At 50.4% G+C, this 57,671-nt stretch carries 37 protein-coding genes (1 of these 37 running past the window's edge); 15 read left to right on the forward strand and 22 right to left on the reverse strand.

All coding sequences use genetic code 11. The features are described from left to right. Positions 1-309: 309 nt before the first annotated feature. Together JHU38_RS06050 and JHU38_RS06055 are read left to right on the forward strand one after the other, a co-directional pair. Complete coding sequence (locus tag JHU38_RS06050; RefSeq protein WP_107582014.1) at positions 310-2,832, forward strand: ribonucleoside-diphosphate reductase subunit alpha; 2,523 nt, start codon at positions 310-312, stop codon at positions 2,830-2,832. 33 nt (positions 2,833-2,865) lie between these two features. Further along, the gene (locus tag JHU38_RS06055) at positions 2,866-3,912 is read left to right on the forward strand and encodes a ribonucleotide-diphosphate reductase subunit beta (protein ID WP_107582015.1); all 1,047 of its coding nucleotides are present in this window, start codon (positions 2,866-2,868) and stop codon (positions 3,910-3,912) included. Between the two features lie 10 nt (positions 3,913-3,922). Here JHU38_RS06055 and JHU38_RS06060 read toward each other — a convergent pair whose 3' ends face one another. After that, positions 3,923-4,630 carry an SIR2 family NAD-dependent protein deacylase gene (locus tag JHU38_RS06060; RefSeq protein WP_107582016.1) on the reverse strand — a complete coding sequence of 236 codons (708 nt, stop codon included), beginning with the start codon at positions 4,628-4,630 and terminating at the stop codon, positions 3,923-3,925. Positions 4,631-4,799: 169 nt separating this feature from the next. On the opposite strand from JHU38_RS06060, the gene JHU38_RS06065 reads away from it, so the two are divergent. The 9 genes from JHU38_RS06065 to JHU38_RS06105 all read left to right on the forward strand — a co-directional run bounded on the left by JHU38_RS06065 (position 4,800) and on the right by JHU38_RS06105 (position 15,435). Next, entirely contained in the window at positions 4,800-5,384 is a 585-nt protein-coding gene (locus JHU38_RS06065; RefSeq protein ID WP_107582017.1) for an FKBP-type peptidyl-prolyl cis-trans isomerase, read from the forward strand. 36 nt (positions 5,385-5,420) lie between these two features. Next, positions 5,421-6,293 carry an FKBP-type peptidyl-prolyl cis-trans isomerase gene (locus tag JHU38_RS06070; protein WP_107582018.1) on the forward strand — a complete coding sequence of 291 codons (873 nt, stop codon included), beginning with the start codon at positions 5,421-5,423 and terminating at the stop codon, positions 6,291-6,293. A 13-nt stretch (positions 6,294-6,306) separates the two neighbouring features. After that, positions 6,307-7,209, forward strand: a complete 903-nt coding sequence (locus tag JHU38_RS06075; protein WP_107582019.1) for an FKBP-type peptidyl-prolyl cis-trans isomerase — start codon at positions 6,307-6,309, stop codon at positions 7,207-7,209. A 138-nt stretch (positions 7,210-7,347) separates the two neighbouring features. Beyond that, the gene (locus JHU38_RS06080) at positions 7,348-7,815 is read left to right on the forward strand and encodes an Lrp/AsnC family transcriptional regulator (protein WP_107582020.1); all 468 of its coding nucleotides are present in this window, start codon (positions 7,348-7,350) and stop codon (positions 7,813-7,815) included. Positions 7,816-7,851: 36 nt separating this feature from the next. Beyond that, positions 7,852-9,690, forward strand: a complete 1,839-nt coding sequence (locus JHU38_RS06085) for a membrane dipeptidase (RefSeq protein WP_107582021.1) — start codon at positions 7,852-7,854, stop codon at positions 9,688-9,690. A 15-nt stretch (positions 9,691-9,705) separates the two neighbouring features. Next, entirely contained in the window at positions 9,706-10,737 is a 1,032-nt protein-coding gene (locus JHU38_RS06090) for a M28 family peptidase (RefSeq protein WP_107582022.1), read from the forward strand. Positions 10,738-10,813: 76 nt separating this feature from the next. After that, positions 10,814-12,631, forward strand: a complete 1,818-nt coding sequence (gene argS / locus JHU38_RS06095; RefSeq protein WP_107582023.1) for an arginine--tRNA ligase — start codon at positions 10,814-10,816, stop codon at positions 12,629-12,631. Positions 12,632-12,726: 95 nt separating this feature from the next. Then, on the forward strand, positions 12,727-13,209 hold the full coding sequence (locus JHU38_RS06100; protein ID WP_107582024.1) for an RNase H family protein: 483 nt from the start codon (positions 12,727-12,729) through the stop codon (positions 13,207-13,209). 1,092 nt (positions 13,210-14,301) lie between these two features. Then, a complete protein-coding gene (locus JHU38_RS06105; protein ID WP_146157011.1) occupies positions 14,302-15,435 on the forward strand; it encodes a hypothetical protein in 1,134 nt (377 codons plus the stop codon). Between the two features lie 69 nt (positions 15,436-15,504). On the opposite strand, the gene JHU38_RS06110 is transcribed toward JHU38_RS06105, so the two are convergent. The 15 genes from JHU38_RS06110 to JHU38_RS06180 form a co-directional block, all read right to left on the reverse strand. Further along, entirely contained in the window at positions 15,505-16,863 is a 1,359-nt protein-coding gene (locus JHU38_RS06110) for a TlpA family protein disulfide reductase (protein ID WP_107582027.1), read from the reverse strand. A gap of 12 nt (positions 16,864-16,875) precedes the next feature. Then, positions 16,876-18,375, reverse strand: coding sequence for a PKD-like family lipoprotein (locus tag JHU38_RS06115; protein ID WP_158267302.1), 1,500 nt, complete (start codon positions 18,373-18,375; stop codon positions 16,876-16,878). A 65-nt stretch (positions 18,376-18,440) separates the two neighbouring features. Continuing rightward, positions 18,441-19,277 (reverse strand): DUF4843 domain-containing protein, encoded by an 837-nt coding sequence (locus JHU38_RS06120; protein WP_107582029.1) that lies wholly within the window; start codon positions 19,275-19,277, stop codon positions 18,441-18,443. 12 nt (positions 19,278-19,289) lie between these two features. Further along, positions 19,290-20,705, reverse strand: a complete 1,416-nt coding sequence (locus JHU38_RS06125) for a RagB/SusD family nutrient uptake outer membrane protein (protein WP_107582030.1) — start codon at positions 20,703-20,705, stop codon at positions 19,290-19,292. An 18-nt stretch (positions 20,706-20,723) separates the two neighbouring features. After that, positions 20,724-23,861 carry a SusC/RagA family TonB-linked outer membrane protein gene (locus tag JHU38_RS06130; protein WP_232369856.1) on the reverse strand — a complete coding sequence of 1,046 codons (3,138 nt, stop codon included), beginning with the start codon at positions 23,859-23,861 and terminating at the stop codon, positions 20,724-20,726. Positions 23,862-24,626: 765 nt separating this feature from the next. Continuing rightward, positions 24,627-25,979, reverse strand: a complete 1,353-nt coding sequence (locus JHU38_RS06135) for a Fic family protein (RefSeq protein ID WP_317196012.1) — start codon at positions 25,977-25,979, stop codon at positions 24,627-24,629. Between the two features lie 185 nt (positions 25,980-26,164). Further along, positions 26,165-27,076 (reverse strand): hypothetical protein, encoded by a 912-nt coding sequence (locus JHU38_RS06140; protein ID WP_107582033.1) that lies wholly within the window; start codon positions 27,074-27,076, stop codon positions 26,165-26,167. A 2-nt stretch (positions 27,077-27,078) separates the two neighbouring features. Further along, on the reverse strand, positions 27,079-28,245 hold the full coding sequence (locus JHU38_RS06145) for a fibronectin type III domain-containing protein (protein WP_107582034.1): 1,167 nt from the start codon (positions 28,243-28,245) through the stop codon (positions 27,079-27,081). A 12-nt stretch (positions 28,246-28,257) separates the two neighbouring features. After that, positions 28,258-29,454, reverse strand: coding sequence for a DUF4856 domain-containing protein (locus JHU38_RS06150; RefSeq protein WP_107582035.1), 1,197 nt, complete (start codon positions 29,452-29,454; stop codon positions 28,258-28,260). Between the two features lie 10 nt (positions 29,455-29,464). After that, positions 29,465-30,091 (reverse strand): hypothetical protein, encoded by a 627-nt coding sequence (locus JHU38_RS06155; RefSeq protein ID WP_107582036.1) that lies wholly within the window; start codon positions 30,089-30,091, stop codon positions 29,465-29,467. Between the two features lie 48 nt (positions 30,092-30,139). Further along, positions 30,140-31,174, reverse strand: coding sequence for a DUF4302 domain-containing protein (locus JHU38_RS06160; RefSeq protein ID WP_107582037.1), 1,035 nt, complete (start codon positions 31,172-31,174; stop codon positions 30,140-30,142). Between the two features lie 2 nt (positions 31,175-31,176). Next, entirely contained in the window at positions 31,177-32,142 is a 966-nt protein-coding gene (locus JHU38_RS06165) for a putative zinc-binding metallopeptidase (protein ID WP_025881229.1), read from the reverse strand. A 40-nt stretch (positions 32,143-32,182) separates the two neighbouring features. Further along, a complete protein-coding gene (locus tag JHU38_RS06170; RefSeq protein WP_107582038.1) occupies positions 32,183-33,712 on the reverse strand; it encodes a RagB/SusD family nutrient uptake outer membrane protein in 1,530 nt (509 codons plus the stop codon). An 11-nt stretch (positions 33,713-33,723) separates the two neighbouring features. Beyond that, positions 33,724-37,098, reverse strand: coding sequence for a SusC/RagA family TonB-linked outer membrane protein (locus tag JHU38_RS06175; RefSeq protein WP_107582039.1), 3,375 nt, complete (start codon positions 37,096-37,098; stop codon positions 33,724-33,726). Between the two features lie 52 nt (positions 37,099-37,150). Continuing rightward, on the reverse strand, positions 37,151-39,406 hold the full coding sequence (locus JHU38_RS06180; protein WP_107582040.1) for a TonB-dependent receptor family protein: 2,256 nt from the start codon (positions 39,404-39,406) through the stop codon (positions 37,151-37,153). A 1,457-nt stretch (positions 39,407-40,863) separates the two neighbouring features. On the opposite strand from JHU38_RS06180, the gene JHU38_RS06185 reads away from it, so the two are divergent. After that, positions 40,864-41,586 carry an SDR family NAD(P)-dependent oxidoreductase gene (locus JHU38_RS06185; RefSeq protein ID WP_107582399.1) on the forward strand — a complete coding sequence of 241 codons (723 nt, stop codon included), beginning with the start codon at positions 40,864-40,866 and terminating at the stop codon, positions 41,584-41,586. 15 nt (positions 41,587-41,601) lie between these two features. Here the strand turns inward: JHU38_RS06185 and JHU38_RS06190 are convergent, their stop codons facing one another. The 6 genes from JHU38_RS06190 to JHU38_RS06215 all read right to left on the reverse strand — a co-directional run bounded on the left by JHU38_RS06190 (position 41,602) and on the right by JHU38_RS06215 (position 52,682). Then, positions 41,602-44,124: a family 20 glycosylhydrolase gene (locus tag JHU38_RS06190; protein ID WP_107582041.1), complete on the reverse strand. Its 2,523-nt coding sequence runs from the start codon at positions 44,122-44,124 to the stop codon at positions 41,602-41,604. Between the two features lie 31 nt (positions 44,125-44,155). Beyond that, entirely contained in the window at positions 44,156-45,994 is a 1,839-nt protein-coding gene (locus JHU38_RS06195; protein ID WP_107582042.1) for an FAD-dependent oxidoreductase, read from the reverse strand. Positions 45,995-46,074: 80 nt separating this feature from the next. Continuing rightward, positions 46,075-47,658, reverse strand: coding sequence for a RagB/SusD family nutrient uptake outer membrane protein (locus JHU38_RS06200; RefSeq protein WP_107582043.1), 1,584 nt, complete (start codon positions 47,656-47,658; stop codon positions 46,075-46,077). A gap of 20 nt (positions 47,659-47,678) precedes the next feature. After that, a complete protein-coding gene (locus tag JHU38_RS06205; RefSeq protein ID WP_107582044.1) occupies positions 47,679-50,936 on the reverse strand; it encodes a TonB-dependent receptor in 3,258 nt (1,085 codons plus the stop codon). 47 nt (positions 50,937-50,983) lie between these two features. Beyond that, positions 50,984-52,003 carry a FecR family protein gene (locus JHU38_RS06210; protein WP_107582045.1) on the reverse strand — a complete coding sequence of 340 codons (1,020 nt, stop codon included), beginning with the start codon at positions 52,001-52,003 and terminating at the stop codon, positions 50,984-50,986. 91 nt (positions 52,004-52,094) lie between these two features. After that, on the reverse strand, positions 52,095-52,682 hold the full coding sequence (locus JHU38_RS06215) for an RNA polymerase sigma-70 factor (RefSeq protein ID WP_146157012.1): 588 nt from the start codon (positions 52,680-52,682) through the stop codon (positions 52,095-52,097). A gap of 934 nt (positions 52,683-53,616) precedes the next feature. Here JHU38_RS06215 and JHU38_RS06220 point away from each other — a divergent pair. The 3 genes from JHU38_RS06220 to JHU38_RS06230 form a co-directional block, all read left to right on the forward strand. Next, positions 53,617-54,828, forward strand: coding sequence for an SGNH/GDSL hydrolase family protein (locus tag JHU38_RS06220; RefSeq protein WP_107582400.1), 1,212 nt, complete (start codon positions 53,617-53,619; stop codon positions 54,826-54,828). 280 nt (positions 54,829-55,108) lie between these two features. Further along, positions 55,109-56,779 carry a formate--tetrahydrofolate ligase gene (locus JHU38_RS06225; protein ID WP_107582047.1) on the forward strand — a complete coding sequence of 557 codons (1,671 nt, stop codon included), beginning with the start codon at positions 55,109-55,111 and terminating at the stop codon, positions 56,777-56,779. Between the two features lie 173 nt (positions 56,780-56,952). Continuing rightward, on the forward strand, positions 56,953-57,671 hold the beginning of the coding sequence (locus JHU38_RS06230) for a putative transporter (protein ID WP_107582048.1). Its footprint extends 970 nt past the window's final position; 719 of the gene's 1,689 nt are visible here — the first part of the coding sequence; its start codon is at positions 56,953-56,955; the stop codon falls past the right edge of the window.

A 57,671-nucleotide genomic window follows, 5' to 3' on the forward strand; every position in this document is an offset into this window, starting at 1 on the left:
TCCTTATGTCCTAAAACTGCATGAAAGCTCTTTTATTAGCTTTGTCACTTGTAAACCTGTCCCCACTAATTTTCTACTGACCCGAGATTTGGGGTTATTCCATCTGCGCGTATGATTAATATAAAAAGTACAAAACATTCAAAAATACTTCTTTTTGGATAACTTTTTATAATATTATTTTATTAACTTTGCCAATTCTTTTAATAGCACTTACTTGTAACTTATTGATTATTTGATATTTATACATAACGCCTTATTAAGAGATTCGAGTGAAAGTGTACAAAAATGGAAAACTTATAAGCAATAGCAATGGAAATAATCAAACGCAATGGCGAAGCGGAAGTTTACAATAACAGAAAGATAGCCATAGCCATACGGAAGAGTTTCGGCAGCACAGACAAGGAGGTTTCCGACGCGGAGATAGCCGAAATGGTAGCCGAAGTGGAGCAGCTCATTACCGACAATCCGACCCTGCGCACAGTAGAGGATATTCAGAATCAAGTGGAGAAGTGTCTCATGGCACACGGCTACTACGAGGAAGCCAAGAACTACATCCTTTTCCGCTTCCGGCGGAACGAGCAGCGCAAGGCTGTCAACGAGATTGCCGCTGCCGTCGGTGACAGTCGGCTGGCCAACGTGCTGCACGAGGTGGCCCGCGAATACCGCGAACGGGCCTACAGCATGGTCACGCTGCAAGAGAAGTTCGCGAGTTTCTGCAAGCCGGGCATGCCCCGCAAGGAGGCCATCGAAGCCCTCATCAAGGCTGCCGTAGAACTGACGACACCCGAGGCGCCGGCCTGGGAGATGATTTCCGCGCGCATACTTTCTTATTATGCCGAGCAGAAAGTCGGCTCGTTGGAGGAAGAACTGGCCATCGACGGTTTCTATGCCAAACTGAAATACTTGACGGCGGAAGGCCTCTACGGCGATTATATCCTGGAGAACTATACGGAAGAAGAAATCGACGAGGCCGCGACACTGCTATGTCCTGAGCGCGACAAGCTGCTGAACTATTCCGGTCTCGACCTGTTGCTGAAGCGCTATGTCATCAAGACCTACGCGGGCAAGCCGTTGGAACGCGTGCAGGAGATGTTTCTCGGCATAGCGCTCCACCTGGCCATGCCCGAGCGAAAAGACAAGCGGCTCATGTGGGTGGGGCGTATCTACGATTTGCTGAGCCGGTTGGAGGTGACCATGGCGACACCGACGCTCTCCAACGCCCGCAAACCCAATCATCAGCTGTCGAGTTGTTTCATCGACACCGTGCCCGACAGCTTAGACGGAATCTACCGCAGTCTGGACAACTTCTCGCAAGTGAGCAAGTTCGGAGGCGGCATGGGCCTGTACTTTGGCAAGGTACGGGCCACGGGCGGCAACATCCGCGGCTTCAAAGGCGTGGCTGGCGGCGTCATCCGGTGGATGAAATTGGTCAATGATACGGCTGTGGCCGTAGATCAGTTGGGCATGCGTCAGGGAGCCGTGGCGGTCTATCTGGACGCGTGGCACAAGGACTTGCCCGAGTTTCTGCAACTTCGCACGAATAATGGCGACGACCGCATGAAGGCGCACGACATCTTTCCGGCCGTGTGTTATCCCGATCTCTTCTGGCGGATGGCCGAAGAAGACCTCAACCAGAACTGGCATCTCTTTTGCCCGAACGAAATCATGCGGCTGAAAGGCTATTGTCTGGAGGACTGCTACGGCGAGGAATGGGAACGGAAATATCTCGACTGCGTGCGCGATCACCGGCTTTCGCGCCGCGTCATCAGCGTGAAGGACATCGTGAGGCTGGTGTTGCGGTCGGCCGTCGAGACCGGAACGCCGTTCACTTTCAACCGCGACACGGTGAACCGTGCCAATCCCAACGGCCACAAAGGCATGATTTACTGTTCCAACCTCTGTACGGAGATAGCCCAGAACATGGCCCCCATTGAGAGCGTTTCAAAGACGGTGGAGACCAAGGACGGCGACACGGTGGTGGTGACGACCACCCGTCCGGGCGAGTTTGTGGTGTGCAACCTGGCCAGTCTGTCGCTCGGTCGTCTGCCACTGGAAGATGAGGAGCAGATGAAAGAGAAGGTTGCCACGGTGGTCCGCGCCCTTGACAACGTCATCAGTCTCAACTTCTACCCCTTGCCTTACGCCCGCATCACCAATCGGCGTTACCATTCCATCGGCCTGGGTGTCAGCGGCTATCACCACGCCCTGGCCAAACGGCACGTCAAGTGGGAGAGCGACGAACACCTGACGTTGATGGATAAGGTGTTCGAAACCATCAACCGGGCGGCTATTTTGGCCAGTTCGGAACTGGCGAAGGAGAAAGGCAGCTACGAGTTTTTCGAGGGTAGCGACTGGCAGACGGGCGCTTATTTCGACAAACGCGGCTATACCGGCCCCGAATGGCAGGCCGTGCGCGAGACCGTGGCCCGCCAAGGCATGCGCAACGCCTACCTGCTGGCTGTGGCGCCGACGAGCAGCACGAGCATCATCGCCGGCACGACGGCAGGCCTGGATCCTGTCATGAAACGCTTCTTCCTGGAAGAAAAGAAAGGAAGCATGCTGCCGCGTGTGGCGCCCGAACTGTCGGACGAGACCTACTGGATGTACAAAAGCGCCTATCTGATTGACCAGAAGTGGAGCGTCAGGGCAGCAGGTGTCCGCCAACGTCACATCGACCAGGCCCAAAGCATGAATCTCTATATCACCAACGACTTCACCATGCGCCAGGTGCTCGACCTCTATCTCTTGGCTTGGAAAAGCGGCGTGAAGACTATTTACTACGTGCGAAGCAAATCGTTGGAGGTAGAAGAGTGCGAGAGCTGCGCTTCGTAATCCTCAACTACCGAACTTTAAAAAAACGAAACAATGGAAAATCAACTGAAAAGAAATACGCTTTTCAATCCGTCGGGCGACATCGACCTGCGCTTGAGAAGAATGATAGGTGGCAATACGACCAACCTGAACGATTTCAACAATATGAAATACGCCTGGGTGAGCGACTGGTATCGGCAGGCTATGAACAACTTCTGGATTCCGGAAGAGATTAACCTGTCGCAGGATTTCAAGGATTATCCGCGGCTGGACCGGGCAGAACGCACGGCCTACGACAAGATATTGAGTTTTCTGGTCTTCCTCGACTCGCTGCAAAGCAACAATCTGCCGGCCGTGAGCGAGTATATCACTGCCAATGAGGTGAACCTCTGCCTGCATATTCAGGCCTTTCAAGAATGTGTGCACAGTCAGAGCTACAGCTATATGCTCGACACAATTTGCAGTCCGGAGGAGCGCAACGACATTCTCTATCAATGGAAAACCGACGAACACCTGCTCAGACGTAATCAGTTCATCGGCGACTGCTACAACGAGTTCCACGAGAAGCGCGACAAGTTCAGCCTGATGAAGACACTCATTGCCAATTTCATCCTCGAAGGTATCTACTTCTACAGCGGCTTCATGTTCTTTTATAATCTCAGCCGCAACGGCAAGATGTCGGGCTCGGCACAGGAAATACGCTACATCAACCGTGACGAGAACACCCATCTGTGGCTCTTCCGCAGTATCATTCTGGAACTGAAGAAGGAGGAACCCGATATGTTCACGCCCGAGAAGGTGAAGGTTTATGAAGACATGATGCGCGAAGGTGTGCGTCAGGAGATAGCTTGGGGCCAGTATGTCATCGGCGACGACGTGCAGGGACTCAACCGCCGGATGGTTTCCGACTACATCCGCTATCTGGGCAACCTGCGTTGGTCGGGCCTCGGCTTCGGTTTCCTGTATGAAGACAACCGCAAGGAACCTGAGAATATGAAGTGGGTGAGCCAGTATTCCAATGCCAATATGGTGAAGACAGACTTCTTCGAGGCCAAGAGTACGGCCTACGCCAAGAGTACCGCGCTGATAGACGACTTATGACCGAGTGGTATCAATCGCGTTGCCGTCGGAGGATGTCTGCCAGTTCGCGCATGCCCTGACTGGCGCCTTGCTGTATGAAACGCACTTGCTGACGGCTGTTGGCCATGATGGGGTCGGGATCTATCAGATAAACGGGTACGCCCGGACGTGTATATCGTAGCAGTCCTGCGGCCGGATAGACATTGAGCGAGGTGCCGATGACGACGAAGATGTCGGCCTCCTGCACTTGTTGTGCGGCCGGTTCGATCATAGGGACGCTCTCTCCAAAGAAAACGATATAGGGACGGAGCAGCGAACCGTCGGCAGCCAGACTGCCCGGTGTCACTTGACAGTTGTCTTCGGTCAGGTCGACGACGTACTTGGGATTATAAGGATCACGACTGGAGCAGACTTTCGTAAGTTCGCCGTGCAAGTGGATGACATGCTCCGAACCGGCCCGCTCGTGCAGGTTGTCTACATTTTGCGTGACGACCGTCACGTCGAAGCAGTCTTGCAGACCGGCCACGAGACGATGACCTTCGTTGGGTTGAGCCTGATAGAGCTTTTTGCGGAGCGTGTTGTAGAAGTTGGTGACAAGTGTCGGGTCTGCTTCCCAGCCTTCGTGTGAAGCCACTTGCTCGACGGGATAATTCTCCCAGAGTCCATCTGCGCCTCTAAATGTCTTGAAACCGCTTTCAACCGACATGCCGGCACCGGTAAGAAAAACAAGCTTTTTCATAAGTATAAGTATTGATAAAGACAAAAATACGATTTTTTTGTGATAGCCATATCGGTGCTATGCCTAAAATAGATTAATTTATTTTGTTCTGTTCAATAATTAAATTATCTTTGCAGCGTTTTAAAACATGATTTTAAAATAGTTGATTTATAATTATTAAATAAATTTTATGGATAAAGTAAGTTACGCTTTAGGTCTCGGTATTGGCCGGCAACTGTCGCAGATGGGTGCGACGGAAATCGTAGCCGATGATTTCGCGCAAGCCATTAAGGATGTTATCGCAGGCGCGGAACTCAAGCTCTCTGACAGTGAAGCGCAAACCATCGTTAATAAATTCTTTGAAGAAAAGCAAGCCGCGCAGGCTGGTACAGCCAAGGCTGAAGGTGAAAACTTCCTGGCTGAGAACGCCAAGAAAGAAGGTGTTGTCGTGCTCCCCAGCGGCTTGCAATATCAAGTATTGAAAGAAGGGACGGGTAAACAGCCTAAAGCAACTGATCAGGTGGAGTGTCATTATGAAGGTACGCTGATCAACGGGCAGATTTTCGACAGTTCTTACCAACGCGGACAGGCCGCTACTTTTGGCTTGAATCAGGTGATAGCCGGTTGGACTGAAGGCGTGCAGCTCATGAAAGAAGGAGCCAAATATCGTTTCTTCATACCTTACAACCTGGCTTACGGTGAGCGAGGAGCAGGCCAAAGTATTCCTCCCTACGCAGCGCTCATCTTCGACGTAGAGCTGTTGGCTGTCAAGTAACAACGAACAATAATCATTAAAACATACGCTTAATAAATGAAAAAACTTGTAATTGTAGCCACAATGGCTATCGCTGCCGTAACCTTTATGTCGTGCGGCAATTCAACCCCTAAGGCTGATTTGAAGAATGATGTCGACTCGATGAGTTATGCCATGGGCTATTCACAGACACAAGGTCTGAAAGAATATCTCGTTGGTCGTATGCAGATCGACACGACTTACATGGATGAGTTTATCAAAGGTTTGAATGTTGGCGCTTCAGCAGGTGACGATAAGAAGAAAGCAGCTTACTATGCCGGTATTCAGATTGGTCAGCAAATCTCTAACCAGATGGTTAAGGGCATTAATTCCGAGGTGTTCGGCGCAGACTCTACAAAGAGTATTTCTCTGAAGAACTTCCTTGCCGGTTTCGCTGCAGGTACAACAGGTAAAGGTACGGTGAAGATGACAATGGAAGAGGCGATGAAGATTGCGCAAACAAAGATGTCGCAAATCAAAGCTAAATCCATGGAGAAGCAATATGGCGCCAACAAGGCCGCCGGCGAAAAGTTCCTGAAAGACAATGCCAAGAAGCCGGGTGTAAAGACCATGCCCTCTGGTTTGCAGTATAAAGTCATCAAGGTGGGTAATGGCCCAATGCCTAAAGATACGTCTATGGTAGTGGTTAACTATGAAGGTAAAACTATCGATGGTAAGGTTTTTGACAGCTCTTATACCAATAAGAAGCCGGTTACCATGCGTGTCAACCAGGTAATTCCAGGTTGGACCGAAGCTTTGTTACATATGCCTGCTGGTTCTTCATGGGAAGTTTATATACCCCAGAACTTGGCTTATGGTGAGCGTGAGGCCGGTCAAATCAAGCCATTCTCTACTTTGATCTTCAAGATCGAATTGCTTGAAGTGAAATAAGACTTTTCTGTAGATGAAGAAGTTTTTTGTTTTTCTGATATTATCCTTGGCCGTTGCCCAGCTTGGACTGCAGGCCAAGGATATTAAAAAAGTAAAACTACCCGAGAAATCAAAGGAGTTGAAGCTTGTAACAAAGGCAGATTCGTTGAGCTATGCCGCCGGCGTTACCATGACCAATGGCCTGCGTCCGTTTCTGGAGCAGCAGCTAAAAGTAGATACCAACTACATGGAGGCTTTCAATAGGGGCTTTGCGGAGGCTCGTGTTAAGATGGGTGACAAAGAATTTGACGCCTATCTGGCTGGTTTACGCGTAGCGCAAATGATTGCTCCGCAAGTAGAAAAGATGGCCCAAGACTTGAGTGCGGCTTCGGTTAGCTTGAATACGAAGATTTTCGACGAGGCCTTTTTAACCGCCGCTTCAGCGAAACCGACTCTCTTGCAAAGAGATTCAGCCGACAAAATGTTCCGTTCGGCTGTCGAAGCTGCAGCCGAAGCCGCTTCTGCCGCCTATAAGCAGAGCAACGAACAATGGTTGAAGGACAATGCGACCAAGGCCGATGTGAAGACAACGGCCAGCGGATTGCAATATAAGGTGATAAAGGCCGGTAACGGCCCCATGCCGAAAGCGACGGATCGGGTGACCGTGAAGTATGCCGGAAAAACCATTGACGGTGTTGAATTTGACAGTAGTTACAAGCGTAATCCACAGACGACGACCTTTGGTTGTGGCGAAGTGATCAAGGGATGGACCGAGGCGCTTATGATGATGCCGGTTGGCAGTAAGTGGGAAATCTATATTCCACAAGAACTGGCTTATGGCAATAGACAAGCCGGACAGATCAAACCTTATTCAACTTTGATTTTCACAGTAGAGTTAGTGGGTATTGAGAAGCCTGCTGAAAAAGCAAATAAGTAAAACTTAAATAATTGAAATTGACAAAATGCGCGGAAAACGAAAGTTTTTTTGCGCATTTTTGTTGTTTATATCATTTATAATCTCTATTTTTGCTTCATTCATTTAATCTCCTGCATTGAATCCTAACATTATTTATACATGGATAAGATTGACAATCTGGATAAAAAAATCCTAAACATACTCTCAAAAAACGCACGCATCCCATTTAAGGATGTAGCTGCGGAGTGCAATGTATCACGCGCCGCCATTCATCAACGTGTACAACACCTCGTGGAAGGAGGCGTCATTACAGGCAGCGGATTTGATATCAACCCCAAGAGTTTGGGCTATTCGACATGCACTTATGTGGGATTGAACTTGGAGCGAGGCAGTATGTATAAAGATGTGGTAGAACGCTTGGATCAGATTCCCGAAGTGGTAGAATGTCATTTCACGACCGGTCCTTACACCATGTTGGTGAAGCTCTACGCCAAGGACAATGAACAACTGATGAATTTGCTCAACGGCCGGTTGCAGGAAATACCTGGCGTGGTGAGCACCGAAACCCTTATTTCGCTGGAACAAAGTATTAAACGTGAGATTCCGGTGGTGATTACAGATAGATAAAGCTTCGTATTAGCCCTCTGTTAGGAGGGATTTCTTATGGAAACATTTGATTTAGAGTCGCATTTAAGGTCTGTTTACGCGACATTTCCAGAAGCCAATTGTCGTCCGATTATTGGCCTTACCGCTAATTATAGTGATATAGATATTACGCTGCGCGACCGCTATTACAAACAAGTAATGGCAGCCGGTGCCGTCCCCGTTGTGCTGCCTCCCATTGCCGATCCTGAGGTTATCATCAATACATTAGACCGGTTGGATGGCCTCATCCTTACCGGAGGGGCCGATTATAATCCTTTATGGGGCGGTGAGCAGCCCCAATGTGCGCTTGGCAATATCAATAAAGAGCGTGATTTGGCCGAACTCATGACCGTCAGACTGGCTTACAACCGGCAGATTCCCATGCTCGGTATATGCCGGGGCATGCAAACGTTGGCCTTGGCGTTGGGTGGAAAACTCATGCAAGACATCAATTCGACAGCCCCCGAACATGCCGCCGTGCCTTATCGTATCAAGCATAGCCAGGACGCGGCCCGCAACGAAACCACCCACATGGTCTCGTTGGAGACCGGTAGCCTGTTGGCTGAACTCTACCGGACTGACCATCTCTTCGTCAACTCTTTCCATCATCAAGCCGTCGCCGACTGTGGAAAACGTTTCAAGGCGACGGCACAGGCCCCGGACGGCATTATCGAAGCTATGGAAAGCAGCGAGTTTAAGGATATCGTGGGCGTGCAATGGCATCCGGAGTGGCTCGAAGAGGATGGACTCAAGCTGTTTGAGTGGCTCGTAAGCAAAGCCGGCGACTTCGCGAATGCTAAGGCTGTGCACCACCGGGTGCTGACACTCGACACGCATTGTGATACGCCGATGTTCTTTCCCCAAGGTGTTGAGTTCGCCCATCGCGACCCCCGCATTCTCTACGACCTGCACAAGATGACCGACGGACGCCAGGATGCCGTCACGATGGTGGCTTATCTGCCGCAGCCGCAGCCGGATGAAAGTTTCTCTTCCAAGATAGACCTGAGGGGAATAGCCGACCACAACCCCTTGCTGGCACAAAAATACATGACTCAAGATAGCGGAGGACAGTTGAATGTCACGCCGGCGGCCTATACGGACCTCATATTCGATAAGATAGAAGAGATTGTCAATGCCAATCATACACACATCGGAATCGCGCGAACGCCCCAAGACTTGTATGAAAATAAGCGCAACCAACGCAAAAGCATCATGCTGGGCATAGAGAACGGGTTGGCCATCGAACATGATTTGGCCAATCTGGAACGGTTCAAGCAACGCGGTATCGTCTATATGACATTATGCCACAACGGCGACAACGATATTTGCGACAGTGCCCGTGGCTGCCAAACACATGGCGGCGTGAGCCCGTTTGGCGAACGGGTGATACAGGAGATGAACCGCCTTGGCGTGATGGTCGACTTGAGCCACGGCGCCGAGAAGAGCTTCTACGACGCCTTGGAAATCAGTCGCGTGCCCATCGTTTGCAGTCACAGCAATTCGAAAGCCTTGTGCGACGTGCCCCGCAATCTGACCGATAACCAACTGCGGGCCCTTGCGCAGAAGGGAGGCGTGGCCCATATCACGCTTTATCATGGCTTTTTGCGGCAGGATGGAGAAGCCACCATCCACGACGCGCTGGCCCATCTGGAACATTTCATCCGGATTATGGGCATCGACCATGTGGGAATTGGCACCGACTTCGACGGCGACGGCGGCATCCGCGGATTGGCCGACAGCTCCGAACTCATACAATTCACCATCCGGCTGTTGCGGCAACGCTACAATGAGCACGACATCCGCAAGATATGGGGCGGCAACTGGCTGCGTGTGATGGCAGAAGTACAGAATGTTTAATACAAGAAAATCGTAATGAAAAAGTCTATGAAGACAATATTGGCACTCGCGGCGGCAGGCCTTCTGGGCGGCGGCGCTTATTTCTATAACGCGTCGAAGGCCGAGACGGCGATGGTGGAAGAGGCGGAAGAGGTGGAGAAGGTGAAGCCGGTAGGCCCTGTTTTCAATGCCGACAGCGCCTTCGCCTTCACGCAGGCGCAGTGCGACTTCGGCTTTCGCGACATGAATTCGGCAGGCCACAACCGTTGCGGCGATTGGATTGTCAGTCGCTTCAAGGCTTTCGGCTGCAAGACCACGAGCCAAAAGATGGATTTGAAGGGCTATGACGGCACCCTGTTGAGGTGCCATAACATCATGGCCAGCTACAATCCGGCCGCCACTACCCGCATCTTGCTCTGCGCCCACTGGGACAGCCGGCCCTGGGCGGACAACGACCCCGACTCCGCCAATTGGCGGAAGCCCATCTTGGCGGCCAACGACGCGGCCAGCGGCGTGGCTGTCATGCTGGAACTGGCCCGCCTGCTCCATACCGACGCTCAGCGGCTGCCGGCCAATCTGGGTGTCGACTTCGTCTGTTTCGACGCCGAAGACTGGGGGACGCCGCAGTGGGCGTCGGTCGCCGATGACGGAAACTCGTGGGCTTTGGGCTCGCAATACTGGAGTGCCCACCTGCCCGAAGGCTACGAAGCCCGCTACGGCATTCTGCTCGACATGGTCGGCGGCGTGGGCGCCAAGTTCCATCGGGAGCAGCTGTCGATGCAATACGCACCGGAGATTGTCAGGAAGGTGTGGCGCGCGGCCCGTCAGGCCGGCTATGGCAGCTTTTTCCCCAACAGCAACGGCGGTGGCATCACCGACGACCACGTTCCTGTGAACCAAGTGGCACGCATTCCGACCATCGATATCATCCCCTATTATCCCGATTGCAGCCAGAGCAGCTTCGGCCCGACATGGCATACCTTGGCCGACGATATGAGTAATATCGACAAGAATACGCTCAAGGCCGTGGGCCAAACGCTCGTGCAGGTGCTGTTTACCGAGCGGTAAAATTAAAGTGATTTATTTTGGAGTTAGCGCATTTTGCGCTAACTTTGCATCATAATAACCGAATTAAACTTCCCCTATGAATATTGAAAGTCAAATTAGTAGTTCTGTTATCGCGTCGATAAAAGAACTCTATGGTCAAGATGTGCCTTCCGATATGGTGCAACTTCAGAAAACTCGTAGCGATTTTGAAGGTAATCTGACCTTGGTTGTATTCCCTTTCCTGAAGATTTCAAAGAAAAAACCAGAAGATACCGCGCAGGAGATCGGCCAATATCTTGCCAACAACTGCAAGGCAGTGGCCACCTTCAACGTCGTGAAGGGCTTCCTGAACCTCACGATAGCCGACACGGCGTGGGTAGAATTGCTCAATGCTATCAATGCCGATGAGTTTTACGGTGAGAAAAAGGCCACGGCCGACTCACCATTAGTGATGATTGAGTACAGCTCGCCCAACACCAACAAGCCGCTTCACTTAGGACATGTCCGCAATAATTTGCTCGGTTGGTCTTTGGCACAGATTATGGAGGCCAACGGCAACAAGGTTGTGAAGACCAATATCGTGAACGATCGCGGTATTCACATCTGCAAGAGCATGCTGGCTTGGCAGAAGTGGGGCAACGGTATCACACCCGAACAGGCCGGAAAGAAGGGCGATCATCTTATCGGCGACTTCTATGTGGCTTTCGATAAGCACTATAAGGCAGAGTGCGACGTGCTGAAAGCTCAATACATGAGTGAGGGAATGGACGAAGAAGCGGCTGCCGAGAAAGCCAAAAGTGAAGCTCCGCTCATCAAGGAAGCCCGCGAAATGCTCGTGAAATGGGAACAGAACGACCCCGAAGTGCGCAACCTCTGGACTCAAATGAACGACTGGGTATATGCCGGTTTCGATGAAACCTACAAGGCATTGGGCGTAGGCTTCGACAAGATATATTACGAATCAAACACATACCTCGAGGGAAAAAAGAAGGTAGAAGAAGGTCTCAGCAAGGGACTTTTCTTCAAAAAGGATGACAACAGTGTATGGGCAGATCTTTCTAACGAAGGTTTGGACCAAAAACTGTTGCTTCGTTCTGACGGCACCTCGGTGTATATGACACAGGATATCGGCACGGCCGAAATGCGTTTCAACGATTTCCCCATCGACAAGATGATCTATGTGGTGGGCAACGAGCAGAACTACCACTTCCAGGTGTTGTCGCTGCTGCTCGACCGCTTAGGTTTCAAGTGGGGCAAAGAGCTGGTTCACTTCTCCTATGGCATGGTAGAACTGCCCAATGGTAAGATGAAGAGCCGCGAGGGCACGGTGGTGGACGCCGACGACTTGATTACTACCATGATAGACGATGCCCGCAAGACGAGCGACGAGCTGGGTAAGTTCAAGGATATGACCGAAGAAGAGAAGCAGGAGATAGCTCGCGTGGTGGGTCTTGGCGCGCTTAAATACTTCATTCTGAAGGTAGACGCCCGCAAGAACATGCTCTTCAATCCGGCCGAAAGTATCGACTTCAACGGCAATACCGGGCCCTTCATCCAATATACATACGCCCGTATTCGCAGCATCATGCGCAAGGCGGCAGCCGACAACATCGCTTTGCCCGCTACTTTGGCCACCGATACAAAGCTCAACGCAAAGGAAATAGAACTGATTCAGAAGATCAGCGAGTTTGGCGCGGCCGTCGAACAGGCCGGTATAGACTACAGTCCGAGCGGCATAGCTAACTACTGCTACGAACTGACCAAGCTGTTCAACCAGTTCTATCACGACTACAGCATCCTCAATGCCGATAGTCAGGAAGAGAAAATTACCCGTATCGTACTGGCGCAGAACGTTGCCAAGACCATCAAGAACGGCATGGCATTGCTCGGTATCGAAGTTCCCGAACGTATGTAAAAGACTCCTTCCGCATTGGGAAGGAACATAAAAACAGTTGATAAAAGCCTTTCTTGTGGCAATAAGAAAGGCTTTTATTTTTCTAATCATAGAAAATGGCTAATCAAAACGACATGCTCAATCCGCCCGACTGGCGCAACGACACCGTGCTGCCTTTGCCTCCTGAGGTGAAGGCCAACGCTTGGGCCGTAGACGCGGCCTGCTCGGGTAATCCCGGACCGATGGAATATCAGGCCATCGACTTACAGACGGGCGCGCAGGTATTCCACTTCGGCCCCATGCAAGGCACCAACAACATCGGTGAGTTTCTGGCCATCGTCCACGCGCTGGCCCTTTTAGAGAAGCAGGGACTACACGACAAGGTGATTTATTCCGACAGTTACAACGCCATTCTGTGGGTCAACAAGAAGCAATGCAAGACCAAGTTGGCGCGCAACCCACAGACCGAGCCTCTCTTTCAGATTATCGCACGCGCCGAAGCATGGCTCCGCACGCATCCTCTCCGCACGCCTATCATTAAGTGGGAAACGAAGAAGTGGGGCGAAGTGCCGGCCGATTTCGGGCGAAAAAACCGATAAAACAGTAGCCAAGCGCCAGCCGTAGGGGCATGATTTATCATGTTCCGCTCAAACACAAAGACAATATAATGCGTGATTGAGCATGTTCAGATATAGAGTTTGCTTCCTGTTGTAACCTGTTTTTTGTCGAATCGCCTTAAACAAGATATATTTTGATTGTGCGGAACGTGATAAATCACGCCCCTACGGCTCACGCCATCCCATTTCTAAACACAGAAACGAAAACCTTAGTAAATATAAATCAGTCGCCAAGCGCCAGCCGTAAGGGCATGATTTATCATGTTCCGCTCAAACACAAAAACAATATAATGCGTAATTGAGCACATTCAGATATAGAGTTTGCTTCCTGTTGTAACCTGTTTTTTGTCAAATCGCCTTAAACAAGATATATTTTGATTGTGCGGGACGTGATAAATCACGCCCCTTCGGCTCACGCCAGCCCATTTCTAAACACAGAAACGAAAACCTTAGTAAATATAACCTTGCTTATTTTTCAAAACAAAGCACTGCGAATTTTCTTGACAAAACGGCGAAAAAAGTCGTGTTTTTTGAAAACGAAAAGGGATTGACGGGGAAAAACGGCAAAGAAATGGGCTTTACGTTATGCGCTGATTATCAATGATTTATTTAAAAAGAGGGTTGCAAAAAGGGCATTACACCTTGTCAAAGCAGTGCTTTGATGTTGTAAAAGGGCTGCTTTGAGCTGCTAATCGTGACCCTTTTACCATGTAAAAGCTATGCTTTGAGGCACTCAAAGCATAGCTTTTAGGGCAAAAAATACGAAAAACTGCTCCATCATAGTATGAAAACAGTTCGCCAAATGTTGTTTTTTGGACTTTCGTAATGCTGGATGGAGCAAAAAATCGAACCGTTTTTGATGAGCGAATATTGACAAAATCGCGATATGCTTTTTAGTTTTGGTGCAAAATATTTACAGAATTCATCGAATATACAACATATTTCTATTAAATTTGTATCAGCCATAGGAGTGGATATTTATTTGTTTTTCACCTAATAAAGTCACAAAAACATTTTACTCTTACGTCTCTAAGAGAATTTCTTATATCCAATTCACGTTAAAAGAATTATCAGATGAAAAGAGTTGCGTTCCTTTTATTTTTATGCCACATGTTGGTCGGTAGCCTGTCTGCCCAAGATAGAACTGCGGATTATTATGCTTATGTCAAAAGCCACGGCATTGCACCACTGACATATCTGGCCGACAAACTCCGCACCCATGCCGTTGTCGCGGTTGGTGAAGACCATTGGATCAAAGAGCATCCGGACTTTTTGTGCAGCTTTTTACGCAAGATAGCCAACGATACCCTTACGAACGTCGACATTCTGGCCTTAGAGTTTGGTAATGAAAGCGACCAGAAGATCGTCAACGACTTCCTGAAAGCTGACACATATAGGGAAGATTTGGTCCTCAAGATATTGCAGCATGCCCCAGACAATTATGGCAATCCGTATTTGGAGTATGTCAGAATTTTTCAAACAGTGTGGGAAACAAACCAACAGAAGTCGCCTAAGCACAAGACACAGATTATCCTGCTCGATCCCAAATATGTGCAGGCGAGCATGGACGGAGAAGATTTTGTATATACAGGTTCACGTGACGACCATATGTTTTCGGCCATCCGAGGTTGTATCGTCAAGAAACAGCATGTGCTTTTTTATGCAGGAGCGGCACATACACAGGCCCAAATAAGGGGCGTAAAGTATAAAGAACGTTATTATAATTTCCCAAGTGCGGGCTTTTTACTGAAGAAATGTTATCCCGACGACGTGTTCATCGTCAATCTTTGGGGAGCCTATATGGGTAGTGGCGGCTACGAAAAGGATGAGCATGGTCATTGGTTGCAGATTGATGGTGGGACTATAGACCGTGCGTTCGCGATGAATGGCAATCGGCCGGTGGCTTTCGACATGGGTGGAGCTTTCAATTCGATCACCATCAAGCAGTATTATGCCAACCCGAAAAGGCCTGGCGATTGGGGAGGAGATGTGCAAGCAGGCTCGCCCTACAGGCCGGACAATCTAATGAAAGACTGGATTGACGGCATTGTCTTTGTTGGTCCAGTTTCCAATTTCTCTGGACAGACGTTGCATAACATCTATGACGACGCATTTCTAAAAATAGTGGAAAAGCGGTCGAAAGGCAAGTTCAAAAGAGCCGACGATGTCTTTGAATATCTCCGGAAGATACATCCGATACTGCAATAGTTTGAATAATACAGCCGCCCCTGCCCGCTTGGAATAGCAGACAGGGGCGACCGGAATGATGTTTCATTATCAAGAGGCAGCGGAGCGACCCAGCGTTTTTAGAATCATGGCCTTTAGTTCGGGATACTTAGGCGCGGGGGCAGCGAACGATACCATACGACCTTCGCTGTCGACAATCATAAACCGTGGTACGCCCGTGACATGATAATCAATCGCAAAACCTTTCGTCCAACTATCAATGAAGATGAGATTGCCCGTAAGTTCATGCTTTTGGATGAGTTCTTTCCAGCGGTCATTCTCTACCCACGTGCCTACACAGACGCTGAGAAAGGTGACTTCGGGAGTGTCGAGTTCCTTTTCGAGTTGCTTGAAATAGGGAATCATCCGGATGCACGGCGCACACCAAGTGGCCCATACGTCAACCACAACCACCTTGCCACGCAGCTGGCTCAACTTGAGTGGAGTGCCATCGGGACGCTTTCCTTCAAAATCGATCGCCATACTGCCCGGTTTCGACCATGCCAACTGCTCTTCGATGGGGCGGAACGCCTGCACGAGCGCATCGGACAACGGGCTTTTCTCCACCGAATGGCGCAGCGCTTCGTACTTCTCATAGTATTGCAGCCGATTTGCGACCTGATAAAGATAAGTCTCGCGGAGGGGCTGAGAGGCCAGCAAAGACTGGCGGGCAGCATAATCGGTGGGCGCAATGTTATACTGTTCTGCCAGATAATCGACATACGCCACGAGCATATCGGCGGCGTAAGGCAGACGCAACAGGTCGGCACGGCTAAACAGTCGCTTGTAGGCGTCGAGGTCGGCAGCGGTGATAAAGCCCTTTTCTATGTCAGCAATATGATTTTTGCGATAGGATAAAGCATAGAATGCCAAATCGATATCTATCTTCTGCCGCAGCAAGGTGACGGCCGCAGAGTTGCCTTTGAGCTGCTGTTTCATGGCGACGGCAGCCTGTTTCAACGCCCTAAATTCACGAACGAACACAGCGGGGGCCACCGTTTGGCCACCGGGAATGTAGTTGAACAGATACGCATGCAGCAGAACGGCCGCACTCTTATTAGCCCAAGCGGCGAAGCATTGGCCTTCGGGACTTAATCCACTGAGTACGTTCAGCCGCTCATGCGAGTACTTCACGGCTACCTGTTCGCCGTCTTTCAGATAGATAGGATGCGTCACGTTATCCTTTCCGGAAAGCATGTAAAGCCCGTTGTGCGGCAAAGCGGCCTTCAAGACAAACCTACCTGTGGCGTCGGCCTGCACAGTTGCGCACAGGCTGTCGGCAAACGGCGTTGCGGCATAAAGGCTTATCCGCTCTCCATTCTCGGGATTGATGGTGCCACGAATGACGACTTCCGCCGTAGCCGATAGGCAAAGACACGCTCCAAGGATAGCTAAGAATATTCTTTTCATCGTTCTTGGCTTTTAGAATAAGGTAGAAGTATAAGTGCCGCTCGATGTCTGACTCATAAAGCTGGCACGTTTCACCTCACCCTTTCCTTCCATCACCTTGACGGCAGGGCTCACCGCACCCGCGCTGACGGGGTAAAGATAGAGCTTATAGCTGCCGTTTCGAGTGGTGCCTACGGCCAGATAATCGAACCACGAACTGTCTTGTCCGTAGGGCGAATACTTCAGATACTCCATGTAAGTTACCCTCTCGTCTGCCGGCCAGCTGACATTCTGTTCGGCCTCGGCCATATTCTCGAGGTTGCAGGTGCAGAGTTTGTTGTCTTTTACATAATAGAGAATCTTGTTGTTTTGGTTCAGTGTGCGGTATTTTGCCTTGAGAACGTTGAGCGAAGCGTCGATTTCCTCCATCTTGCTGATGGGGTTCAAATCCATGGTACTGGGTTGTCCGTTCAGCGTCAGCAGGTAATACTTTTCCTCGTCTGTCTTCTTCATGAGCGCCATCGCTACGCCACCGGGCGTATAGGCGGATGTGGTGAGGCCGCCCATGAATAATAAATCCATTCCCATATTCTTAGAAGAAGGCACACCATCGGCGAAGTAATCCAGACGCGGAGACTGACGGCTGACGCTGCAGAACGAACGATTCTTCTCGTTGAAGAGCAGGGGCAGCGAATTGCCTGCGTGCCGAACAGGCGATAGTTTATAGTCACCCAGCGACTTCAGAATAAACTGCTTGTAAATGTCGTAACGTGAAAAGAACAGCGTGTAGACCGTGTTGTCTACGTAGACATGTACGTCGGAGGGCCCCGCAAACATAGCGTGTACCTCGCGTTTAGCGGGTTTGTCTATGAACAGTCCGTCGTAATCAAGGATGGTTTTGCCCGTAAAATAATCTACGGCCATCAGGTCCTTGCTACTCGCTACAAACACGGCATTGCCTCGTTTGTCCCTCTTGTTCACTTCGTCAAAGCGCCAATAGGAGAAGTTGAAGTACAGATCTACTGCCGTTCCCTGCAAGTGGCGGCCATTGGCAGCCTGTATCACGTCGAGTTTTGTTTTCTTTTCGGCAAAGAAATCGACGTCGGCGCTGTCGCCTTCGCTTTTCAACACCCACCAGCCCGTTGCCATATCGGTGGTTACATAGAGGTTGTATTCCTCGTAAGCGAATACTCCTGTCTCTTGATCTTTTGCGCAAAAGCGCATCTTGTAGCTACCTACGTTCATGTTGACAGCATAATCCAGATTGCGATTACGTGAGATCGTGTCGGGCTTATCGCCCCAAGATGCCGATGCGGGAACCACTGTCCAGAAGCAATCATATTGTCGGTTATCGGGATAAATCTTCGGGTTGATTTGTAATCTGTCACCCGTAGGACTCACCGTATAGGCTTCGTCCACCCCTTCTACACGGATGTCGACGGGCTGCAGATAATCATAATTGCTTTTATCCGAGAAGCAACTGCTCAGTAAAAGCGCAGCAAGTCCGCCGAGAAAAATATTTATACGTTTCATAGATTTCTTGTTTATAGATTGGCGATGGGCAGTGCCCATCATTCAAGATGATTGTAGAAAAGAAATTATATACCTGTGGGGAAGGTCACCAGCGGACTGTTCTTGTCTGTCGGATCTTCGCGCAGTGGTGCCGCTCCCGAAGCCTGATTGGCCGGATCGTTATTAAATGCCTCCAACGCTTCGATGAATTTACCGCGCCAGTAAATGGCAACCGACTTCTCCCCGTTGATCTTCTTGACCCACGCGTCGTCCACTTTGTCTCCTACGACCTGTACCATGAGCTTGTGCTTGGATATGCTATAATTGCCCAAGTAGTATTTTGTGGTGTAGTTCCAAGTGGACGGTTGCTCTATCTTATCCGAGATAATAACGGTGCGTTCCAGCAGACGACGCTCTCCGAAACCGAAGTCGGCATTCTCTTTCAGGCGCAGACGTAACCTCACTTTGTCGGTTTTCAACGAGGCGTCACGCAGCACTACAATGCCGATATTGTCTCTGATACGTCCGGCCTTAACCACCATCAGCGGCTGGATGTCGGCATCGGTGAAAGCTACATAATGCACGCCGGCAACCGCTTTGTTAGGTAGTTCGGTCACGGTAGAGTCTTGCACCTTGCCCAACTTGTCGTAGGTGTAGGTGATTTTATACTCGGTCACCTGTTCAAACATCACCTGCCGATCCTTATTGGCCGTTCCACCAATGACTCTCACGGGAATAAACACGGTGTCACGCACCCGTGTATCACTTCCCCACACGAACGAGTAAGAGTAGTCGGCCGGCGCATTCTTGTCCTCACTGACCAATTCCACCCGCGCCTTATCATTGAATATCAGGCGTTCATCTTCCTTACAGCTTGTCAGCGCAAGGGCGAACAACAATGCCATATAGATTGTTTTCTTCATAATCTCCACTTTTTAGTTTACATAAACAGCCTCTTTCTTCGGAAGAGGAACTACATAAGTCTCAACCGAACCGGGCACGGATGTCCACAGATTATCGGTTATCGCCATTCGTTTGCAGGCATAGAAAGCCTGGCCTTCGCCGTAAAATTCCTTGTGATATTCCTGCGTCAGCAGTTTAACACGCTCGCTTTCGCCGGTCATTGCAGCCGGAGTCACGTCACGTGCGGCACACAATGCCTTATAGTAAGTTTCGGCTTCGGCCAACGGACTGCATTCCATGGCGATGAGATACATCTCGGAAAGGCGGATGAGAGGAATCACGTTCTTTGCCAGCGAGGGCATTTTCTCCGTCTGTACGTACTTCAGGAAGTAGAAAGGACGATTGTAATAGCTGATGCTCACCTCTTCCCACATGTTGACGAAGCGAATGTCCGACGTGCCGCTTTCGTAGAGACGGTCGGTGAGTTCTTTCTTCGGCTTCTGGTAAGTACGTCCCGAACCGATGGATTCGGACAGGTTGTTAGCTTTCAGGTCGAAGATGTGCTCGCTTGAGAACGTGCGGTCTCCACGGGCGCAGTCGTCGCGTGTGCCCAGTCGGAACATCGCTTTGCCGTCGGGCGACTTCGCGTTTATCACCTGTTGGGCGTATTTCAAGGCCTGTTCCTTATTGCCCAGCCACAAATAAACACGGGCTTTCAACGCGCAGACGGCATAATAGTTCATACGCATCTGGCGGAATCCCCAGTAGTCGTCCGTCGTGCTAGATGTGCGGTTCAGCTCCTCTATCGATTTCTCACGGATAGGGTCTACCTTGGCCAGACAGGCTTCGGCGTCGTCCAGATCCTGCATGAGCAGGGCCGTATAGTCCGCGTATGTAAGAAAAGCGTTGGGCTTGTTCTTCACCTCTTTGACATAGGGAAGAATCTTTGTCGCGGGCACATTGCCGGGCATTGGCCCGAAAAGACGCAGTACGTCGAAGTGGCAGAAGGCCCGCAGTCCCAGCCCTTCGCCTCGCAACAGATTGTAGTTGCGGTCGTCGAGAGTGCCACGATGGCTTTCGATACCGGCCAGCAGACCGTTTACGTCGGCCACAACCTTATAGAGATTATTGTAATTATTCTCCATCGCGGTTTCCACCACGTCGGTCTTAAAGTCGTATTTGTTCAGGTATTCGCCTATCGAACCCGACGTGTAGGTCCAGTGCTGCGCCAGATTTTCAATGCTTCCGCACACGAGTTCCTGCCCGTAAAGGCTGTTTTGCTTCATGCGGATGTAACTTCCCGTCAACACGCTTCTGCAACCTTCCACGGTACTATACATCTCGTTGCTTTCCTTTTCGGTAGAGGGAAGCACGTTGAGAAAGTCGTTGCAGGACGTCGTTATGCCCATCATGAGCAGGGCTGCGATGATATTCTTGCCGTATTTCATTGTTTCGGAGTTTGAACGTTAGAAATTAACAGATAGGGTGAACGAGAACCGGCGGGAGTAGGGATAGGAGAGTCCGCGTTCCTGTTTCACGCTGGAGAGATAGAAGAGGTCGCTCAGGTCGCTGCTCAACGTAAGGGCCTGAACGCCAACGTAGCGCTTGAGCCATGGATTGTTGTTGAACATATAGCTGAGATGGATATTCTGGCAGCTCAGCGTGCGCTCGTTCTGGACGAAGCGCGAGGTGGAGTAAGTGGGCGACTGGTTGTTCAACCCCTTGAAGAAGGTGTGGTCATCGGGCTTCTGCCAGCGGTCCTTGAACACCCTTTCGTCTACGTTGTAGCGCTTGTCGGCATTCTCGATGCGCGACACCAGCGTCGAGTTGTAAATCTGTCCGCCGAAGCGATAGCCGAAAGACACGTTGGCCGTGAAATCTTTCCAGCGTACCATGCTGCTCAGCATGCCACGGTATTTAGGCTGGCTCACGCCGCAGGCAACGCGGTCGGACGCGTCCCAGGCATAAGTTACCTCGCCGTTTTTCTTTCGGTAGAGCTCATAACCGGTGCTGGGGTCGATACCCAACGAGGGCACAGCATAGATGGTATATTGCGATTCACCCTCGCGTATTACGCTGTTGGGGGCAATACCGCCCGTGAGCAGTCGCTTGGCATACTCGTCTTTCATTGCCTGCGACAGCTTCACCACCTTGTCCCGGTTATGGGCGATGGAGCCCGTGAACGACCATGAGAGTCGCTTTTGTTCGTCGCGCAGCACAAAGGCGGTAGCCTTGATCTCGAAACCTTTATTCTCTACCTTGCCGATATTTTCGACATACGACGTGAATCCGTTGGATAAGGGTAGGTTAAGTGATGACAACAGGTTGGAGGTGCGGTCGAGATAGACGTCTGCCACAAGGTTCAGACGGTTGCCGAAGAGGTTCAGTTCCAAGCCGGCATTCCACTTGTCGGTCTTCTGCCACTCGAGTTCGGGATTTTCCAAAGCCTTCTGATAGGCGCCCGTCCACCGGTTGTAGCGGTCGTTGAGATAATAGTTATAAGTGGCCACGGCCTGATAGGCGCTGAACTTCTGCGACCCGGTCTGGCCGTAGGAGGCCCGCAGTTTCAGACGGTTGATGAAACGCACGTCCTTCATGAAAGTCTCGTTGTGCACGTTCCAGCCTACGCCCGCGGAGTAGAAGGGGGCGAAGCGACGGTTCTTGCCAAACTGCGACGATCCGTCTACACGGTAGGCCAGGTCGGTGTAGTAGCGGTTGTCGTAAGAGTAGTTGGCGTTGACCACGAATCCCACGGCTCTGGTACGCGACTCGCCGCCCGACGGCTTACCGCCTTTCTGGTATTGCAGGGCGTTGGAGGGGAAGTCGAGCATCTCATCGGTAAAGCCTTCGACGATGAAATTGTAGTTGCGCGAGAAGTTCGACGTGACGTTCCAGTTGGCCGCGGCATACAGCAGGTGCTTCTCGGCTAAGAGTTTGGAGTAGCTCGCTGTGAGCGCGATTTCGTAATTGGTGACCTTGCCCGTGCCATACTGATAGCGTCCTTTGCGCAGACTGCCCTCATCGGTCTGGTATTCGTCGGCCTCGAACATCGTGTGCTTGGCGGGTTTGTAGTTGTCGCTCTCACGGGTTGTCCACGTGAAGCCCACCCGTCCGCGGGTGATGAACCCTTCAAACGGGCGCCACTCGATAGAGAAGTTGTCCGTGATGTCGGTATACTGCTGGCTGTTTTTCTGATTGAGCAGCGCGTTGTAGAGCGGGTTGGAAGGGAGATTGCTCGAACTGCCGTAGAAGTCTACGTTCGTATCGAACATCTTTATCAGACTGCCGTCGTCGGCATAAGGCTTCCAGTAGGGATTGAGCTTGGTGTAATCGGAGAACGAACCGTAGGGCGACTCGTCCGAACGGGTGTGTCCGATGTTGAGGTCGTTGGTGAAGAGCAGGCCCGAATGGCGGTAAGAGAGGGTGATACCGCCGTTGAAGCTGTCGCGCCGGGAGCCTTTCATCACGCCCGCCACCTTATTATATTGAAGCGAAGCCGCGTAGCGGAAACTCTCGTCGCCACCTTCCAGACGGATATTGTGGCGTTGGCCCACGCCCGTGCGCAACGGTTTCGACAGCCAGTCGGTGTCTACGCCACGGGCCACTTCACGCAACAGTTCCGAGTATCTGCGCTTCAGTCGGAAGTCGCGCGTGGGGTCGGTACTGTCGAAATAGCCCGAGCGACGTTCCAGCTCCAGCTTATCGGCCGCGTTGAGCAGGTGATAGTCGGTCAGGTCGGGAGCTTCGATGTTGAGGCTTCCGGCGTATGTGAACCGCAAACGACCGGCCTTGGGGCTTTTGCGCTGAATGACGATCACGCCATTGGCGCCGCGCGAACCGTAGATGGCGGTGGCCGATCCGTCTTTCAATAGCGTGATCGACTCTACCTCGTCTTCGTTCAGGTCCATCATGCGGGTAAGGCTGATCTCAAAACCGTCCATGATGATGAGCGGCGTGTTGAGGTCGGTGCGCGTATTGTCCTGCAAGTTGGTGATGGTAGGTAGGTTGGCGGTGCCTCGAATCTGCACGTCGGGCAGATGGTTGGGGTCTGAGCCGTACTGGTTGTTCACCAGCATGTTGAACGAGGGGTCGATGTTGGCGATGGAAGTGAGCAGGTTCTTGTTGCCGAACTCTTTCAGTTCCTTGTTGGTGATGGTTGACACCGATCCCGTGAAGGCATTCTTGTTTTTCCGGAAGATACCCGTCACCACCACGTCTTTGATGGTCGTGTTCGACCGCATCGACAAATCACGCGTCACATCGGTCGTTCCCGGCTCGACGGTGAGGCTGGCAGACTCCATGCCGACATAAGAAAAGCGGATGGTGACACGTGTGTTGGGAATGCTGATTTCATACATTCCGTCTAAGTTGGTCACTCCGCTTGCCTTGCCGCTTCCGTCATAGACCGTCACGCCAATCAAAGGCTCACCTTGTTCGTTTTTCACTTGTCCCCTCACCGTTCGCCGTTCGCTCTTTGTTTTTTGCTGTCCGGACCCCGATGCGGTAACTGCATCTTGCGCATGGCTCATCGTCGCGACATTTGTTGCCCACAACATGGGCACGAGTATCGCCGCAGTTCGCCAAAACCGTTTGTCTGCACTCATAAAAAAGCTTGTCATTAAGTTAATTACGTATGCCTTCTGGTTGCCTGTGCAGGCAATGAAGACAACAGTCCATCGTAAATCTCCGTTATGTATAGGGTGTAGCCAAGGTTAACGTCATATCAGGATGGTAAAATTGTATACAATCCCTGATCGGCTGCCACCTGTACTTTTACAAAAGTACACGTTTCTTTGGGAATTACCAAATTTGTTCTGAAAAAAAATGTTATTTTTATGCACCCGTTCGGGACCAAATGTGCCGGAACTGCTTGATAGTTTCCGACTTCCGACGGGCATAGACGCGGCTTCCGGCTTGCCGGCGCAAACGCGTAGGCGTAGAAACCGCGTGGATATTTGGAGAAAAGGTTTTTCGCTTTGTCAATTTTCGCTCATAAAAAACAGGCTCTGATTTTTCTTCATCCGGAACAGGAATGCGTCTTTTTTGCCTTCTTTCCGTTCGTTTTTTCGTTCCCGTCCTGCCCGTTTTCCTGTCTTTTGGTCATGAAAACAGTGCTTTTAACGGCCAATATCAGTCCTTTCACGTTCTAAAAGGGCTGCTATTAGCGGTCAAAAGCTGCCCTTTTGCAGCCTGAAAGCATAACTATCGCGAAGTATGTGGCCCTGTTTATCGCGTTGAATCTTGTTAACTGCCTGATAATCAGCCGATAACCCAAACTTCATTTTCCTGCCGTTTTTTTCGTCCGCTTCCTTTTCTTTTCTGAAAAAGCGCACTTTTTTCGGCCTGTTTGTTAAGAAAATTCAGAACATTTATCTTAAAAGCGATTTGACGGATTCTTCAAAACGCTCACTTCTGGTATAACCTTTCTTCACTTTGTTGAACGCGAATTCGACAACAAGGCCACGTTGTACCAAGCCCATGATGTCATTCTTTGCCGTGGTGGCACTGACAAAGAATTTATTTTGAAGGTCCTTGACCGTGAGAACTTCCCGGGGATTGTCGGCAAACATCTTGACGATTTGCGCCTGCCGCTCATTGATGGCGCCCAGTAGCAGGAAAGTATTGGCAATCTTTTTTTCTTCTTGTTTCCTTTTCAGATAGCTTTGTAGCTGCTGGAACGAAAGATTCAGCACACGCAGATTGTAAGCAACGAAATAACCGATGTCGTTTCCGTCCGCTTCCGCGTATAAAAAAGATTTTTCGTACGAATTCTTCGACTTGGCGATAACACGTGATATGGACAGATATTCTGTCAGCCAATAGTTTTGTTTCAGCATATACCAGTAGAACAGGGCGCGAGCTGTTCGGCCATTACCGTCTGTAAACGGGTGCATGTAGGCCATCATGAAGTGGATGATGATTCCTTTGATAATAGGGTGGATAAACTCCGATGGCGTATCTTCGTTGAAAAAACGGCACAAGTCCTTTACGAATGTAGGTATATCGGAACTTGACGGAGGGCGATGAACAACTTCATGGGTGATTCCGTTTTCTACGACAATATCGTCGTTAGTGCGGAAACGCCCTTCGTCCCGCGGATCGTCCAAGGTATTTTCCGTCATGAGATGGTGAACGTGTTGAAGCAATTCGGCGGATAACGGCGTGTTTTGGTTTTCAACGACAAACTGAATGGTTTGATAGTTGTTGGCTATCATCTGCTGCGACTTGTCTTTGGGCTTGGCTTTTTTGTACAACATCTCCTTCGCCACCTGTCGTGTCGTGGCGGCTCCTTCCATTTGGCTGGAGAATATCGCCTCTTCCATGAGCGAACTGATCAAATATCTTTCTTTGTTTTCGTTGGGTAGCAGACCGCCGGTTCCCCATGAGCCACCGAAATTCATGTCAAACTCATGGCATAGCCGTTGCATCTGGTTGGTGACGGAGAGCACTATGCCATATTTGTCCCAAACGCGCATCCTGTTACTGAGGCGTGACGCCTTGACGTAAGTCCACAGCTTTAGAGGCGTACATCCCTTTGGGTATTTCTTGTATTTTACCGTGTCCCAGTATTCGTATTCTTCGTTGATCTTGTTTACCAGCGCGGCGATATTTTCGCTTGGCGGAACGATTAAAGTTTCAATCAGTTCTTCATCTTTAATCTTGGGGGAGTCCCGATAATGCTCATACGTCAGTGGTTGGATTCTTATCGCAAAGATGCAAATTCTTTCCAATTCTTCAAACATTGGAAAGAATTTGAATGATATTTTGTCTTTTACACACCGGTTTTCGTTTATGTTCCGCTATGGTTGAGACAGGAACACAAAGACGTATGTTATTTGAAAAGCATGGAATGAAAACGAAAAGAGAGTGCTTCGCGTCCCGTCTGTTGAGCGCGAAGTACGGAAGTTTACTTCTTTTCGTAGGGAATGACAAGTTTGAAGCCTTGTCCGCGCAGTACGGCGTCATGTTCCCGAACCTCTTCCACGAATAGTTTGTATTGACCTTCTTTCAGTCCGCTGTTAGAAAACTCATCGGGATAGGTCATGGAGAGCGTCACGTTTACATGGCTTCCGACTACGGGATTGACGACGGCGGGAGTAATCTTCAGCACTCTTTTGGCGGTGTAGGGGCGTGCGCCGCTGCAGAACCATACGCCTATGCCGGGTCTTCGCACGGCCATGATGGTGTTCATGTGGGTATAAATACTGCGCGAAGTGGTGCTGTAGACGCCCACGCGGTCGGCCGTTCCTTCGCAGCGGACGACAACCTTCAGAGTCTTCTCCTTCTTGTCCTGCGCGATGACGCGTATTTTTGCCTCTCCCTCGTAGTGGGCCTGTATTTCGAGAATGCCTGTCTTGGCGTTCCACTTGGCATTCATGATTTTATCAGGGTCTTCTATTTGCAGCTCAGCGAAGTCTCCGCCACCGTTCAGACTGACGAACTTGCTTTCGTCGCGCGGGAAAAGACGTATCTCGGACTGGCTGATACTCAGTTCGGGCACAACGACGTTGATGTCGACGCGGCGCTTGAAGTCTCCCGAAATGATGGTGGCATAGGTTTGTCCCTCCAGTATTCCGCTGATACGCAGCGTGTCTTTACTGATGGCTACGCCGGCAATTTTCGAGTCGGCCACGTTGGCGGTATATTTTCCTGTGCCTCCCCGCAGGATGATCGTGCGGGTGGAAAGTTTGTTCAGAGCCACTTCCTTCAAGTCGTCGGCACCCACTTGGATATCTTTGGCTTCGGAATTGTCGTCGCTACAGGCCACAAACGCGGTGCCGCAACAGAGCAGCAATAGGTAAAAAAGTATTCTTTTCATCGTTAGTCTACATTCAATTTATATTCTATCTCCCATTTACGGTCGGGCGTTTCCTCGATTTCTATTTGCAAAAAGTGCATTCCTTTGTCCGGGAAAACGATGTTGCCGTCGGTGGGTGTGACGGGCTTACCGTCTATCCGGTAAGTGATTTTGGCGTTGGGGTCGGCCAAGTCGTGATAATACAGGCGCAGCGTTCTTGGGCAAGTTCCAACCTCGCGGATGGTGTAGAGGTAGGGAATGCGCCCTTCTTCATCGACGCCCATGTTCATCCGTTGTGTCTGTTGGGTAATCGGTTTGGAAGGATTCGATGTGTCGGCACCCTTGACAGACTGCACGCTGAACGTGTAGGCCGTGCCCGGCTGAAGATGTTCCGCAACGTATGAAGTCGCTTTTGTGACAGCCAGCTCTTTACCGTTCATAATGATTCGGTAGCCGGCATCCTTTTCGGTGATGGCATTCCATGATAATTCCATTTCGCGTTGCTGCGGTCTGACCACGACATTGGATGGCGCTTCGAGCGTTACCGTCGGTTTTCCCTCTTTGGTTTGTACGAACGAGATGTCGTCGATGAGGATGTAGCCGTCTGATTCCGCCGACTTGTAATCATATTCGAGGTAGAAACCAATGCCCGCTCTGTCAACTCCGGAGGGCGCTTTGAACGTGATGGTCTTCTGTTGCCATGTGTTGGAGAACCCCGAAGCCTTGTCGTTATCGCGCGTTTCTTTCCTTATCGTCTTGTAACCTTTATACCAGTCTACCGTTACAACGATGTTAGGGTTCTTGGCTTGCCCCTTATACCAATAGGTGAGCCGGTATTCTCCGTCCGCGTTGATCAGGATATGATTCGTGTTGAAGTCATTGTCGCGCGAATAGAATGAGCCGCCGTTGGGGTATAGCTTCAGGGCGAATACACCGCCGTGGGCATCTTTCACTCTCGAAAAGCCTAATGACGAGTTGATATACCAATAAAGCGGTTTCTGATAGGGGTCAAAGGCTTCGGGGTTTTCTTCCTCCTCCTCGCCCTCTTCTTCATCATCGTTCGACGGAGGAGCAGCGGGTTTGGCGTATTCCTCAAATCCACCGTTAGGCAACAGCTCTTGATTCAGTTGCGCTTTGCCCACGAAGGGAAGCAGCAACAATAATATCGTGAAATAGATTCTATGTGTCATACTGTGTGATGTTTATTGATTGGAACGTTTAATGTCGTCGAGTGTCAGCCCATAGCGTTTGCCGATGGCTGCCGCCACGTTTCTGAGAGAGCCTGTGGCCGACTCCGGAGCGAGTAACCGTTGCTTATCCCAAAGTCCGTTGCCTGTGGTCAGCTGGTCGATGTACGACTTTACTTCGTCGTAGGACAGGTGTGGCTTGCCCGAAGCCTGCAAGGTGAATTGCAAACCATAGAGCGCGCCGCATCCTTGCGACAGAAACACCAGCGCGTTTTGTTGTTCTTCGTCGAGATTGCTCAACGTGATGTCGCTCACCAGCAGGTTCATGGCTCTTGCGGCCGCCACTTTCGACAGTTCGGCTCTGATCAGTTGCAGTTGTGTTATAACCTCTTCGTAACGAAACTCGGTAAGGGCCAGCCGTCCTCGTGCGAAAGCGTTGTAGATGTCGATACGACTTTTGCGCAAAACAGACAAGCCGCCGGCCTGAACGAACGGAAGCCAATACTGGTAATAGCCGTAAGCCAGATCCCAATGGTGCTCAAGTTCGGTGTAATTGCGGCCGGGTAGCAGTGCGGTACGCTCGTGTTCGCGGCGCAATCGGCTGTCGTTGTAGAGGCTGTCGTTGAGGTGTACGTTGAGAATCTTGTCTAAATAGATACCTCCCCACACGATGCCGTTGAACAGTTCGGCCACCACCAGTCCTTTCTCATCGGCGAAGGCAATGTTGACATCACCGATATTCAGGCCCACATAGCCGCCTTCCCCGGGCTTAGCCCTATGGTTGCGGTGGGTTCCGGGACTCGGTTTCGACAATCCGCTCAACACGCCCGTCGTCGTGAAAATATCCTCTACATCCTTCAGAACGCGTGTCCTGTCGGCCTTGTGCAAGGATGAGGCGGCCAGTTCTTCCCGTGGTTTCAGGCCGAACTCGCCGTTGTTGAAATAATCCTGCACCTTGGTCATGTTGGCCGGATACATGATCGAAGCGATTTTGAGATAGCTATTGTAGATATAGTCGAGCGGATCGCGCAGCAGACTGCATTCTAAATAGTCTACGCTGTTGCTGCCGTTGCGCTTGAACCGATAGCTGGGGTCGGGAATCTGCGGCTCTATGTAGGCGGACTCCACGGTCTCTCCTTCCCACTGGCTGCATGAAGTGAGGCCCGTGGGAAGCAAGATCAGTGCTATATAAATTAAAGTTTTCGTTCTCATTTTATATCTGTTAAGGGAGAATAATATAAGCGCAGAAGGGTGCTTTGATCTTGTCAAGCCCTTCCTCGTTCTGAAATTCATTCGCGCTCAGGGGCTTCACGATGGTGAATCCGTCTTCGGAAACGGCCGAAATGGTGGCCTTTACCGACGAGTTCTGCGGTCCTACACCATTGACACAAAGGTACATGGGGTAGCCCGACTTGGCCGTGAAGGTGAGCGTATAATCCTTTGCGTTGTTGAGAAAGGCATGAGCCGTTTCGTCGTTCTTGTTGCTGGTAATCGTGCGCAGCTGCTTTTCGGTGTCGATATAGCGGATGACGTAGCGCGACTCTATATCCTTTGCCGGCACGAGGCTGCCCTCGATGTTCACTTCCTTGAACGAACAGGTGAGTGTTACCTTATAAGTTCTCACGTTCTCGGTAATCTCTACGCCCGGATAAACATAGTCTGAAACGGGCGCGTCGGGGTCTCCCAGCTGCACGACTTGGTCTTCATACGAGATTTTCGGCTTCTCGATACCGGGAAACGGGAATAGTTTTTCGTAGTCTTCGTCGATATAGTCCTCGCTGTTACGGGAGCAACCCACGGCCAGCAGGGCCACGAAGAGAACGGCATATTTGCTTAGTTTCATATTCATTGTCTTTTATTTCTTTATTCTAAACGGTTCGTTGCGTCCTGTGTGGTGTTATTCCACGGGCGCGTCGTAAATCTCTGCCTTCAGTCCCGTGGGTTCGCCTTCAGGATGCAGGTGTTTGCTGACGAGGCGGGTGTGGCGCAGCAGCGGGTCGTAGACCGACACCAGTTCGGCCACAAAACGATTGCCTTCACGCTGGAAGTCGAAGAATATCATGTTGCTGTCGTAGCGCAGGCCGGCTCTGAAGGTGATTCCGTGTTCCGTTCCGCTGTAACCCGAACCCAAACCGGTCATTTCCTTCGCGGGGTAATCGGGTATAGGATTCTTTTTTTGCGTAAAAAGGAAAAGATAATATCGCTTCTCCTTGATTTCTTTTAGTAAGGCCTGATTGGTTTCCACATTGCGTTTGACGTAGATGTCGCTGCGGAAATAGGTGCGCCCTCCACGGTGAATGAGCAGTTGCGGATTGATCATCTGTTCAAAGAAATCCCGGTTTTTGTAGGCTTTCCGTACGGTAGCGGTTGTTTCTTCGGCACTTTTCAGTTTAGTGAACACAATGTATTCGCGGGCCGGTTGTAGATAGGCGGCGGTGCGAAACACCAGATCTCCGTCTTCGTTTTTGCCCATATAGAGGAAGTCTGAAGCACCGGCAAAGCGGTCGTTTACGAGCCTGTGCAGATAATTATAGGTGATAAAACTCAACTGTGTGTAGCTGTTGCGACTGACAAGATACTCGCTTTTCTGCGCTTCCGTCGTCGTTTGGTCGGTAAAGTCGGCCCGCATCTCCACGGTATTATCGGCATTGAACTTCATGGTGAAGCAGTCGCCGCCGTAGCCGTAGCGTCCTCTGAATCCGTTTTGGGATATGAGTTCCGACGGATTGGAGAACAACAGTGAGTCGGTTTTGGGGAAATAGAGGACGCGCCAGCCGTGAGAAGCACTTACGAGTTCGTCTTTCAGGGCAGTAATGCTTTCGCTGCTGCGCTGTGAAGGGGACTTGTCGAATGCGTCGTCGTCGGACGAGCAGGCCGTCAATAATGCGACGGCGAGCACGAAGCCGTATCGGAATAGATTTCTATAGTTCATTTTCAATGCTGTTTTACGTAAGAATAGATTCTGCGAACACTGACCACCTGCATCTGTTTGAGGTTGATGTGCCAGCTTTTCTGTACATATTCGTCGACGAAAGTTTGCTTTTCCGTAAACTCCTTATAGGCTTGTTCGGCCTCTTTGGCATAGCGTTGGTTTACCTCGGGGTCGATGTCCGTGTCGGGTGTTTGGGCCGTAACAGAGGCATCGTACAGTTCTTTGGGCGTGGCAGTAAGCGTTGCGCTGATGATTTCGGCAAAGTCGTCTTCGGCCGAAAGGAACGAGAGCATCGTGTAAAAGCCTCGTTTGTTGGCGTAGGCATCCAGTCCGAACTTCTCTTTTCCTGTGCGGGCGTAGCCCAACGGTGCGGCAATCTGCTCGGTGGAACCCGTGTAGCGGTGGCCGCTGATGGTGAGAAACTTGTCGCGGTCGTAGGGAATGAGTTCCATAAGACGCTTGGCCAGCTGGTGATGGACGCTACGCATGAGCACGAACAGTTTGTCGGCGTCGCTCGGTTTGAAGTCGTTCACGTTGTAGAGACACATCTCCGCCGCCGTCAGTCGGGGATTGTAGAGACGCTCTACGCCGTTTTCATCGGGGTTGCCGCCACCATAGAGATAGAGTTTAATGGGCAGGCGACCGAGCAGAAAGTCATTGCCTCCGACTTCTTTCAGCCGATAGGTTTCCAGTCCCAGCTCTTTAACGGCTTCGAGTACGGCACGTACGTTCTCTAATTTGGGCGGATAGATGAACGTGCCTGTCGAACCGGCGTTCTTTTCCCAGCGATAGATTACTTCGATACCGTAGGGTTTTGTGATGTTGTCGAGTATCCACTTATCCAGCTCAGTGGTCTCTATCTGCTTTTTGCCATCGTCGATCACGCTCCTGTCGCTTAGCTTTTCTTCGCTGCATCCCATGAGGATGAGGGGCATGAGGAAGGCAAGGTATATCTTTTTCAGTTTCATTTGATTACTTCATTTTGTCTGTTTGAGGATTCATGAGAATTTATCTGATGGGCTCGTTGCGCTCCCGAGGGTTGGCGGCAAGACCTCTCTGTATGGCCTCGGCCGGTATTTGGAGCACCTTGCGGGGATCTTCTTTCTCCAGCGGGAAGTAATAGGAGCTCTTCGACGAGCGCTTAACACCCAGATGGAAACGTCGGATGTCGAACCATCGGAGACCTTCCTGATAGAACTCTTTCTGTCGGAAATCAAGGAATAGCTTCACTAAGGCCAGTTGTTTCAGCGTCAGTCCGTAAAAAGGTGTGTAGATATTGTAGTTCGCACTGTTTGTAGAAGTGTACACAAACCTTTCCACCGAGGGGATGAAACCGAACTTTCCTTGCATGTATTGTAGGAAATCATCGATAGCTCGGTTGTAGTTTCTCAACATGGCATGTGCTTCCATTCGGTTCAGGAGCACCTCGTCTACCGTGAAAAGTACGTTTGTCACGTAGAGACCGCGGGGTTTGGAGCCCGTACTCTCCGCGTTGGAAAGCTCGTCGAACTTGGCCAAATAGCGGCCTGTAGTGACGGGAGCGGCTGAAGATGTGAAGATATAGGTGCCGATGAAGTTCATTTTTTCATAGTTGCGTCCGCCCTCTATGCCTTTTTGAGCAAAGATTTTGTCTACCGTTCCGAATGTGGAACCGTACTTTTCGATGGGCGTTGTGCGAGCTAAACGCGACTCTGTGGTCGTCAGAAGCAGGTTGGCGGGTTCGGTCGCGGTGGCATATCGGCGATAAAGACTCTTGTGATTAAACTCCAACTCTTCGGCGTATCGTTTCCACGAACGGAGCTGTGTCTTCGGATCACCGCCTAAAACGTAGTCCGCATAGGCTATGACCGATTTCCAATCGCCTTTCATCAGATAGAAGCGAGAGGCGAAAGCATAGGCCGCTTTCTTGTTGAAATGGAACTTGGGATGTTTGTAATACGTGTCCGAAACTAAAGAAATACCTAACTTCAAGTCCTTTTCAATCTTATCGTAGACTTCCTGTACCGTGCCCCGCTGGTAGTCAACCAAGGCATGTTTCTCAGGTTTCGTGATGTAGGGGATACCCGGATCGGTCGCTTTTCCGCCGTAAGGTTCCGACCAAATGTTGACCAACATGAAATGCAGGTAGGCCCTTAGCAGGAACGCCTCTCCGTACAAGGCTTTCACGCGTTCGTTCTTGGGATAACGGCTTAGCAGTTCCAACGCCTTGTTGGCCTGCGCGATGCCTTTGTAACAGGCGTTCCAGTAGTTCAACGGCGTATCAAGATCTTCCTGATCGTAGTCTTCCCAAAAGAACATGGCTTCGTTTAGCCGTGAGTGTATGCCGTTGACACGTTCCTCAACGTTGTCGGTGCGAGGTTCCAGAAACGGGATATAGCTTGCCTCGGGATAGGCTCCTGTAAGCAGTTCGGCTATCTTTTCCTCGGAATCGATATCGACATCCAGTTCCGAATCAGGGCTCTTGTCAAGGTAATCGTTACAGCCGACGAATAGAAAAGCGGCGACCGCAAACAATAATAAGGATATATTTACTTTCATATTTATTCTTGTTAGAAACCAATGTTCAACGTTACTGTATACTGTTTTGGGGTAGGCAGTGATACTCCTCCTGATTTATAATACTCCGGATCCTGTCCTTTGAGCTTCTTGTCCGAATAAATCAGGAAAGGATTGGTGACGTTCAGACGCAGATTCATGGAGTGTATTCTTACTTTCTTCAGGAAGTTGTCGGGCACGTCGTAGCCTAACGAGATGTTCTTCATGCGTACAAAACTTCCGTCCGCTACCATCTGTTGCGAGTAGTTGTAGGTGTTGTAGGCACGTTCGATGTTCTCTTTACCTACCTTTTCTATCAGTTCCTGCGAAGGAAGCACCGGTACGTCGGTCTTGTATTCATCGCCCGGATTGAGCCAACGGTTGTAATAGGATTTGGAGAAGACGTTCAGGTCGCCGAACTCCGGGTCGAACGTGGGGTTCAATCGTATCTTATTGCCCGCCTGCATGGTCAGGAAGAACGAGAGTTCCCAGCCCTTGTATTTCAGTGTATTCGACAAACCACCGATGACGCGTGGTTCGATGGGGCCATGATACAGCAGATATGATTTGGCATATTGTGTATCGAGGAAGTCGGCGCCGGCTATGTTTGACAGTTCACCTTGGCTGCCCGGATAGCGTCCGAAGTTAAACGTGGGCAGGCCGTTGTTACTCAATCCTTGGAAATTGAATGAGAAGAGCGAGCCTCGCGGATAGCCCACGATGTTGCCACGGCCTCTTCCCGCCACCATGTCAAAGGCGTTGGGCGTGTTCAGCAGACGTGTAATCTCCTGATCCATAGCACTCAGTGTGAGACTTGTCGTCCAGTTAAAACGATCCGTTACGATGTTTTTAGTGTGCACACCCAGCTCGATGCCGCGTGTCCGCATGTCGCCGAAGTTGGCATATTTATAGTATTGACCGCCCACACCCGAGGTGCGCACGAGGTCTATCAAGTCGAACGTGTTACGTTGGTATACGTCAAGCGTCGTACTGATGCGATTGTTGAACAATCCGAGTTCTAAACCGATGTTCAGCTCGTACATCTTTTCCCACGTCAGGTCTCTGTTTTCCAAGTGCAGGATATCGAGTTTGTTTTCGCGGTCGTTGAAATAATGACGGTTCACAATGCCGCTTTTATAAATAGAATTGGCATTGATGGCCTCTTCATTCATCTTGGCCGTGAGACCGTAACTGGCACGCAGGGCCAATCGGGAGATGGTTGGATAGTTCTTCATAAAAGCCTCTCGGTCGATATTCCACTTAGCCCCCACGTTCCATGTGGGCAGCCACAACGCGCGCGCTCCTTTGCCTGAAGTGTTAGATCCCTCGCAGTTGAATATCGCGTTGAATACATATCTGCCCGCATAGCCATAGGTTCCGTTCACCGAGAAGGTGACGCCTCGGTCGTTGCGCTTATGGTAATTGAAGTAATTGGTGCCCTCGTTCGCGAGCTTTTCGAATATCAGTGGATTGGTATACACCTGATTTCCCCGATCATATTGAATGCCATAGCCTTGGAAAGGATTGACCGTGCGCTCGGCCGAACGTACCTCCGTGAAAGCGAAAGCCTTCAAATCGTGCTGTCCCATGCGCTTGTCGAAATCGAAAGCGATGCGTGCCAAGAGACTTTTCAATGAAGCTTCGGTCTTGTTCAAGAGGCCTCCATGCGTCAGTCCCACTTTGGGTTGAAGCAGCGGATTATCCTTGTCGTGTACAAGATAGATATTCTGTTGGGCGACAAAAGGATTCTCGTTGGCGCGGAAAGCCTGCACAATATTGGAGCCTTCTCTCACTTCGTGAGTCGTACTCGTGTAGGCCTGGCGTGTGGAGAGCAAGGCTTTGAGCGCGATGTCGTCATTCAGTCTGTACGTGGCTTCACCTTGTATCTTGAAATCCAGCACATCGATGTTCATCTTGTTGTTGGCATATTCGTTGAAGATATTGAATGGCGCCCAGTTGTTACGGTAGTATTCAAGGCTTCCGTCTTCGTTATAGGGGCGCAGGGTACGGCTTGTTCCGAGTGCGTAGGAGAAAGGATTGATGTCGAAATCACGTTCGAATACGCCTAAGGTGTTGTTCTTGCGCTGCGGCAATGTGCCCGGCGCATTCTGCGAACGCACGTTGCCCTGTGCCGAGAGCGTGGCCGTGAACTTGTCGTTTATATAAAAGGTGTTCTTCATGTTGGCCGTGAGCCGGCTTACTTTGTCGGCGACGGTCCATCCGCTGTCGTGATAAAAGCCGATCGAGGCATAGGTGGCCGTATGCTTGCCGCCGCCCGAAAGCGTTATCATGTGATTGGTGATGGGTTTCATTGTAAAGAGAAGGTCGAACCAATCGGTGTTGGCGTACTCGCGCTTGCGCAGGAAGTCGGCCCTCGCCTCCGGCGTATTGGGCAGATAGTAGGTGCCTGTAGCGGGATTGATGGTGCTCACTCCTTTATATAATTGGTAATAGATTCCGCTGCGTCTGCCGTAGAGCGAGTTGCCGATACCGAAGTAACCCTTGTCGTTCATCTCTTGGTAGAGCGACATGGTTTCCTGCGAATTGAGCAGGTCGAAGTCGCCGTAGCGCGGTTTCAGGCGCACGGTGTTCTCCGTGGAGTAGGTCACCCGCAGGGGAGACTCCCTTCTTCCGGACTTCGTAGTGACAACGATGACGCCGTTCAGGGCTCGCGCGCCGTACACCGACGTGGCCGAAGCGTCTTTCAAAACCTGTATGTCCTGGATGTCGGCGGGGTTGAGTCCCGACACGGCCGAGCTGACGAGCGTCACCGCGTCGCCCGAAGCCAGCTGGTCAAGGCTCAGGTGTACGAGATCTTCATACACCGCGCCGTCGATGACCCACAGCGGTTGCACGTTGCCGATGATGGAGGCGCCGCCTCGGATATTGATGCGGGGCGCCGATCCGAACGTGCCCGAGACATTCTGTATCGACAGACCGGGCACACGTCCTTCGAGCATTCGCGACACGTCGGCAATACCTTCGAGTTTGATGTCATCCATCTTCACCGACGTGGCCGCGCCGGTATAGACTCTGTTGCGGATGTTCTGATAACCCGTCACCACGACTTCGTCCACCTGCCGGCTGTCGTCTTTCAGTACGATGTTCAAAGGGCGGTTGCCTATTTTCACCCGCAGGGTGAGCATGCCGATGTAACTTGCCTGCAAGGTTTGGCCTGCCGTGGCCTTGATGGTGAAATGTCCGTCTACGTCGGTCACGGCTTTCACCTTGGTTTCCACCACCTGCACGTATGCGCCGATGAGCGCTTCGCCCTGTTCGTTGCGTATCGTTCCCGTCACGGTTCCGGCCGTCTGTGCCGTCACCGTGAGAACCATGAACAGCGACAGGAGCGTCGATAGCGCTTTCTTGATATTTATCTGTTTGTACATTCTTTTCTATAATGATGATTCTACTTGTTTTTCGAGTATGTCTTGCCTTGCGTCAGAGGCGCAACAGCACGCCGCCGTAAATGCCGAAAGGATGACCGGCCCTCAGTCCCGAGGGATGGCGGGACACCAGATACTTCTTGTTGGCCAGGTTGATAGCATTCACCGTCAACGTGATATACTTGTTGACATGCGCTTTCAGAGAGGCGTCCATAATCAGATGGGCCGGAATCTTCTCGCGCTCGGCTATCTTGCCTTGTCCCGGCAGTGTGCGCATGTCGCCGTTGTAGCGGGCTCCGAAGTTGGCTTCCACCCACTTGTGCTCTATGCCTATCTGCGCGTTAAAGGCGTGCTTGTAGATATAGGGAATCTCGTCGCCATAGATCACATGCCCCCATGCCGCGCTTTCAAAATCGTTCTTCATCTTCGTATGGGTGTAGGTATAGGAGAGTTGAAGGGGCATTTGCACGGCAAAGGTCTTGGGAAGCGGCAGCCAGTGGAATAGCAGTTCCAGTCCGTTTACCAAAGCCTTGCCCACGTTAAACTGGTCGAGCGTGCCTTGTCCGCCCTGCGCTGCCAAGTCGCTTCCCAGCATATTGGCGTAGTTGTTGTTGAAAACGATGGCCTCACATTTCAGCGTCTGTGTCGTCAGCCGCAGTCCGGCCTCTACGTTCACGCTGCTTTCGGCCTTTTGGTTGAGCGAGGCGCTAGGCGGAGCGAAGCCCTTGTGAATGCCGCCGAATGCCGAAAGGACGGGCAGCACCTTCACGTTGAATCCCAGTCCCGGTAGGAGGGCGCGTACATGATTGGGCGTTTCTACGCGTACCATGCCCGTGCGGCGAGGATCGGCCTTGGTGTAGTCGCGCTTCAGCAAGTCTACATCTTCATAGCGCATGCCCGCCGTGAGCGTCAGAATGCCCTTCGACCATTTTCCAAGCCAGTAGCCCGACCAAGCATGGGCCGTAGTAATGCGGTTGGCGTTGCTTCCGGGCAGCCCCGTCAGAAACAGACTCATGCGTCCGCCCTGCATCGAATAGCTGTCGTCTTGCTGAAAACGGTCCTCGCTGTCGGCGTGGTAGCGCAGTCCCAGCTCCGCCGTGAGATAGCCGCCACCCAGCATGGTGCGGTATTCGCCCTTCGACTGTACGCCGCGTGAGCGGTACACACGGTGGTTGGCACGCAGCATCAGCGCCTCGCCCACGTAGTCCTTCTTGCCCGTTACGATGTCGAAATAGTCACGGTTGGTTTCCGGGTCGGCCAGCACGGCGTCGATGGAGCGGCGTTCGGGTTTGGTGAAACCGGCCCTCACCTCATTCAGCTTGTACCAGTTGCGGAAGAAATAGTTGTAATATAAATTTGTGGTTATCTTCAGTTTATTACCCGACTCTATCAGATACGTGGCCACCCATTGGGTGTGATGAGTCTTTAGATTGTCCTTTTGGGCACCCGCGTAGCGGAAATAAGGACGCGCGGCGAAATCGCTTTCCGACAGTCCTAAGTAGGTCTCGTCGGACGTCTCGTTGGCAAATCCGAACTTCAGTTCCAACAAATGGTTGAGTCCTTCATCCTTATTGGTCTGTGCCGAGACTTTGGCAATCAGGTCGTTGCGCTTGAATCCCGTGCGCTCGTCGGGCTCGTCCTTGCGGAAACCGTCCGACTGATAACGCAGATACTCCACTAAGAAGCCTACATGCTTCAATCGGTTGCCAATACTGGCATACGACTTGAAGGTGTTGTAGCTGCCGTAAGAGGTGTTCAGCTTGGCGCTGAACTTTGAAGGAATGGGTGTCGACACCATGTTGACGGCACCACCGGTGGTGAACGGTCCGTATTGCACCTGGCTGCTGCCCTTCAACACTTCGATGGCATACATGCGCCCGGCGTTCGGGAAATAATAAGCAGCCGGAGCGGCGTAAGGCGCGGGGGCGGCAAGTACGCCGTCTTCCATCAGCGAGATGCGCTCGCTTCGCTCGGCTTTCGTACCGCGCAAACTGATGTTCGGGCGCAATCCGAAGCCGTCTTCTTCGTAAACGTTCACGCCCGGAACGCTCTTGAGCATGCGGTTGATGTCGGTATAACCGAACTTCCCGATTTCTTCCGGAGAGATGTAATAAGCCGAACCCGTGCGGTTGCGTGCCTCGAACTTGCTACCCAGCATTTGATTGGAACGTACGACGACCTCCGTTATCCTGTGCACCGAATCGGTCATGGCGCTTGTAGCTTTGCTTTGTGTGCCTTGCTGCGTCTGGGCATACGTTCCCAATGGTGTCAGTGACAGAAGCAGAGGCATCATTTTGATCTTATAATGCATATAAAAAAGTTTTAAACTTATATGGCTTCTTTTATCATCGGGGCTTTCGGGTCGTCCCGATTGTCATAAACTAAAAGCGTTTATCATAAAGCGAATAAGTTTATTCCGTAAAATTCGGCTGCAAAGGTCGTTATTTTAATGGAGACTGACAATAACTATTTTTAGGTATTTTATATATTTCAAAGGAAAACAGCACTCATTTCTCATTTCCCACTTCCCACTTAGCTTTATGTCTTTCTTGGCCGCTTGCGGCCCTTATGTCTTTGTTCCCCGCGGCTAAAAAAATATGTTTTTATGTCTTTATGTCCTTAAAAACAACATAAGAAAAATAATGTCTTTCTGTCTTTATGTCAAAAAGCACATGAGAAGAATATGTCTTTATGTCTTTAAAAACAGCATAAAAAGACATGTCCTTATGTCTTTATCCCTGAATTATTTTTACATCCACCCTCCAAAAAGTGGCATTATTCTGAAAAAGAAAAGAGACGGGCGAAAATAAGCGATTTTTGAGCGAGTTTATAAATCGCTGGTTATCAACGAATTGCGCTTTTCAGGGAGCTTTCCCTTCGCTTTTTTGCCTTTAATAGCTATGCTTTTAGGCCGTAATCGCGGCTCTTTCACCCACTAAAAGCTATGCTTTGACGAGCTAATCGCTATGCTTTGAGCCGATAAAAGCATAGCTTTGAGCATAAAAGAGCATAAAAATCGGCAAACCGAAGGCCTTTTTCGCCATGCCGATAGCTGGATGACGTGTTGCGGAAGTGTTAAAATAATGCGATTTTTTCTAACAAAATCAGGGAGTCAGGATGGGCTGACAAGTGATGAAGCCGCAGACTTTCTCACCGGTACGCCTGTCGCTCTCCCATAAACGGTTGACAGTTCTATATGATTTGATCATTTGCAGACTTGTCCTCCCACAAATTGTCAGGTGAGCCTATATACTTTTGCAAAACGGCCGTATATGAAAAGAGGCCCGACTGTCGTCGCAGCCGAGCCTCAAAAGGGTTTTCATTTATTTTATCTTCAAAATGAACCGTACTTTAATTGAACCATACATCTGTTTCAAGAATGTAGAATTCGGTGTCGTCATCCTTTCTCTCCCGCGTGAAATCCTGTAGGATTTGGGGCAATAATGATTTCTTCTGTTTCATAGTTGTGTCCTCCTAAATGTTAGTAACCTGATAGTACACTGCAAATATAGGCATTATTTTAATACGTGTCAATACCTAAACTAAGGTAAAATTGCAGATTTAGTATAAATAACGTTAAAGGGTTTCGTAACGAAAGTGGTTGTGTATCAAACGATTGCAATTTATTTGTATGCTTATCCTTTTGCCTGTTTGAGCCTCTTGCTTGCTATGAAAGAAGGTTTACGCTATCTTTGTAAAGAGCAGTTGCACTCAAACATTTGACGACAAGTTTTTGTGCGCTTGCGGAACTAATGAATTGACATGCGTATGAATCAGGCAATTATCATGGGTGCCAGCAGCGGTATCGGCCGCGAGGTGGCACGAGTGTTGATCGAGAAAGGATGGACGGTGACGCTGGCAGCCCGCCGACAGGAACCGCTTGAGGCGTTGCGGGCCGTGGCTCCCGGACGGGTGAGCGTGGCTCGTATCGACGTGACCGACGCCGAAGCTCCCGCTCGGTTGGAACAACTCTTTGAGACGATGGGTCACGTAGACCTCTACTTTCACGCGTCGGGCATAGGCAAGCAGAACAGGGAACTGGAAGCCGCCATTGAGACCGACACGATGATGACTAACGGCGTAGGTTTCGTGGGAATGGTAAGCGCCGCTTACCGCTGTTTTGCCCGTCAAGGTGAGGGGCATATCGCTTGCATCACTTCGGTAGCGGGCACGAAAGGACTCGGGCCGGCGGCGGTCTACAGCGCCACCAAGGCCATGCAGTCCGTTTACTTACAGGCCTTGGAGCAGTTAGCTTACGGTCAGGGGCTGCGGATTGGGTTCACCGACATTCGTCCGGGCTTCGTAGATACGCCCCTGTTGACCAATCCGAGGGGCTATCCCATGCTGCTCGACGCGGCCGTCGTGGCGCGCACGATTGTCAAGGCCGTGACGCGCCGTCGCCACGTGGTCGTCATCGACTGGCGTTGGCGACTGTTCACGGCCCTTTGGCGGCGACTGCCTCGCCGGCTTTGGCGGAGATTGCGCCTGTAGCGAAGCGACTGTGGGTTATGGGTCGAGCGTGAAGCGTACGAGCAGCCCTTTGTGGTCGGTGGGCCAAATGCCCGCAGGGGCCAGCTTCGGGTCGGCTGCGGCGTCCTTGATGGGCTTCAGCCGGCATACCGAAGCGTCAGGACCGAAGATTCGGATGTCGGTGGCGCGGAGTCTTTTGCCTTGGTAATACACGTAGTCGATGCGTTCGCGCTCGTCGGCCTTGGGCGCCCAAGTGAGCAGTTTGATATCGGCCAGCGGGTTGTAGCAGGGGTAGGTAAAGCCCGGATGGGTCACGGGGTTGGGATAAAGTTCCCGATAGGTGTCCTTGAAGCCGGCCTGTTCCATCATCTTCGATACCGTCCAGGGCACGACGAAGCCGTGATGGTCGTAGAGTTGAGCCGTGGCCTCGGTCCAGTCGAGATGGGACGGCTCGTTGAAATCGCCTCCGAAGATGACGGCTGTACCCTCGGCCAGGTCGTGACGGGCCTCGTTCAGAAATACTCTTATCTCATCGTCGCGCCAGGAAAGGTTGTTCATTTTGAGCAATTCGGCCACCGACGCCGGGCGAGCCGTTTCTTTCCAGTTGGTGCCGTCATAGCCTCTCACGTTATAGTACGCGCAGTCCAGATAGTCCAGATGTCCCGTATAAACGGCGATGGAATGACCATTGGCATTTACTTTCAGCTTGTGGATGGTGCCATGGTCCTTGTTTAAGGGGAATACGACCACAGAATCGGCAATGGGGTAGCGGCTCAGTACCCCCGTGTCGTAGGAAAGGAACGAATGGTAGGTGACGCCCTTTCGTTGCAGGGCCTGCACGAGGCGGGCCGTGAAGTTGGTGTCGTGGTAGTTGCGCACTTCACTCAGCGTGACGAAATCGGGCTTCAGGCGAACCAGTTCATCCACGATGGCGTCGAAACCATCCTTGATCATTGTGCCCTCTTGCCATATATTCCATTGCAAAACCGTGAAGTTAAAAGGTTTGTGAGCCGTGTTGACATCGAAGACGGTATAGCCCTTTGCACGCATTTTCTCGGCCATGGTCACCACACGCTGCCTGAAATGCTCGTAAGAGGTGGTCGTGCCCCAGCCCCGTTCGGCAATGGCCATCAGGCGCGGATAGGTCATGTATTCGGCATAAGATTCCGTTCCCACGTATTCCGTCCACAGATTGCCCTGTATGCCGTCGATAAACGCGCTTCCCGCCGTGCCTCTTAAAACGGCCGGCATGGGGTCGTAGGCATAGACAGAGTCCAGCGGTGTGTAGCCGCCGATGGCCAAAGGCTGGGTTTGTGGGTCAGCTTGATACATGTCTAAATAGCACTTCTTCGATGGCGACATGATGGCATGATGGCCCATTTGGGCTGCTTTGATGCCTCCTTTTTCTCCTCTCCACGACACGATGGTGGCTCCGGGCGACACGCGGTTGCCGTCAAGTATCTCGTCCCAGCCCAACATGGTACGACCATGGCTGGTCAGGAAGCTGTCGATGCGGGTCATCAGATAACTCTGTATCTGTATGGTGTCGGTCATGTGGTGGGCTTTGTAGAGGCCTATACACTTCGGACATTTCTTCCAGAAGCGCATGGTGGCTTCGTCGCCGCCCACGTGGATGTACTTGGAAGGGAAGAGACGCATCACTTCCCGTAAGACGTCGGTCAGGAACGTAAAGGTCTTCGGGTTGCCGACACATAAGTCGAAGCCGTCGCCATGGCCCGTACACGACAGTTCGGGATAGGCGTGGAGCACCTCGTCGCTGTGGCCCGGCATTTCGATTTCGGGGATAACGGTGATGTATCGTTCCCGTGCGTAGGCCACGATATCCCTGATTTGTTCCTGCGAATAATAGCCGCCATAGGCGTCGGCGTCGTTCCGGCTGCGGAACCGACGGCCGTTGTCGATCCATTGGTCCCAATCGGCGTGGCTGCGGAATGCCGTTTTCTGCGTCAGTTCGGGATATTTCTTGATTTCTATGCGCCACCCTCCGCCATCGGTCAGATGGAAATGAAAGCGGTCGAGCTTGAAGAAAGCCATGGCATCGAGCTGCTTTTTGATGAAGTCAACCGACCAGAAATGGCGTGAACAGTCGAGCATGAAGCCCCGATGGGCATACTTCGGTCGGTCGGTTATCGTGGTGCAGGGGATGCGGTTGCCCTCAATGAGCTGACTGAGAGTCTGCAATCCATAGAAGATACCCATGCCGCCGGGAGCTTCTACGCGGATGGTGTCCCGGCCGACACGCAGCCTATAGCCTTGCAGAGAGGCGTCGTTCCAGGCATCGTTCGATTTACCGTCGGCCGTCAGCACGACGACGAGTTTGCGCGGGTGGTGGGGTGCCTGCCGGAAAAGGGCCCGGGCAACCGACGTGAGCCTGCTTTTCTCGCTTTTAGGAAGACGTGCGATGATTTTGATATTGGACGTAAGGTTTGCATAGCCCGTGTGAGTTTCCCGGTGGGAAGGTTGCGGAATGAGCGTCTGCGCGTGACCGTACAGGCCCGTGAGGGTGATAAGACAGCAGACAAGATGGCTCTTGAACATATAGGATATGGATATTTTGTGAATTGAAAAGTTATTGCTTGTTGGTTTTGCTCCATGAATTCCAGGCGTTGTAGCCTTGGTTGAATACGGCGTCGGGACGCCCGGCGCCTTTCGACATCAACGCTTTCAGGTCGGACAAATGATACCAATAGACGCCTCGGGGCAGCGTGTGGTGCTTCCGACAGAGGTAGGCCGCCATGCCGATTACCTCACCTTCCATGCCGCAAGTGCGCATGACGCGGGTTGTTCCCAATGCTACATGGGTGACGCTGATGTTGCGTCCCGCCATGAAAAGGTTGTCTATATTGCGCGAATACAGGCAACGATAGGGCACGTCGTAGGGTTGACTGAGCACCTGGTGGTGGGTGTCGGCCTTGAAAGCGCGGCCGGGAAACTGCCGTTGGTTTACGGAGTCGGGATAATGCAGGTCTATGCTCCAGGTCGTGGCGAAGGAAGCGTCCTCGTGACGCACGTTTTTCATGATGTCTTCTTCGGATAGGATGTAGTCGCCGAGCAGTCTTCGCGACTCTCGTTTGCCACTGATATAGCTTACCCAGCCCAGTTTTCGGTTGCGATATTCAGCTTTTCGGGCAGAATGATTCTTGAGCCAGCTCCACGTACAGTATACTGCCATGAGCCCATAGTCGCGTATTTGTTCGGCTTCGGTAATCTGGTTGCGATCCATTCCGGTTTCCCAAGTCCATTCGCCTCGTGTGACGAAGTCGCAATTCTTATCGTTCAGCGCGATGCCATCATCGAACAAAGGAAAGTTCTCTTTGCCTTTGACGGAATACCATTGTATAGAAGCCCCCATCGTCATCGTGTCTGCCTGTTCGGGCGCGTGTTCTTCGTGGAACTCTGCTTTGCTTTCGCGCCCCATCCGATAGTCGGCCCCGGCCAGATAGCCTATTGTTCCATCGCCTGTACAGTCGGCGAAGAGTGGTGCTTTGAGAATGATTTGACGGCCGTTTTCTATATGTTGTACGGCTATTTCCGTAATTTTACGATTTAATTTCTTAACGGCTACTGCATGATAGTTGGATAATAGTGTGATGTTAGGCTCATTGACGAGAAACGAGTCTTTCTTTCCATCTTCATAATAATGGGCCGGTTGGGCATTGCCTTCGCGCGAAGGGCCAAATTCACATATCATTTTGCCTAACTTAGGATAGCGTCCCACCTCAATGTCTCCGCCCAAGTGCACGCGGATGTCGGAACTATTGCAGCCTCCCCATACGGGGCGGTTATTGACCAAAGCTACTTTTAATCCCAGACGGGCGGCTGAAGCAGCGGAGCACATGCCGGCAATACCGCCGCCGATGACTACAAAATCAAAGTTCTGGGTAGTGGTATGAATAGGGTTAAGCGAAGCTCTCCAAGTTGTATTGGCATCTTTCGGAGGGATGAAATCTTTACGGCTGGTTAGAAAAATGGCATCACATCTGCCATCGAAACCTTGTAAATCGCGGAGCGCAAGGCGATGGCTTCCGGCCTTTAGCTTCTTTTGGCCCACGCGTTGCCATTCCCATGCCTGCCCGTCATGGCCTGCCGTGCCGATGACATGGCCGTTCAGCACGACGGCAAAGCCTCCGGGACCTTTGCCCGAAACCCATGGCGCAGTCCAATTATACGTGCGTACATATATATAATAGGTGTCGGTTGTCTGCAAATGAAAAGTCGTGGCAGCATCCTTGACAGGTTTTCCCATGCCGTGTGCCAGCAGATAAGGCGATCCCATGAGGTCCATAAACTGCTGATCTACCTGCCATCCGCCTTTATCTTTAAAACTTTCGGCTTCAATAAGAATATCGGTAGCATGTAGATGGGTGGTTATACCCAACAGAAAGAGTAGCAGGTATAAATGTTTCATTAGAATATTTGATGTAAAAAGAGGGTAGGCTTCCCGTCTTCAGGTTGCGGAAGCCTACCCAAGAATGTATATTTGATTTACTAACGCTTCAGATTGCGGTTCAATTCAGCGTCAAATGCGGGATAGGGAAGATAGATACTCTTCTCTCCCTGCCATTTTACGTTAGCGGGAACAAGCACAGTTTCCTTCACCAAAACACCCGGAGCAACTTCGATAGGCTCATTCTTTACACGGTCGTTGAAGGTTTGTTCCAACCTGTTGAGGCGCATAAGGTCGTCACGTCGGGTTACTAACGCGTTCCAATAGCCTGCCACTTCCCAACCATGTTCCTTGAAACAGGCCTCGGCAAAGGCTTCGCCGCTGAGTCCGGAAGTAAGATTGGGGAGGCCCGCACGGTTTCTTACCTTATTGATACACTCATAGGCCAGCGTGTTTGGTGTGCCCTCTGCACGAGCTTGTGCCTCGGCATACCATAATAATACCTCTGAATAGCGGATAAGACGGTGGCGATGACCATTCGTTGATGTATAAGAAGCGGGCTTGGTGTAGTCATAATCAACATCTCCCTTGCCCATAGTAAAGAGGCTAAACATAGGATGGCATTCTTCGGTTTGCCACCAGTCGATGAGTTCTGTTTCGTCCTTGCGCCCGTTGTTCTTCAATATTTTGGGATTATAAGTGGCATCTTTGCGTGGGCCGGCGGGGAAATCTTTCCAGAACTTAATGGTTCCCCAACCGTCTCCCCAGCCTCCGAGTGATTCAAAGAGGTTACTCTTAGACATTTCTGAGTCTTCATCCCAAGTGAAAGAGCCTGAAAAACTGATTCCAACAACGGTCTCGTTGGTATTGTTATGGCTGACGGAGTAAACGTGTTTGTACTCTGGTTCAAGGATATATTCGTACTTCCCGCTCTTCACACCTTCGATAACATCCTTTGCCATGGCTGCGGCTTCCTTGTAATAGGCTGTTTTGTTGAGGGGCCAACCTGCCATTGCCATGTATACGGAGGCCAAAGTTGCTTCGGCGGCCTGCTTTGTTATGTAGATATTAGTGTTGTTGATATGACGTGGCGCCTTGCTATAGCTGGTCGGAAGAATGTTTACGCAGTCTTTCAAGTCGCTTACAATCTGCGTATAAACCTCTTCTACAGTGGCCAACGGGCGGCTGTAATCAACGTCTCCTTTCAATGTCAAGGGGATTGGACCGAACCTTCTGACCAAATAAAAGTAGTTGAGCGCACGCCAGAACTTGGCCTGTCCCATAGCGATATTGATTTCTTCTGGAGTCGTCGGACACTTTTCTGCGTTGTTGATAATGCCGTTTGCGGCTTTGATTACCTTATAAGAGGTTTCCCAAAGCCATTTAGCACCCTTGTTGCCGTCGCTCGGATGGAACGCGTCGACGTCGGCAAGATCCTGCTTGTTACTGCCTGGATTGGTCGTAATGTCGTCACCTTGCCAGGCAGCCATCATTGGATTGGTATTGGTTTGCATGTCGCAGACCTTGCGATAGAGGGCATAGGTGCCCATGTTTAGTTCATCTTGAGTTGAAAAGAAGGTCTCGGGCGTCAGTTTTCCTTTGGGATCTTCGTTAAGCGCATCGCTGCATGAGGTGGCCAAGGCTGCCATAGCTAACGCGCTATATAATATATATCTAAGTTTCATAGTTGTATAAGATTAAATGATTAGAAGTTCATTTTCACGCCGACGGTGAATGTGCGGGAGAGCGGATAGGCACCCATGTCGATACCATCGTTGATATCTACACTACCCAACGAGGTGTCCATGAACGACAAACCTGCTGGGTCCATGCCTTTATAGCCTGTAATGGTGAACAGATTTTGGCAACTGAGAGAGATGCGAAGGTCAGCAAACTTAGTGACTTTCTTAGAGAGATTATAAGCCAACGTAAGATTGTCGAGGCGCAGATAGTCAGCGTCTTCAAGCCATTTGGTAGATGCGGCCTGATAGTTGTTGCCCGTTACGTTCAAGGCAGGGTAGCGAGGATTGTCTGATTTGCCGAAGGAGTTATAATAAGCTTCCTTTAATGTAACGAAGGTTGACTTACCATTCATTGACGCTGCCGAGTATCTCATCAGGTTCAAACGCTGTGCTCCGAAAGCTCCCGTAAAGAAAACGTTAAGTTCCCAGTTTTTATACGTGAAGTGATTGTTCCATCCCAACGTGAAATCAGGGTTGGCATTTCCGATGATAGAGCGATCGCCTGCCGATACGGTGCCACTGTTATCGAGGTCGGCGTAGGTGTCATGTCCGTCTTTATCTAAGCCTGTCCATTGGTAAAGATAGAAAGAACCGATGGGTTTGCCCTCCACGATGCGAGTGACAGCGTCGGTAAGACCCGTTGCGGGAGTATATCCGGTGACGTAGGGAATGTTGTCTAACGATGTAACCTTGTTCTTCAGATACGTTCCGGTCAGAGTACTCGACCAATTGAAGTAGCCCTTATTGAGGATATTTGCGTCGATAGAGAAGTCAAGACCTTGGTTGGTAACTTCAGCCGCGTTGACCCAATAAGTGCCGCCACCATCGTAGTTGGGCATTGCTTTCTTGAGGAGGCCATCTTTGGTGAGCTTCTTGAAGAAATCGAACGAGAAGCGAAGACTTCTGTTGAGTACGGCAAAGTCAAGGCCGATGTTGTACTGATGCGTCTTCTCCCACGTTAGATTAGGTGTTGCTACACTCGTGCCGGCCCAGAAACCTGTGTATTTAGAGTTGCCACCAAAAGCGTAACCGGTCTGTTGCATCAGCCCAAGTGTTTCATAAGGGTCGATGGCTTGACTGCCGACAAGACCATAGCTCAGTCTTATCTTTGCGTCTTGAATCATGTTTTGATGTTTCATGAACTCTTCATTGCCCAACGACCAAGCCACGGCAAGTGACGGGAAATAGCCCCATTTGTCGTTGAAGAATTTGGAAGAACCATCGGCACGGAAAGTTCCGGTAACGAGATAGCGGTCGGCGTAGTTGTACATGACACGGCCAACCCATGACAATAGTGTCCAGGCAGAGTAGCCGTTGTTTTCCTTGCGGCTGCTGGCCAACCCTACATTCCACCATTTAACGCTCTCGGTGAGTAGGTGGTCGCCCGACAAATACATGTGGCGATATTTTGATCGGGTAGCTTCGAATACGCCGGTAGCGGTCAATGCGTGTAGTCCCCAATTGCCGTTGTAGGTTAGATTGTTAGTTGTCTGTAGCGTCATGCGCTGGGCGTCACGGTTTGACATGCCGTTAGAGTCGGCCACTTTCTTGGAAGTGAAGTAGTAGTTTTTCACATCCGCGTAGTCCACACCATTGGTCGTGGTGAATGTTAAGCCCGGCATGATGTTGAATCTTAGGTCGATATGGCCTGTGAAGAGAGCCTGACGGGTTTGTCCTTCATTCTCTTTCATCATGCCAACGGGGTTGTCTGACGTGAGCGCGCAGTAGAAGTCGCGCTTTGTATAGTTGCCCTGAGCGTCATAGATGTCGGAAACAGGCGAGAAGTTCAACATATTCCACAACACGTTGTTGGTGGAAGCACTGAAGTTAAAGTTCTTTGTCTTCGTGTGGGAAGCATTGATGTCAGCGTTGATGTTCAGCCATTTGGTGATGTCGGACGAGAGATTGACACGGGCCTGATAGCGTTCGTTCTTCGTTTGGATGACGATGCCCGTCTGTCCCATGTAGTTGCCCGATATATAATATTGGTTTGTGGTGTTGCCACTGCTGAGTGCGATCTTATAGTCCTGTGTTATGCCGGTTTGAAACATGGCGTCCTGCCAGTCCGTACCTTTCGTTCCGTTCTTAAAGGCCTTCAGACTTTCATCATTGAAGGTATTGGCATGTACCTCATTATAGGCTGTAGCAAACTCGTAGGGTGACAGTGTGTCGTAGCGTTTGGCTACATTGCTTACGCCCACTTGGGCATCGAAGCTGACTTTGGTTTGACCTTCACGGCCATTCTTTGTGGTAATGAGTACCACACCATTGGAACCGCGCGAACCATAGATGGCTGTGGCCGAAGCATCTTTGAGTATCTGTACCGACTGCACATCTTCAGGGTTAATACCTTGTAAACCACTTTCGCGGGCAATACCGTCGATGACATAGAGCGGGTCGTTGCTGCGGTTGACCGAGCCTGCGCCACGCACACGAATCTTCATCGTACCGCCGGGTACACCGCTGTTAGCAACCTGTACGCCCGAAATACGACCTTGGAAGGCATCAGAAATCTGTGTGATGGGTTGGTCGCTAAACTTTTTGCTATCCAAAACGCCTACAGAACCTGCCAAGTCAGCTTTTTTCACCGTACCATAGCCAATCACAATGACTTGATCGAGTGTTTCGGCATTTTCACTGAGGGCTACGTTGCAGTTGCCACCATCAGCTCTTACTTCCTTAGGGCTGAATCCTATATAGGAGAACTCCAGAATATCGCCGCGTTGGGCATTGATGGTGTAATTGCCGTTTGCGTCGGTGACGGTAGCTTGGCTCGTGCCTTTCACTTTGATAGTGACGCCCACGAGCGGTTCTCCCTTTGGGTCGAGCACCTGTCCTTTGACTTTTTGCTGTGTACCGGCTTGTTGTGAAGCTTGGCTTCTAGCCTCTTTGGGTGTGATAATGATGTGACGTCCCGACAGACTATATTCCAAATTAGTGCCTTTGAGCATTTGTTGGAGTAAGGAAGAGAGGTTTTCCGACTTCGAGTCGGTTTTGATCTGACGGCTCAGATTGAGCGTGTTCTGTTTGTAATCGATGGACAATGAGGTCTGCTGTTCGATGGCCTTGATAAGCGATTGCACGCTGTTGGTGGTCTTTTGCAGGTTAACAATTTGGTTCTGGCCTACCACGTGGGTGGAAAACGCGAGGCACAGACCGAGAAGGGCTAAATGCCGCTTCTGTCGGTATGCCCTTAGATAATGGTTGAATTTAAGAGTCATAAGTTTTAGAATTAAAGTATTTGATAGTAATGTTTTTGGAATTAGGTTTAGGTGTCTGTGCTTGATGGGGCTGCCTCCTTTCTTTTCTTATAGAGTTTGATGATGTTACCATGTTTATGATATTGAAAATGATTGCTCAATCGGCTGATGACGGTCATTACTTCGTCAATGTTTTCAGTGCGGTTAAAGTTCATGGTGAAGCGTTGTTCGAGGTCAAGGGCCTTGTCAACGTCAAACTTTACGTAGTAGAGAGCAGCCATTTGTTCCAGGATAACCTTTAATGTTTGGTTGTGGAAATCGATGTTGTCATGTGTCCACAGCCTAAAATCGCCGGCCCTGACCTGCTTTCGGCGCATAAGACCGTCACTTCGTCGATAGGCGATTTGCTCACCGGGCTTCATGAGTATCGCATTTTGGTTGTCGGATAGCTTGACGCTACCTTCTTCGAGCGTAGTGATGATGTCGCTGTCATCGCCATAAGCGCGTACATTAAAATGAGTTCCCAATACGCGTATGTTGAGGTTGCCTGCGTGTACGACGAACGGACGGCGGCTGTCTTTGGCCACTTCAAAGTGTGCTTCGCCTACGAGGAAGATGTCACGGCGGTCACCGTGGGGATTGAAAGTGGCAGGATAGAGTAGGCTTGAAGCCGAATTGACGATAATCTTAGTACCATCGCTCAGTGTCAGACTGTCAATTTTTCCTTCGCCCACATGAAATTCAGCCAGTTGAGGCTGCGCGTGATAGTCGGCCGACAGCTTCCAGGCGGCAGCAGCTGTCAGCAGCGGAATAGCCAATACGGCTGCCCAGCGAAGCGATTGTGCCAGTCGGCGACGTTTATGGCGTTGCTTCTCATAGCGTTGGCGGTTGTTTCGGAACATTTCCAAGGCTGTATCTACATCGGTAGTGTCGGGTTCTGCATGGTTCCAGACCATCTTTAGAGCATGATCTTTCTTCTCCGCATCCGTAGGAAGAAGGAGCCAATGCCTCAGTAGCTGACGTTTGTCGGCAGGAATGACACCATCGAAGTAGGCGTGAATAAGCTCTTGAATATCGTTTAGATTCATGGATAAGATGCTGTTTTATAAATAGGATGAATAAGTCATGAATCACACGTAATTCATGGCGTGTTAATTAATGATAAAAAAGGAAGAGTTGTTAGAATTGTTGCTCCCGAGTGAGCATCAGTGTGAGTGTCAATAGTTCGAGTAGCGGCATGAGGTGGCGCAGCTGTTGCAATGCCAGCGAGATGTGGGTTTCCACAGTTCGCTTGCTTAATCCCAATTCTTGTGCTATCTGTTCGTTAGAAAGTCCTTCGCGACGGCTCATGAGGAAGATGCGTCGGCGTTGTGCGGGCATGCGTTCTATTTCCTCTTTTATGATGGCCATGAGCTCCTTGTAGTGTAGCTCGTTGTCAATGATGTTGTCATCCGGCTCTTCGGAAGCTGTTTCTTGTACTATCCGCTGTCGTTGTAGTGAACGCCTGATGATTTCGAACGACGCGTTTTTGGTCATCACGTAGATGTAGTTTTCAAGATTCTGTATTTCGATCAGTTGATTACGCCTAATCCAGAGTTGCATAAAAATATCCTGCGCAATATTCTCGGCCTCAGCTTTGTCGCCGCAAAGACGGGCGGCAAAGAACTTGATTTTGGGATAATATTTTCGGAAGACGACATCGAAAGCCGCTTTGTTGCCCTGGCTCAGGGCGGCCAGCAGTATGCTATCGGATTCGTGCGTACTCATATACGGCGGATTGGGGAGATACTTGACTTGCTCATCTGACGACCTTAGATGCGCGAAGAACTTTCGTTCCGGCAAAAGTATGTAATTTATCGATGATGAGCAAGTAAATCTCCCGAAAAGTTGACACCGTGGTCGGAACTGACAAACATGTGTACATACTAAAATGATGGGAATTTATTGATGTTGCAAATGATTTCTGCCAACACACAAACAGACTGAACCGGAACGTGATGAATCACGCCCCTCCGGTTCACGCCCTGCCATTTACAAACACGGAAGTCATAGCTTGGTAATGTCAATCAGCCGCCATGCGTCGGCGTAAGGGCGTGATTCATCACGTTCAGCATTGGCAATCAAACATTAAAACACTGCTAATTTTAGGAAAACTGATCCCGAACCGTATATAATAAAAGAATGAATAGCTTTCAAGAGAAAATAAAAAAAAGATAAATAAATGAAAAACGTTATGAATTTATTTGACAAACAGGTCGAAAAAAGTGCGCTTTTTCAGAAAAGAAAAGGAAGCGGACGGAAAAACGGCAGGAAAATGAAGTTTGGGTTATCGGCTGATTATCAGTAAGTTAACAAAATTCAATGCGATAAACAGGGCCAGATACTTTGCGATAGCTATGCTTTTAGGCTGTAAAAGGGCAGCTATTAGCAGCCGAAAGCTACCCTTTTAGAGCGTAAAAGGGCTGATATTGGCCGTTAAAAGTACTGCTTTGGAGACAAAATACAGGAAAATGGCGTAACCGAAGTACGCTGAGAGGGCCTGAAAAACGCTGGATGAGTTGTTTCGGAAGTGTTAAAATTCACACCTGTTTCTTTACAAAAATCATTTTTCTTCCTATCTTTGTACGCGTCATCCTACCGTAACGGCGGAGGAAAAACGATGAGTGGTTTATTGACAATGAAGGTGAAGAATATGAAAAAGATGAAGCGATTGTTGTTGGTTGTCGCCTGCTGTATGGCCATACAGCTGTCGGCACAGGAAAAGCCGACCGTTACGCTGGGTCGTTGGGTAGGTACATGGGCCGCGGCGCCGCAACCTGTGGTGAAGGCCTATATGCCCTATGATAACAATATGACCAACCGATCGGTACGTCAGATTGTAAAAGTGTCGATCGGCGGGAACGTATTGCGCTTACGGCTGAGCAATATCTACAGTTCGGAACCCGTGGAAATTCGTTCCATCTATATCGCTTTGGCTAAAGACTCTTTTGAGTTATATCCTCATACGGCCCGTTATCTGCAGTTTGGAAAAAAGTATCGGGTGGTGATTCCTGCGGGAAAGGAAACGGTAAGTGATCCCCTGAAGTTTGACTTGCGTGGCTTGGATCGGCTGGCTATCACCATCAATTATACGAAAGCGCCTTCGGTTCCTACCGTTCACATGGGATCGCGCACCACCTCTTATATTATGTCGGGCGTGACAACGGCGCAGACGAATTTCGGTAAGGCCTTTCGTGAAGAGCATTGGTTTAATATTGCCGGTATTGATGTGTTTGATATAAAAAGTGAGGCCATCGCTATTATCGGTAATTCGATAACGGATGGCAAGAATTCTAATGACAACGCGCAAAACCGTTGGCCCGATATGATGAGCGAAGCCTTTCAACTGAAACATCAGATAGATTATCTGGGCGTGCTCAATCTGGGGATAGGCAACAACCGTGTGACGTTGCCCGGCGGCTTCGGAGCGCAGGCCAAAGTCCGCTTCGACCATGATATTCTGGAACAAAGCGGCGTGACACATGTCATCATTTTTGAAGGAGTGAACGATATCGGGGCGGCCCGTGGCAACAGTGAGCAGGTGGCTGCCGAACTGATTGCTTGTTATGAACAGATGATTCGGAAAGCCAAGGCCTTAAAGTTGAAGGTCTACTTAGGCACTATTACCCCTTTTGAAGGTGCCGGTTACTATACGTTTTTCCACGAAGCGGCCCGTGAGACGGTGAATGAATGGATTCGCGGGCAGTATAAGAATGTGGATGGGATTCTTGATTTCGCGGAACTTTTGCAGGATCCGGCCAATGTTCACCGTATGCGCAAGGAGTATCAGAGCGACTGGCTCCATCCCAATGCCGAGGGTTATCGCGTAATGGGCTATTATGCCGCCGAAATTCTGACGCGAAAAAGTAAGTAGATGGCTGTGCCCGATACGCTAAAAAGCAATTGAGGCAAGCTTCACAGCCTACCTCAATCGCTATTCAAATTAATATGATCTATTCAAAAAAATGGCTAATCATTGTCCATTCCTGTTCTGGGGGCAAAGATAAAGAATCCATTCACGCGTCGCAATACCTAAAAAGGATGAATCTGTGGGTAGGGAAACTAATTATTCGTAGGTATATAGTCTCGGTTAGCCGTGTTTTCACGAAAAAACACTATCTTTGCGTTTTATAATCATTCTATTCCAAATCACAATGAAATCTGATATCGAAATTGCCCGTGCGTGCAATATGCGCCCCATTGAAGACGTAGCTGCCGACTTGGGCGTTAATGCTGCCGACCTGGACCGTTATGGCAAGTATATTGCCAAAATGCCGACTACATTGATTAATCCTGAAAAGATAAAACGGAGCAACCTGATCCTCGTGACGGCAATGTCGCCTACGAAGTCAGGAATCGGCAAGACCACGGTTTGTATAGGCCTGTCGATGGCTTTGAATCGGCTTGGAAAGAAATCGGTTCTGGCATTAAGAGAGCCAAGTCTGGGACCTTGTTTCGGTATGAAGGGCGGCGCTTGTGGCGGCGGTTACTCGCAGGTGCTGCCTATGGAGAAGATCAACCTGCACTTTACGGGCGATTTTCATGCCATCACCACGGCTCATAATATGATTACGGCTCTGCTTGACAACTATCTTTATCAACATTTGGAAAATGGTTTCGCGCTGAAGGAAGTGTATTGGCAGAAGCGTGTGCTCGATGTCAACGATCGCAGTCTGCGTTATATCGTGACAGGACTGGGGGCTAAGACCAACGGTATTCTTGCCGAGAGCGGGTTCGATATCACGCCGGCCAGTGAAATCATGGCCATCCTTTGTCTCGCGAAAGATGAGGCCGACCTGCGTCGTCGCATAGAAAATATACTCTTGGGAATCACGATGGAGGGTAAACCGTTTACCGTGAAAGATATGGGAGTAGCCGGCGCCATTACCGTTTTGTTGCTCAACGCCCTGCAACCGAATCTCGTGCAGACCATCGAAGGTACGCCGGCTTTTATTCATGGCGGCCCTTTTGCCAATATCGCCCATGGATGCAACAGTATCATCGCTACGAAGATGGCGCTGAGCCTCAGTGACTATGTCGTGACGGAAGCCGGATTCGGCGCCGACCTGGGAGCGGAGAAGTTCTTGGATATTAAGTGTCGTGAGGCCGGGTTGCAGCCCAAACTGGCCATATTGGTGTGCACAACGCGTGGATTGAAAATGCATGGAGGCATGTGTGTGGGGGCTGATGAAAGTCATGGTGAACGTGAGCTGGTTTGTGGTCTTGCCAATTTGGATCGCCATATTCAGAACCTACAGTCGATGGGACAGACCGTTATCGTGACACTCAATGAATTTAATACCGATACGGAACAAGAGGTAGAGCTGGTGCGTAGCCATTGTGAGGCAATGGGCGTGGGCTTCGCGTCTAATGCGGCGTTTATGCGTGGCGGCGAAGAGTGCGAGGAACTGGCCCGATTGGCTGTTGATACCATTGCCGAAAAACCATCGGGAAAGATTGAGTATGCCTATCAGCTTGAAGATGGCATCGCGAGAAAGGTGGAAAAATTGGCCAAACATATTTATGGAGCCGGCCATGTAGTGTTCAAGTCTGCCGCGATTCGACAGATGAAAGCCATTGAGGCGATGGGATGTGGCCATTTTCCCGTGTGCATCGCTAAAACACAGTATTCTTTTAGTGATGACGCCAAGGTCTACGGGGCGCCCCATGGCTTTGAATTTACCGTGCGCGACTTTGTGCTGAATGCCGGCGCGCGGATGATCGTGGCCGTGGCCGGCGAGATTATGCGCATGCCCGGGCTGCCCAAACATCCGCAGGCGGAGCGCATAGATATTGTAGATGGATTGATAGAAGGACTCGATTAGAGTAAAATATCATTCAAATCAACAAATATAGTAAATACACTGATTAAGTGGGAAAAACTTACTACCTTTGCGGCTGAAATGTATCTCTCTTTGGCTGCAAAGGCAGAGTCGCGTGTTTGTGTCGCGTCGTCAGGCAGCTTTCGTTGTTATTGCAACGTATAAATAGTAATATAATGGAATTAGTTCGTAATTTGTTTGAAGGATTTCCTGATCTGTGGGGTGGTGGAGTAGCTCACTCCGTAATGATTTTGGCGTTGGTCATCTCTCTTGGTCTTGCTTTGGGCAAGGTAAAAGTGTCTAACATTTCACTCGGACTCACATGGGTCTTGTTCATTGGGCTGGTATTTGGCCATTTTAATTTTAATCTTGATGAACATTTGCTCCATTTTCTGAAGGAGTTCGGCCTTATTCTCTTCGTTTATTCTATCGGTCTGCAAGTGGGGCCCAGCTTTTTCGCTTCTTTCCGCCGTGGAGGTTTGTCGCTCAATATGCTGGTGCTGCTCATCGTATTTGTAGGTGTGGGCATGACTGTGACGCTGCATTTCGTGACGGGAATTCCTATCACGACGATGGCCGGAATCCTTTCGGGAGCTGTTACCAATACGCCCGGACTGGGTGCCGCTCAGCAGGCGAACAGCGATCTCAACCATATTGACTCGCCCGATATAGCCATGGGCTATGCCGTAACCTATCCTATGGGTGTCATAGGGGTGATTCTTACGTTTATGGCTCTGCGCTATCTGCTGCGTATCAATCTACAGAAAGAAGAGAAGCAGGCCGCTACGGGACTGGGACACTTGGAGGAATTGACCGTAAGAACTTTCACCATAGAGGTTGAAAACGAAATGATTGAGGGGCAGACGATCGCTCATATTCACCAATTATTGAACCG

It is taken from the genome of Prevotella illustrans, from assembly GCF_017426725.1.
Taxonomy (GTDB): Bacteria; Bacteroidota; Bacteroidia; order Bacteroidales; family Bacteroidaceae; genus Prevotella; species Prevotella illustrans.

Bases quoted from the DNA above. Each gene is read 5' to 3' on its own strand.
- JHU38_RS06050 (WP_107582014.1), top strand. From the start codon at position 310: ATGGAAATAATCAAACGCAATGGCGAAGCGGAAGTTTACAATAACAGA.
- JHU38_RS06055 (WP_107582015.1), top strand. From the start codon at position 2,866: ATGGAAAATCAACTGAAAAGAAATACGCTTTTCAATCCGTCGGGCGAC.
- JHU38_RS06060 (WP_107582016.1), bottom strand. From the start codon at position 4,630: ATGAAAAAGCTTGTTTTTCTTACCGGTGCCGGCATGTCGGTTGAAAGC.
- JHU38_RS06065 (WP_107582017.1), top strand. From the start codon at position 4,800: ATGGATAAAGTAAGTTACGCTTTAGGTCTCGGTATTGGCCGGCAACTG.
- JHU38_RS06070 (WP_107582018.1), top strand. From the start codon at position 5,421: ATGAAAAAACTTGTAATTGTAGCCACAATGGCTATCGCTGCCGTAACC.
- JHU38_RS06075 (WP_107582019.1), top strand. From the start codon at position 6,307: ATGAAGAAGTTTTTTGTTTTTCTGATATTATCCTTGGCCGTTGCCCAG.
- JHU38_RS06080 (WP_107582020.1), top strand. From the start codon at position 7,348: ATGGATAAGATTGACAATCTGGATAAAAAAATCCTAAACATACTCTCA.
- JHU38_RS06085 (WP_107582021.1), top strand. From the start codon at position 7,852: ATGGAAACATTTGATTTAGAGTCGCATTTAAGGTCTGTTTACGCGACA.
- JHU38_RS06090 (WP_107582022.1), top strand. From the start codon at position 9,706: ATGAAAAAGTCTATGAAGACAATATTGGCACTCGCGGCGGCAGGCCTT.
- argS (WP_107582023.1), top strand. From the start codon at position 10,814: ATGAATATTGAAAGTCAAATTAGTAGTTCTGTTATCGCGTCGATAAAA.
- JHU38_RS06100 (WP_107582024.1), top strand. From the start codon at position 12,727: ATGGCTAATCAAAACGACATGCTCAATCCGCCCGACTGGCGCAACGAC.
- JHU38_RS06105 (WP_146157011.1), top strand. From the start codon at position 14,302: ATGAAAAGAGTTGCGTTCCTTTTATTTTTATGCCACATGTTGGTCGGT.
- JHU38_RS06110 (WP_107582027.1), bottom strand. From the start codon at position 16,863: ATGAAAAGAATATTCTTAGCTATCCTTGGAGCGTGTCTTTGCCTATCG.
- JHU38_RS06115 (WP_158267302.1), bottom strand. From the start codon at position 18,375: ATGAAACGTATAAATATTTTTCTCGGCGGACTTGCTGCGCTTTTACTG.
- JHU38_RS06120 (WP_107582029.1), bottom strand. From the start codon at position 19,277: ATGAAGAAAACAATCTATATGGCATTGTTGTTCGCCCTTGCGCTGACA.
- JHU38_RS06125 (WP_107582030.1), bottom strand. From the start codon at position 20,705: ATGAAATACGGCAAGAATATCATCGCAGCCCTGCTCATGATGGGCATA.
- JHU38_RS06130 (WP_232369856.1), bottom strand. From the start codon at position 23,861: ATGAGTGCAGACAAACGGTTTTGGCGAACTGCGGCGATACTCGTGCCC.
- JHU38_RS06140 (WP_107582033.1), bottom strand. From the start codon at position 27,076: ATGAAAAGAATACTTTTTTACCTATTGCTGCTCTGTTGCGGCACCGCG.
- JHU38_RS06145 (WP_107582034.1), bottom strand. From the start codon at position 28,245: ATGACACATAGAATCTATTTCACGATATTATTGTTGCTGCTTCCCTTC.
- JHU38_RS06150 (WP_107582035.1), bottom strand. From the start codon at position 29,454: ATGAGAACGAAAACTTTAATTTATATAGCACTGATCTTGCTTCCCACG.
- JHU38_RS06155 (WP_107582036.1), bottom strand. From the start codon at position 30,091: ATGAATATGAAACTAAGCAAATATGCCGTTCTCTTCGTGGCCCTGCTG.
- JHU38_RS06160 (WP_107582037.1), bottom strand. From the start codon at position 31,174: ATGAACTATAGAAATCTATTCCGATACGGCTTCGTGCTCGCCGTCGCA.
- JHU38_RS06165 (WP_025881229.1), bottom strand. From the start codon at position 32,142: ATGAAACTGAAAAAGATATACCTTGCCTTCCTCATGCCCCTCATCCTC.
- JHU38_RS06170 (WP_107582038.1), bottom strand. From the start codon at position 33,712: ATGAAAGTAAATATATCCTTATTATTGTTTGCGGTCGCCGCTTTTCTA.
- JHU38_RS06175 (WP_107582039.1), bottom strand. From the start codon at position 37,098: ATGTACAAACAGATAAATATCAAGAAAGCGCTATCGACGCTCCTGTCG.
- JHU38_RS06180 (WP_107582040.1), bottom strand. From the start codon at position 39,406: ATGCATTATAAGATCAAAATGATGCCTCTGCTTCTGTCACTGACACCA.
- JHU38_RS06185 (WP_107582399.1), top strand. From the start codon at position 40,864: ATGAATCAGGCAATTATCATGGGTGCCAGCAGCGGTATCGGCCGCGAG.
- JHU38_RS06190 (WP_107582041.1), bottom strand. From the start codon at position 44,124: ATGTTCAAGAGCCATCTTGTCTGCTGTCTTATCACCCTCACGGGCCTG.
- JHU38_RS06195 (WP_107582042.1), bottom strand. From the start codon at position 45,994: ATGAAACATTTATACCTGCTACTCTTTCTGTTGGGTATAACCACCCAT.
- JHU38_RS06200 (WP_107582043.1), bottom strand. From the start codon at position 47,658: ATGAAACTTAGATATATATTATATAGCGCGTTAGCTATGGCAGCCTTG.
- JHU38_RS06205 (WP_107582044.1), bottom strand. From the start codon at position 50,936: ATGACTCTTAAATTCAACCATTATCTAAGGGCATACCGACAGAAGCGG.
- JHU38_RS06210 (WP_107582045.1), bottom strand. From the start codon at position 52,003: ATGAATCTAAACGATATTCAAGAGCTTATTCACGCCTACTTCGATGGT.
- JHU38_RS06215 (WP_146157012.1), bottom strand. From the start codon at position 52,682: ATGAGTACGCACGAATCCGATAGCATACTGCTGGCCGCCCTGAGCCAG.
- JHU38_RS06220 (WP_107582400.1), top strand. From the start codon at position 53,617: ATGAAGCGATTGTTGTTGGTTGTCGCCTGCTGTATGGCCATACAGCTG.
- JHU38_RS06225 (WP_107582047.1), top strand. From the start codon at position 55,109: ATGAAATCTGATATCGAAATTGCCCGTGCGTGCAATATGCGCCCCATT.